At 52.4% G+C, this 57,671-nt stretch carries 41 protein-coding genes and 1 pseudogene (2 of these 42 cut by a window edge); 20 read left to right on the top strand and 22 right to left on the bottom strand.

What is annotated here, in order from left to right; all coding sequences use genetic code 11:
- The 6 genes from K9N75_RS22225 to hha all read left to right on the top strand — a co-directional run.
- Nucleotides 1–741, top strand: the 3' end of a protein-coding gene (locus K9N75_RS22225; RefSeq protein ID WP_046360312.1) for a putative type IV secretion/conjugal transfer ATPase. The gene continues 2,322 nt to the left of window position 1, outside the view; 741 of the gene's 3,063 nt are visible here — the last part of the coding sequence; its start codon lies beyond the left edge, outside the window; it ends in the stop codon at nt 739–741.
- Nucleotides 728–1,942 carry a conjugal transfer protein TraW gene (gene traW / locus K9N75_RS22220; protein ID WP_046360313.1) on the top strand — a complete coding sequence of 405 codons (1,215 nt, stop codon included), beginning with the start codon at nt 728–730 and terminating at the stop codon, nt 1,940–1,942. The genes K9N75_RS22225 and traW overlap by 14 nt, the downstream gene beginning before the upstream one ends.
- A complete protein-coding gene (locus K9N75_RS22215; protein ID WP_080939139.1) occupies nt 1,939–4,641 on the top strand; it encodes a DotA/TraY family protein in 2,703 nt (900 codons plus the stop codon). The genes traW and K9N75_RS22215 overlap by 4 nt, the downstream gene beginning before the upstream one ends.
- A gap of 1,143 nt (nt 4,642–5,784) precedes the next feature.
- A complete protein-coding gene (locus K9N75_RS22210) occupies nt 5,785–6,114 on the top strand; it encodes a DUF1496 domain-containing protein (RefSeq protein WP_046360314.1) in 330 nt (109 codons plus the stop codon).
- Nucleotides 6,115–6,174: 60 nt separating this feature from the next.
- Nucleotides 6,175–6,654 carry a hypothetical protein gene (locus tag K9N75_RS22205; RefSeq protein WP_046360315.1) on the top strand — a complete coding sequence of 160 codons (480 nt, stop codon included), beginning with the start codon at nt 6,175–6,177 and terminating at the stop codon, nt 6,652–6,654.
- 385 nt (nt 6,655–7,039) lie between these two features.
- Complete coding sequence (hha, locus tag K9N75_RS22200; RefSeq protein ID WP_096081282.1) at nt 7,040–7,246, top strand: hemolysin expression modulator Hha; 207 nt, start codon at nt 7,040–7,042, stop codon at nt 7,244–7,246.
- 474 nt (nt 7,247–7,720) lie between these two features.
- Here hha and K9N75_RS22195 read toward each other — a convergent pair whose 3' ends face one another.
- The 3 genes from K9N75_RS22195 to lspA all read right to left on the bottom strand — a co-directional run bounded on the left by K9N75_RS22195 (nt 7,721) and on the right by lspA (nt 12,426).
- Nucleotides 7,721–10,690: a Tn3 family transposase gene (locus K9N75_RS22195; protein WP_004213592.1), complete on the bottom strand. Its 2,970-nt coding sequence runs from the start codon at nt 10,688–10,690 to the stop codon at nt 7,721–7,723.
- Nucleotides 10,691–10,692: 2 nt separating this feature from the next.
- The gene (locus K9N75_RS22190; RefSeq protein WP_004213590.1) at nt 10,693–11,250 is read right to left on the bottom strand and encodes a recombinase family protein; all 558 of its coding nucleotides are present in this window, start codon (nt 11,248–11,250) and stop codon (nt 10,693–10,695) included.
- Between the two features lie 129 nt (nt 11,251–11,379).
- Nucleotides 11,380–12,426 (bottom strand): signal peptidase II, encoded by a 1,047-nt coding sequence (gene lspA / locus K9N75_RS22185; RefSeq protein ID WP_375374070.1) that lies wholly within the window; start codon nt 12,424–12,426, stop codon nt 11,380–11,382.
- A gap of 119 nt (nt 12,427–12,545) precedes the next feature.
- Here lspA and K9N75_RS22180 point away from each other — a divergent pair, with 119 nt between their 5' ends.
- The gene (locus tag K9N75_RS22180) at nt 12,546–12,713 is read left to right on the top strand and encodes a hypothetical protein (protein ID WP_001572379.1); all 168 of its coding nucleotides are present in this window, start codon (nt 12,546–12,548) and stop codon (nt 12,711–12,713) included.
- Between the two features lie 93 nt (nt 12,714–12,806).
- Here K9N75_RS22180 and rcnR read toward each other — a convergent pair whose 3' ends face one another.
- A complete protein-coding gene (rcnR, locus tag K9N75_RS22175; protein WP_000019951.1) occupies nt 12,807–13,079 on the bottom strand; it encodes a Ni(II)/Co(II)-binding transcriptional repressor RcnR in 273 nt (90 codons plus the stop codon).
- Between the two features lie 122 nt (nt 13,080–13,201).
- Between rcnR and K9N75_RS22170 the strand changes: the two genes are divergently transcribed.
- Nucleotides 13,202–14,317: a nickel/cobalt efflux protein RcnA gene (locus K9N75_RS22170; RefSeq protein WP_001572377.1), complete on the top strand. Its 1,116-nt coding sequence runs from the start codon at nt 13,202–13,204 to the stop codon at nt 14,315–14,317.
- 257 nt (nt 14,318–14,574) lie between these two features.
- Here the strand turns inward: K9N75_RS22170 and K9N75_RS22165 are convergent, their stop codons facing one another.
- Together K9N75_RS22165 and pcoS are read right to left on the bottom strand one after the other, a co-directional pair.
- Nucleotides 14,575–15,009, bottom strand: coding sequence for a PcoE/SilE family metal-binding protein (locus K9N75_RS22165; RefSeq protein WP_000723070.1), 435 nt, complete (start codon nt 15,007–15,009; stop codon nt 14,575–14,577).
- Between the two features lie 217 nt (nt 15,010–15,226).
- Nucleotides 15,227–16,573, bottom strand: a complete 1,347-nt coding sequence (pcoS, locus tag K9N75_RS22160) for a copper resistance membrane spanning protein PcoS (protein ID WP_001572376.1) — start codon at nt 16,571–16,573, stop codon at nt 15,227–15,229.
- 38 nt (nt 16,574–16,611) lie between these two features.
- Here pcoS and K9N75_RS22155 point away from each other — a divergent pair, with 38 nt between their 5' ends.
- The 3 genes from K9N75_RS22155 to K9N75_RS22145 all read left to right on the top strand — a co-directional run bounded on the left by K9N75_RS22155 (nt 16,612) and on the right by K9N75_RS22145 (nt 19,941).
- The gene (locus K9N75_RS22155) at nt 16,612–17,580 is read left to right on the top strand and encodes an IS5-like element IS903B family transposase (protein WP_072196614.1); all 969 of its coding nucleotides are present in this window, start codon (nt 16,612–16,614) and stop codon (nt 17,578–17,580) included.
- A gap of 188 nt (nt 17,581–17,768) precedes the next feature.
- Nucleotides 17,769–19,388, top strand: a complete 1,620-nt coding sequence (locus tag K9N75_RS22150) for a phosphoethanolamine--lipid A transferase MCR-9.1 (protein WP_001572373.1) — start codon at nt 17,769–17,771, stop codon at nt 19,386–19,388.
- Nucleotides 19,389–19,464: 76 nt separating this feature from the next.
- Complete coding sequence (locus K9N75_RS22145) at nt 19,465–19,941, top strand: WbuC family cupin fold metalloprotein (protein WP_001572372.1); 477 nt, start codon at nt 19,465–19,467, stop codon at nt 19,939–19,941.
- Nucleotides 19,942–20,153: 212 nt separating this feature from the next.
- On the opposite strand, the gene qseC-like is transcribed toward K9N75_RS22145, so the two are convergent.
- The 5 genes and pseudogenes from qseC-like to K9N75_RS22120 all read right to left on the bottom strand — a co-directional run bounded on the left by qseC-like (nt 20,154) and on the right by K9N75_RS22120 (nt 24,963).
- The gene (gene qseC-like, locus K9N75_RS22140) at nt 20,154–21,503 is read right to left on the bottom strand and encodes a QseC-like sensor histidine kinase (RefSeq protein WP_001572371.1); all 1,350 of its coding nucleotides are present in this window, start codon (nt 21,501–21,503) and stop codon (nt 20,154–20,156) included.
- Nucleotides 21,479–22,147, bottom strand: a complete 669-nt coding sequence (gene qseB-like, locus K9N75_RS22135; protein ID WP_001572368.1) for a QseB-like response regulator transcription factor — start codon at nt 22,145–22,147, stop codon at nt 21,479–21,481. Before qseB-like ends, qseC-like begins: the two co-directional genes overlap by 25 nt.
- A gap of 193 nt (nt 22,148–22,340) precedes the next feature.
- Complete coding sequence (locus K9N75_RS22130) at nt 22,341–23,366, bottom strand: ExeA family protein (RefSeq protein WP_077909719.1); 1,026 nt, start codon at nt 23,364–23,366, stop codon at nt 22,341–22,343.
- Nucleotides 23,299–24,207: pseudogene (locus tag K9N75_RS22125) on the bottom strand (IS481 family transposase); the annotation flags it as partial. The pseudogene K9N75_RS22125 and the gene K9N75_RS22130, both read right to left, overlap by 68 nt.
- A gap of 51 nt (nt 24,208–24,258) precedes the next feature.
- Entirely contained in the window at nt 24,259–24,963 is a 705-nt protein-coding gene (locus tag K9N75_RS22120) for an IS6-like element IS26 family transposase (RefSeq protein ID WP_001572363.1), read from the bottom strand.
- A 153-nt stretch (nt 24,964–25,116) separates the two neighbouring features.
- Here K9N75_RS22120 and K9N75_RS22115 point away from each other — a divergent pair, with 153 nt between their 5' ends.
- From K9N75_RS22115 to K9N75_RS22105, 4 genes are all read left to right on the top strand, one after another.
- On the top strand, nt 25,117–26,139 hold the full coding sequence (locus K9N75_RS22115) for an IS110 family RNA-guided transposase (RefSeq protein ID WP_001572362.1): 1,023 nt from the start codon (nt 25,117–25,119) through the stop codon (nt 26,137–26,139).
- Between the two features lie 636 nt (nt 26,140–26,775).
- Nucleotides 26,776–26,907, top strand: a complete 132-nt coding sequence (locus tag K9N75_RS22945) for a replication-associated protein RepA4 (protein WP_487249805.1) — start codon at nt 26,776–26,778, stop codon at nt 26,905–26,907.
- Nucleotides 26,908–27,184: 277 nt separating this feature from the next.
- A complete protein-coding gene (locus K9N75_RS22110) occupies nt 27,185–27,514 on the top strand; it encodes a type II toxin-antitoxin system RelE/ParE family toxin (protein WP_000493286.1) in 330 nt (109 codons plus the stop codon).
- Nucleotides 27,495–27,776, top strand: a complete 282-nt coding sequence (locus tag K9N75_RS22105; protein ID WP_000780222.1) for a helix-turn-helix domain-containing protein — start codon at nt 27,495–27,497, stop codon at nt 27,774–27,776. The genes K9N75_RS22110 and K9N75_RS22105 overlap by 20 nt, the downstream gene beginning before the upstream one ends.
- 83 nt (nt 27,777–27,859) lie before the next feature.
- Here the strand turns inward: K9N75_RS22105 and K9N75_RS22100 are convergent.
- The 8 genes from K9N75_RS22100 to silC all read right to left on the bottom strand — a co-directional run bounded on the left by K9N75_RS22100 (nt 27,860) and on the right by silC (nt 38,469).
- Nucleotides 27,860–28,557 (bottom strand): IS1-like element IS1B family transposase gene (locus K9N75_RS22100; RefSeq protein WP_095033700.1). Its coding sequence is split into 2 segments (ribosomal slippage): nt 27,860–28,308 and nt 28,308–28,557, totalling 699 coding nucleotides; the frame shifts between segments, so codons are not numbered across the junction.
- Nucleotides 28,558–28,802: 245 nt separating this feature from the next.
- Nucleotides 28,803–29,000: a DUF2933 domain-containing protein gene (locus K9N75_RS22095; RefSeq protein ID WP_000843494.1), complete on the bottom strand. Its 198-nt coding sequence runs from the start codon at nt 28,998–29,000 to the stop codon at nt 28,803–28,805.
- A gap of 40 nt (nt 29,001–29,040) precedes the next feature.
- Entirely contained in the window at nt 29,041–31,515 is a 2,475-nt protein-coding gene (silP, locus tag K9N75_RS22090; RefSeq protein WP_139152414.1) for an Ag(+)-translocating P-type ATPase SilP, read from the bottom strand.
- Between the two features lie 97 nt (nt 31,516–31,612).
- Complete coding sequence (locus K9N75_RS22085) at nt 31,613–32,053, bottom strand: DUF411 domain-containing protein (protein ID WP_001572357.1); 441 nt, start codon at nt 32,051–32,053, stop codon at nt 31,613–31,615.
- Between the two features lie 85 nt (nt 32,054–32,138).
- Entirely contained in the window at nt 32,139–35,285 is a 3,147-nt protein-coding gene (silA, locus tag K9N75_RS22080; RefSeq protein WP_001572356.1) for a Cu(+)/Ag(+) efflux RND transporter permease subunit SilA, read from the bottom strand.
- A gap of 10 nt (nt 35,286–35,295) precedes the next feature.
- Nucleotides 35,296–36,588, bottom strand: a complete 1,293-nt coding sequence (gene silB, locus K9N75_RS22075) for a Cu(+)/Ag(+) efflux RND transporter periplasmic adaptor subunit SilB (RefSeq protein WP_001572354.1) — start codon at nt 36,586–36,588, stop codon at nt 35,296–35,298.
- 113 nt (nt 36,589–36,701) lie between these two features.
- Nucleotides 36,702–37,055 carry a Cu(+)/Ag(+) efflux RND transporter periplasmic metallochaperone SilF gene (locus K9N75_RS22070; protein WP_001246152.1) on the bottom strand — a complete coding sequence of 118 codons (354 nt, stop codon included), beginning with the start codon at nt 37,053–37,055 and terminating at the stop codon, nt 36,702–36,704.
- Nucleotides 37,056–37,083: 28 nt separating this feature from the next.
- On the bottom strand, nt 37,084–38,469 hold the full coding sequence (gene silC, locus K9N75_RS22065) for a Cu(+)/Ag(+) efflux RND transporter outer membrane channel SilC (RefSeq protein ID WP_001572353.1): 1,386 nt from the start codon (nt 38,467–38,469) through the stop codon (nt 37,084–37,086).
- A gap of 189 nt (nt 38,470–38,658) precedes the next feature.
- Between silC and silR the strand changes: the two genes are divergently transcribed.
- From silR to copM, 4 genes are all read left to right on the top strand, one after another.
- Nucleotides 38,659–39,339 (top strand): copper/silver response regulator transcription factor SilR, encoded by a 681-nt coding sequence (gene silR / locus K9N75_RS22060; protein WP_001572351.1) that lies wholly within the window; start codon nt 38,659–38,661, stop codon nt 39,337–39,339.
- Complete coding sequence (silS, locus tag K9N75_RS22055; protein ID WP_001572350.1) at nt 39,332–40,813, top strand: copper/silver sensor histidine kinase SilS; 1,482 nt, start codon at nt 39,332–39,334, stop codon at nt 40,811–40,813. Before silR ends, silS begins: the two co-directional genes overlap by 8 nt.
- A 244-nt stretch (nt 40,814–41,057) precedes the next feature.
- Entirely contained in the window at nt 41,058–41,489 is a 432-nt protein-coding gene (silE, locus tag K9N75_RS22050; protein ID WP_000790485.1) for a silver-binding protein SilE, read from the top strand.
- 147 nt (nt 41,490–41,636) lie between these two features.
- Nucleotides 41,637–41,987 carry a CopM family metallochaperone gene (gene copM / locus K9N75_RS22045; RefSeq protein WP_001549799.1) on the top strand — a complete coding sequence of 117 codons (351 nt, stop codon included), beginning with the start codon at nt 41,637–41,639 and terminating at the stop codon, nt 41,985–41,987.
- 82 nt (nt 41,988–42,069) lie between these two features.
- Here copM and K9N75_RS22040 read toward each other — a convergent pair.
- The 3 genes from K9N75_RS22040 to K9N75_RS22030 all read right to left on the bottom strand — a co-directional run bounded on the left by K9N75_RS22040 (nt 42,070) and on the right by K9N75_RS22030 (nt 45,695).
- Nucleotides 42,070–42,767, bottom strand: a protein-coding gene (locus tag K9N75_RS22040; RefSeq protein ID WP_223283604.1) for an IS1-like element IS1B family transposase whose coding sequence is annotated in 2 segments (ribosomal slippage) — nt 42,070–42,518 and nt 42,518–42,767 — 699 coding nt in all. Because the reading frame shifts where the segments join, the coding sequence is not laid out codon by codon here.
- 165 nt (nt 42,768–42,932) lie between these two features.
- Nucleotides 42,933–44,591: an ATP-dependent nuclease gene (locus K9N75_RS22035; RefSeq protein ID WP_024193483.1), complete on the bottom strand. Its 1,659-nt coding sequence runs from the start codon at nt 44,589–44,591 to the stop codon at nt 42,933–42,935.
- Between the two features lie 123 nt (nt 44,592–44,714).
- Entirely contained in the window at nt 44,715–45,695 is a 981-nt protein-coding gene (locus K9N75_RS22030) for an IS5-like element ISKpn26 family transposase (protein WP_000019445.1), read from the bottom strand.
- A 547-nt stretch (nt 45,696–46,242) separates the two neighbouring features.
- On the opposite strand from K9N75_RS22030, the gene K9N75_RS22025 reads away from it, so the two are divergent.
- On the top strand, nt 46,243–57,671 hold the 5' portion of the coding sequence (locus tag K9N75_RS22025) for a cadherin-like domain-containing protein (protein ID WP_185922948.1). The gene runs 1,975 nt beyond the window's last position; the window shows 11,429 of its 13,404 coding nt (coding positions 1–11,429); it begins with the start codon at nt 46,243–46,245; the stop codon falls past the right edge of the window.

The raw sequence follows: 57,671 nt of genomic DNA, 5'->3' as shown, positions 1-57,671 counted from the left end.
GCTGGCATTTTCTATATGCTCGCAAGACATATGGGAACCCGTAGTTTCTTTCTTGATGAAGAAACATTTATGCCTTATTGCCCCGAGATCTATAAAGAACACCATCGGGAGCGAATATTGTCCAACCGCTCTGAAAAAAGAATCATTGCCGCTGACGAGGCTCACAACTTTAAAGATGACCCATACACATCTGAACAGTTTGTTAAAGACGCTCTTCAGGGACGTAAGTTAGGACTTGTTGTTGAACTCGCATCACAATTCCTTGAACACCATCATCCAATCGTTCGTGCTGCTGCAACGGATGTATTTGTATTACGAGGTGGCTCATCCAGTGACGAAAAAATCTTAAGAGAAGAATTTAACGTCACGGACGAAACACTCAAACGTTTACAACTTGAATGCCGCGGGCCTGGGCCGAAAGGTGCAAATTTCTTAGCATACTTCAAGACAAGCTTGGGTAACGTTTGCCACATCCTAAATAACACATCAAGTTCTACTGAGCTGTGGGCCTTTAACACATCACAAGCAGACATGATCATTAGAGATGAATTATATAAACGCTTTGGCACTGCTGTAGTGCGACAACACTTATCCGCACGTTTCCCTTCTGGTTCCACGCTCCGCTATCAAGAAAGCATCAGAAATAAAGGATTAAACGCTGAAGGACAGACAGTCTCCTCCTATTTAATTGAGCAAATTTCCTCAGAAATTAAGGAGAAACTAGATAATGAAGCTGCGTAAATCAACGATCGCAATACTACTGACGCTCGGAATTTCAGGGGGGGTTTGGGCTGCATATCCGGTCACGGATGCGACATTGATATCGGTTGTGAAAACCGGTTTTAACGCTGTAGCTATTCAACTATCCGCATTTCAAACAAACATGGCCACAATGCTTACGCAGATTGGATCTGCGATTAATCAAAACGGAAGTAAAGTTGCAACAACCGTTGAAGCGGCAGCGAAAGCAGACCGTGAATTTCAGACAGAGAAATCCCGACAAGAAAAAATTAGTGACGCTAAAAGTAAATATCAGGTTGCCAATAACATATGTAGCGAATCCGCATCAGGGGGGGCTAGTTCAGTTTCATCAGGTAGCTCTGCCGGAAAAGGGGCATTACGGCCTGGGGGAGGAAGTGCATCTAATGGCGCCATTGATTCGGCTATCAATAAACCGGCATTAACACCTACTGCTGACGCAGCACGCTCTACAAAAATACATGCCCAATACTGCGACAGCATAGATTACGCCTCTTTTGGAGGCTCTCAAGCTTGTCCATCTATCAGTAGTGACATGCCGGGTGCAGATAAGCGTATCGATACCATTCTAAGCGGCGCGGGTAAAGATGGAAAAGAGCCTGAGTTAACGTTCACACAAGAACAGACAGATGCCGGTCGTATGTACATCCAAAACTCAGTCCGCCGTAGCATTAGCAAAGATTTGACAAAAGCAGAGGCAAACAGTGCCGCCGGCATTCAATACTTGGGTTTAAAGAATCAGATGAATGCATCGATAAGCGCAGCGGCTGATCCCCAAGAACGGGTACTCGCGGAACGACAACCGCTTGATGAGTCCAAGGCATTGATCGCCGAAGCGATTCAATCGCCAAGCGCAAAATCATATTTTAATGAAACAGCATCAAAGGTGGCTAAATCAACGGGGAAAATGTCGAAGGCTGAATTTTTGCAGTTCGAAGTTGGACGTCGATATTCGAATACTGAGTACCAGAAAGATCTCCAAGAGATGGATTCTGAAAACCTAATGCGAGAACAGATCAGAGTGTCATCGCTAACTAACTGGCTGTTGCTGGAACTCCGCAATGAAATGCAGGCTGGAAATATCGTATCTGGCCAGCAACTCGCATCACAAATCCGAGGGGAATATGACCCTCTGCTCAATAATCAGTATCAGGCTATCGGCGCCCGCGCAGGAGGGGAATGACAATGGATTTAAAACGCATAGGAAAAGTTGTATCGGCACCTATATGGCTCCCATTGATGCCGTTGACGCGAACCTTTAAACGTTTATATCGAACTCATGACAATCAGAGAGTGCTCATAGGGCAACTTAAAGACGAAATATTGGTAAAACTCGATAACCGTAAGAAAGCACGACAAGTTAAAGAAGTACCATTCGAACAAGCGATAAGAATTGCGGAAAGTAATGCTGCCAAAAGGGGAGAAGAGTTCAGTCTAGATAAGCGTCGACATGAATTACTACTGAAAAAACGCTTAATCCTCTTATTTGCATATTCAATTTTGATTATTGGATTATTAGCTATTACTTATGGGCTGTTAGTAAATGGACTTATGATGTTAGCATCAGCATTATCCATAGCAATATACACTGTACCAACACAGTTTAGACTTTGGCAAATTGATAATCGTCGACTTACTCGAGAGGAGATGGGAAGTTTCGAATGTTTTAGAAAAGAGTCAAAATGGCTATTAGACTCATTGAATCCAGATTTCAAAATCAACAAAAGTAAGACGTTACTAACAGCCTTACTTGTTGTTTGTATCACCATGCCAGCATTGAGTTTTGCTGAAAATTTAAATGATCTAAACACTGCGGCAGATCGAGGAACTGATATTAGCCGTCAGGCAATGGTTACACTCTTCGGACAAATCGTAAATGACCCACTAAATGGGATCACTGAAGATGGCGGGGATACTCTAGTTTCGCAAATACTAAAGATTTTCAGTTCAACATTACTGATCGTTGGCACAGCAATGGGCGGTTTCTTAGTATTACAAAAGACCGCTCAAACTGCTCATGATGGGCAATTTCTGGATCGTGAACGTGGCTCATTTTGGATGCCAATAAGGGTATTAGCAGCATTCTCCATGCTTACACCGCTGCCGAATGGCTGGAGCTTAAGTGCGTTAATTATGCTTTATGCAGCGGCTAAGGTTGGTGTGGGAGGAGCAAATTTAGCAACAGATGTAACTGTCGATGCATTCATGGCTGGCCAGACATTCGTTCTACAGCCGGTAGCTCCATCAACGACTTCTTTAGCTAGGTCCTTATTTGAAGCTGATGTATGCATGTACGGTATAAATGCTAGCCTAGAGCAAGAAAAACAAAGTGGAGGGATAGTCTTTTCGAGTGACTATATAAACCAATCACCAATGAATAACGGATTTATTCTCAAGTCTCGTAGCTATACATGTGGTGGTGCGACAATAGCTATCGAAGAAAATGATTCACTTTTAGCAAAATTTGGCATTACAAATAAGATAGATGTTTCTGCAATAAAAAACGCGCATATCGAAGGGTTAAATGAAATGCAAAGAGCTTTGCGCGAAGGTGCCCAAAATTTTGTTAACGGAGTTTTATCAAGACAAGCAGATGAAAATGCCAGCTTAATAAACGCAGAGTCAATTATACAGCACGCAAGTCAGGTGTATGAAAACCGAGTAACGGCTGCAATACGCTCGTCTAATGTAAATAACCAACTCCAAAACTTAACAAACCAAGTAGCAGAAACTATCAAGTCTGAAGGATGGTTTTCACTTGGAAGTTGGTATCAGACTCTAGCCGTAGCCAACAATAGAGTAGCAAACTCTGCCGCAGCAAAAGGAAGTGCGTTTGGTAGCTCAACAGGTCAACAGCCAGTCAGTGTAGATGTATATAAGCTAGCGTTAATGGCTTATAAAGCACAAAAATCTATAACAGATAACTCAAATGCAGGTATTTTAACAGCTAAGTCTTCCTATGAATCGAATGAAATCAAAGATGCAGGGAGCTTTTTCGGTTATGTATTCGGCGTAATGGGCCAAGATATTACTGGCACACTAGTTTCCATGTCCGAGAATGATACAGGGCAAGTGAATCCAATTATATCGATGAAAAACCTCGGAGACAGATTAATTGCTGGGGCAGAGACCAGTTTCGTAGCTTATGGAGCCGCTAAAGCAATTGCAGCAGGTGCAAATGAAACATTTGTTGGATGGGTCGCTAACAAATTTGTTGGCGCAACAGCAGCCTTTAAGGCAATCGTGGATTTTGTTGGCCCTTATGTTGCTGTCTTGCTTATTATGTTGATAGGTTCAGGGATCACACTCTCAGTTTATATACCATTGATGCCATTCATAATTTGGTTAGCGGCATGTATAAACTACTTGGTAATAATAGGTGAAGGGATATTCGCTTCAGCACTGTGGGCATTTTCCCATTTGCTAGGCACTGGCGACGGAATGGGTAGCAAAACGACGCACGGCTACATATTTTTGCTAAACCTGATGTTCAGGCCGATATTGCAAGTAGGTGGTTTTCTGCTAGGTGGGGGGATCGTAGTTGTAGGAGGAACATTTCTTAATAAAATGCTACCAACCGCTATAGCAAATGCGCAATTTGACTCATTCACAGGAATAGCAAGTATCATAGGATTCTTATTAATATATTGTTCGTTATCAATTACTATTGTAGGAAGCAGTTTTAGTTTAACGAACATAGTCCCAGACCAGGTTATTAACTGGGTTGGTGGACATATGCCATCATCATTAGGTCGCGATACCACTGATAAAGTAAGTCACGCAACAAATATACTAGCCAATAAGACAGAGAATACCTTGAATACTAAAAACCCAAATGGCAAATCAAAACCAAATAAAGTTCCAGAAAATTCAATAAAATGAGGTGTATCTCCAAGCAATATATACTGACATATGTTATGATATATGAATAAATAGTGAGAGGCTTAATATGAATAATAAAATCATTCGTTCAATATTAATTTTGGTTCTATCTTTTCTACTTCCTTTAACATTTGGCATTATCGTAGGAGGTGTATTTGTAATTCAAAAGCATCCTACAGTTTTGCTCTTTGGTGTAATATTAGCCATTTTGTGTACTATCCTAACCAAAGTAACTAAGCGCTATAGCTTGCTAAAACAGTAAAGTTCATTTAGCCTCTCACATGCACTAATAAGTGCACCGGAATTAGCAGTCCGGATACCACGCAATACAGTCTTCCAACTTTGGCGGGCTGGGTATTGGGCAACCTTCGGGTTGGCCGGTCGTGGCCGGTACTGCTAACTCATGCTCAGCTCGCCACCATAGTGTCATCGGATTAGCAGCCGTTGTGTGGTGGTTCAACCCCTTAGAGACCACGATTCTATGGAAATTATAGTTAGTAACGGTAACGCTAGTGCATTCTTGATCCCAAACAAAACCACTCTGACAGTAGGCAATGAGACCTCTATACATGCGCTTGATAATTGCCAAATAAACACAGGCGGTAACGCATATGTCCAATGTCGTACACATTGTGTTATATCGGCAGGATCAGATTGCACTATAGATGCCGGAGATTTTTCACGAATTCAAACTGGTCCAGACTCAAAGGTTATTGTGGGTCCTGGTTCTGTTGTCTCTGCAGGTGATAATTCAGAGATCAGGTTTACATGGTGGTTTGGCAATAAGCTAGAAGTCACAGTGTGTCGAATCGGTAAAAATGGCATCTTACCCAACACTCCATATAAGATAATCGATGGAAGAATAAACGTCGTGAATTGATTTAGGCAGATTGATCAGATAATCAAGCAATAACCGTTCTGTTGAACTATACCGAGAACCCCTTACCGTGCCAAAACTTGATTTTGTATGGCAAGGGGTTGGACAAGCCATTAAGGCGCGTCAGTATATATGGAAGTATCATTAGATATAGGTCATCGCGATGCTGGAAGGGCCAATGGGGTGAAAACCTACGCTAACAGACTATGCCAGCTACTCCGGAGTCGAATCCCTCAAAGGGTGAATACTTCTATAGGAAATAAGAAATGAAAATGCCAATTATTTTTCTCTGCGTCGCTAGTGTTTTTATCTTCGTCGTATCCTTAATAAGCAGTGGAGTATTCGCTGACGACGGAAATGCACCAATTAAAAACAATGTACTGAATGAGTTATTAGTGCAACAAAAACAGACCAATCATCTCCTTCAGACTCTAATTGATAAAGACGGCTCATCAATCGTACCCCCCACCGACGCGCAGATAAAAACATCCTGCCTTTACAATAATAAATACTACAGCTCAGGCTCAACCATAGTCGCAGGTCCAGATACCGTTCGTTGTACAATGATGGGTGATGTTCCAATATGGAAAGGATAATTTTCACACAAAAACATATGAATCCCTAAATTTCAACAACAAAAAGGAAGGGTAAATAAAATGATTAAAAAATTCGCATATGGATTAGTCATGACAGCCGTGTTATTCACCCCAGTAATTTGCATTGCTGATACGTTGAAGGCCACATTTACGCTATTTGAAGCCGGAAGCATTATATCAAGCAAAATAAAGATTAAAGACCTGAAAGTCCATAACAAAATCATTAAAACAGAGAGCGTTAAATTCGACACGAATCAGAAAGTAAAATTTAATGTCGACAATGAATATGCTGTTGAAATACGAGTTTTGAAAATAAAATCTGATGGTTCTAAACTCGTTAACGTCGAGCTGGTACGGACAGCCGCTGTAGATATAAAGTCTAAAGAGGATGATTCTGTTGAACTTCATCTTCCAAATGGAAGATTTGTAAACAGTGACCGCTTAGTCATAGAGAATAATCAGGCTATTTCCATTACTTTAAATAAGTGCCCCGCACTAATAGAGATAACAAAGCTTGTTGATGTAATTGAAACTAAATAAGAGGACACGCTTTACCTATAGCATTGTTAAAGTCGGCACGGTGCTGTAATTCCTTTATTCAGTCATACCTATAGTCCCTAGTCACTGGCGTTCTGATGAAGACCGCAGTGTGCCAGAAGCGGAAGTTAGCGCGTCATAGCGATTTCAGGATTACCCCTATAATGGCTTTGTAGTTCAAACTAACGTGATTGCATGGTCTCGTACCATTAGGTAGCCCATCACTTCGCTGAAACGCCCAATGGCAGAAAAACACTAACAAAAAAACAGGTTGAGACTATAATAAACAAAGGTAAAATCGGTGAAAGAAAAGAATTTGCCAGTAAAGCAGGTAAACCTTCATACGTCTCGTAAGGGACAATAATAAATAAGAGAAGTTATCAACATGATTAAAACCAAACAAGAATGGCTTTTTCAGCTTCGCCGCTGTGCGTCAAAAGAGACATTAGAAAAAGTAATTGAATCCAACCGATACAAATTAAACGATGGTGAACTATCAATTTTCTATTCAGCCGCCGATCACCGTTTAGCTGAGCTCACCATGAATAGACTATATGATAAGGTGCCTTCTTCTGTATGGTCATTTGTTAGATAACCTCTTTCACAAAGAGGTTCTACGTTAGATGAGTTGATTTCAATTAAGCCTAAGAAACACAAAAGCCACCGAAAGCACAAATATTTCTACACAGAAAGCCAAAAAGTAAAAATTTGGTCAGGCAAAGAATGAATATGAGAGTTATTCGGGAAAATTAAACGCTTGTGAAACTTAGACTCATTTAAAATTTTAACAGAAAAATCAAACACTCCATTTAAGATATTTGACTAAAGAATAAACGTAGCGAATTGATTCAGAGAAAAAAGTAATAATAATTCTATTGAACTACACAGAGACCCCCTTACCTTGCTAAAACTTGATTTTTGTTATGGCTAGGGAAGGTGCGAACAAGTTCCTGATATGAGATCATCATATTCATCCGGAGCGCATCCCAGAGGGACATCATGAGCCATCAACTCACCTTCGCCGATAGTGAATTCAGGGATCGTCTCAGAAAACGGAAAATAAAGCACGTTAAGCCGGTGGCAGTGGTCGCAACGGTCTGAACTTGCCTGCGCCGACCTTGGTGCTGCTGCGCCAGAGGTAATCGCCGGTCAGATTGATGTGTTCCCACCCCAGCGGTGACAGGTATTGAAACAGCGTCTCGTCTACCGGTTTGCCGTGCCCGTTCAAAGCATTGGTTGCCCGTTCCAGATAGGCCGTGTTCCAAAGCACGATGGCCGCCGTTACCAGATTGAGGCCGCTGGCCCGGTAGCGTTGTTGCTCAAAACTGCGGTCGCGGATTTCGCCCAGTCGGTTGAAGAACACCGCCCTGGCCAGCGCGTTGCGCGCCTCGCCTTTGTTGAGTCCGGCCTGCACGCGGCGGCGCAGCTCCACGCTTTGCAGCCAATCCAGTATGAACAGCGTGCGCTCAATGCGCCCCAGCTCGCGCAGTGCAACGGCCAGTCCGTTCTGACGCGGATAGCTGCCGAGCTTGCGCAACATCAGCGAGGCCGTCACCGTACCCTGCTTGATCGAAGTGGCGAACCGCAAGATTTCATCCCAATGGGCGCGTATCTGCTTGATGTTCAGCCGGTCGCTGCTAATCATCGGCTTGAGCGCGTCATAGGCGGCATCGCCCTTTGGGATGAATAGCTTGGTGTCGCCCAGGTCTCGGATACGTGGCGCGAATCGGAAGCCCAGTAGGTGCATCAGGCCGAAGACATGATCGGTAAAGCCCGCTGTGTCGGTGTAGTGCTCCTCGATCCGCAAGTCCGACTCGTGGTACAGCAGGCCATCGAGCACATAGGTTGAATCACGCACGCCGACGTTGACTACCTTGGTGCTGAAGGGCGCGTACTGGTCGGAGATATGGGTATAAAACGTCCGGCCTGGACTGCTTCCATACTTCGGGTTGATATGCCCGGTGCTCTCCGCTTTGCTGCCGGTTCTGAAATTTTGGCCATCCGACGATGACGTGGTGCCATCGCCCCAGTTTCCGGCAAAGGATTGCCGGAACTGCGCGTTGACCAGTTCGGCCAGCGCCGTTGAGTACGTTTCATCCCGGATGTGCCAGGCTTGCAGCCACGACAGCTTGGCGTAAGTCGTGCCTGGGCAGGACTCGGCCATCTTGGTTAGCCCGAGATTGATGCCATCAGCCAGGATCGTCGTCAGCAGCAAGGTTTTGTCCTTGGCCGTGTCGCCGGTCTTCAGATGCGTGAAATGCCGGGTGAAGCCTGTCCACTCATCAACTTCCATCAGCAGTTCGGTAATCTTGACGTGTGGCAGCAGCATCGCCGACTGGTCGATTAGGGCTTGTGCGGTCTCCGGCACCGCCGCGTCCAGCGGCGTGATCTTCAGGCCGGACTCGGTAATGATGGCATCCGGCAGATCATTGGCCGCCGCCATGCGGTTGACGGTGGCAAGCTGCTGTTCCAGCAATGCCAGTCGGTCGTGCAAATACTGATCGCAATCGGTGGCCACTGCCAGCGACAATTCGTTGGCCAGCTTCAGAGTAGCGAACTTCTCGGCCGGCACCAGGTACTCATCAAAGTCCTTGAACTGGCGCGAACCCTGCACCCAGACATCGCCTGATCGCAGCGCGTTCTTTAGCTCTGACAGGGCGCACAGCTCGTAGTAGCGCCGGTCAATGCCATCGTCCGTGAGCACCAGTTTCGCCCAGCGTGGCTTGATGAATGCGGTCGGCGCGTCGGCGGGCACCTTGCGGGCGTTGTCGCTGTTCATGCCGCGAAGCACCTCGATGGCATCGAGTACGCCCTTGGCGGCTGGTGCCGCCCGTAACTTAAGTACGTCCAGGAACTGCGGCGCGTAGCGGCGCAACGTGGCGTAGCTTTCACCGATGCGATGCAGAAAGTCGAAGCTCTCCGGCTGCGCGAGCTTTTGCGCCTCCGTGACGCTGGCGGCGAAGGTATCCCACGGCATTACGGCCTCGATGGCGGCGAACGGATCGCCGCCGCTCTGTTTGGCTTCCAGCAAGGCTTGGCCGATGCGGCCATACATCCGCACCTTGTCATTGATCGCCTTGCCGGAAGCCTGAAACTGCTGCTGATGCTTGTTCTTGGCGGCGTTGAATAGTTTGCCAATGATGCGGTCGTGCAGGTCGATGATTTCGTCGGTGACGGTGGCCATGCCTTCAATGGCCAGCGAAACCAGAGTGGCATAGCGTCGTTGCATCTCGAACTTTGCCAGATCGGCAGGCGTCATCTGCCCACCCTCACGGGCGATCTTGAGCAGGCGGTTCTGGTGAACTTGTCGCTCGATGCCTGCGGGAAGGTCAAGCGCCTGCCAAGCCTTGAGGCGCTCGATGTGTTCAAGCATATGCCGAGAGTTCGGCTTGACGGGCGACTGGCGCAGCCATGCCAGCCACGTCAATTTGCTGCCGTCCTTGCGCTTGAGAAGTTCGTCCAGGCGCTGACGGTGGAGCGATAACAAAGAATCGGTCAACGCCGCGTAAATACGCCGGTTGGCACGGGTGATGGCCTCGGCGCTCGCGCGCTCGATGGCATTCATGGCGGGCAGGATGATGCTCTGCCGCCGCAGGTTTTCGACAAGGGTGCTGGCCAGCACAATCCCTTTATCGGTCTGCAAGGCCAGCTCGGTCAATGTATGCACGGCTTGCCGGTAGTGACTCATGGTGAAGGGCTTGAACCCGAACACCGTTTGCAGCTCGACCAAGTGCTCCCGCCGCGTCTGCTCGCGCTGGCCGTAATCGTTCCAACTTTCCACCGGCACCTTGAGTTGTGCGGCCACCATGCGCAACAGGGGCGGAAACGGAGGCTCATCGATGCCCAAGAAGATGCCAGGGAATCGCAAGTAGCAAAGCTGCACGGCGAAGCCCAATCGATTCGCAGCGCCGCGACGCTGGCGGATCACCGATAGGTCGGTTTCGTTGAACGTGTAGTGCCGTATCAGTTCGTCTTTGGCATCTGGTAGTGCCAGCAGGCTTTCGCGCTCGGTGGCGGACAGGATTGAGCGGCGCGGCATGATCAGTCTTCCCGCAGGTACTGGTACAAGGTTTCGCGACTGATGCCGAAGTCACGGGCCACCAAGGTTTTTTGATCGCCTGCCGCGACTCGCTGTTTCAACTTGGCAATTTGTTCGCTGTTCAGCGATTTCTTTCGTCCCCGGTAGGCACCGCGCTGCTTGGCCAGCACGATTCCCTCGCGCTGGCGTTCGCGGATCAGTGCGCGCTCGAACTCCGCAAAAGCCCCCATGACCGACAGCATCAAATTGGCCATCGGTGAGTCATCGCCGGTGAACGCCAGCCCTTCTTTGACAAACTCCATCCGCACGCCCCGTTGTGTCAGCCCCTGAACGATGCGGCGCAGGTCATCGAGATTGCGTGCCAACCTGTCCATGCTGTGCACCACCACGGTGTCGCCCTCGCGCACAAAGGCCAGCAGCCTTTCAAGTTCGGGACGTTGCGTGTCCTTGCCGGAAGCCTTATCGGTGAATACCTTACCGACTTCGATTTGCTCCAGTTGCCGATCAGGGTTCTGGTCGAAGCTGCTGACGCGGATATAGCCAATGCGTTGACCTTGCAAGGTGCCTCCAAAGGTAAAAGTGTCAGGATGAAATCCATTACCCTTGGCGGCTTGTGTCAATAAATACAAACTACAACTCTATTCTGACGTGCTTTGCGCCAAGCATCTGACATCAGGTTAGGGTATAGCTTAACCGGACACCTCGGCCTCTGTGCCTTTACTGCTTTTCGGTACAACCGTCAAGAACAGGCAGAGCGCTCCGATAGTTATCGCCACATCAGCGAGGTTGAAGGCGGGCCAGTGCGCAAGTCGCCAATGGAAGTCAAGGAAATCAACAACCTGTCCACGCAGCACACGATCCGCGACATTGCCCAGCGCACCGCCGAGGATCAGGCTGTAGCCCATCGCTTCGAGACGTGGCCGTTGCTGGCACAGCATGCGCCCCAGCCAAGCAGAAACAGCCAGACCCAGCGTGATGAAAAAGTAACGTTGCCAGCCACCAGCGTTCGCCAAAAAGCTGAATGCCGCACCCGGATTCAGGACATGAACGAGGTTGAAAAACGGGGTGATTTCGACTTGCTCACCGTAGGCAAACGTGCGGATGATGGCGAACTTCGTGAGCTGATCGGTCATGACAGCACTGGCGGCCACGGTGAACCAGACCCAAGCCGATGTGCGGCGGGCCGATTGCCACACAGGGGCGGCCAACGGCAGCAACCACCCGGCGAGTGCCGTGCAGCTCCATCCCAGCGTCCACCCCGCCAACACATCGGCCGGAAAGTGCATTCCGGCCGCGATGCGCGACCAGCCGACCAATGTGGCGTACAGCATTAAACTGAGACGACCACGGCGGCCCATCAAAGGCCAGAGCGCGCCGACCACCATCGCGGCATAGGTGGCATGCCCGCTGGGCAGGCTGTAGTGAAGCTCTTTGTCCCCGATGACGCGCGCCAGGTCGCCAAGGACGGCAGGCGGGCGTGGAAAGTCGAACCATAGCTTCAAGGCGGTGGCGACCAATAACGCCAGCAAGAAGGCCGCGCTAAAACCAATAAGGCGATGCCGAACGGCCGTACCACGCGCCGGGTTTGTAGCCGATTTCGACCACCACCACAGACCCAACAGCATCAGCGGCGCTGTCCAGTAACTTCCCACGAGGCCAAAGAACCATGCCAGTGGTTTCAGCGTGGCGGGCGTGCCTGTGTTGTACACAGACATTAAAGTTGTCTCCTTTAACATGAAAAAGACTTTAAAGTTGTCTACTTCTTCAGATAGACCTACTTAACAGGATACTAAGTAGGTCATCTCCTTTCTCGCGTAGCATCTCTCGACGTTCACAGCAGAGGACACGTTTCAAAATGTCATCCAAAATTTTTTTCCATTATCTGACGTTGGGTGATTTTGATGGTCAGCGAGTAGAGGCTTTAACAATGTGGGTTGCCCTGAGCAAAGTAAGGGAAGTAGATGTACCAGAAATGTACGCGTTGCCTTGCATGAAGGGGGGCATCTTAAAGCTCATTGATTAAACAAACTCACTATGCCGCTACAAACAGCCCAAAACCGTCACTTGATAACGTGTTATTTAGATAAATTAATGCTCAGGGCTTTTAGCCAAACTGTCACTTGATGTAAGAATCCAGAACCTTCAGCACAACGTCCAGGTCTTCTTCTCGTTTCTGTTCTTCACTTTCATGAACAATATGTTCAGTCAAATGTCCTTTAATCACTTCACGCAATAAACCATTCACGGCACCACGTATGGCGGCTATTTGTTGCAGTACAGCGGCACATTCGTGAGGTTCATCAAGCATTTTTTTCAGCGCAGCAACCTGCCCCTGGATCTTGCTTGTACGTGCTTTCAGTTTTTGTTTATCGCGGATGGTATGTGACATGTGGGCTCTCACTCTCCTGGATATTTTATGTAACTATACCAGCGTTATTCTACTGGGGGGTAGTATATTTTACTGGGGGGGAGTAGAATCCGGCCTACACTTAATAACCAAGAATGATTCTCATGAACGAATTTACGACACTTCTTCAGCAAGGCAACGCATGGTTTTTCATCCCCAGCGCCATTCTGCTTGGCGCGCTTCATGGACTGGAGCCCGGGCACTCCAAAACAATGATGGCAGCATTCATCATTGCTATAAAAGGCACCGTACGTCAGGCCGTGATGCTGGGTGTCGCGGCAACATTGTCGCACACTGCAGTCGTATGGCTGATTGCTTTTGGAGGGATGTATATCAGTAATAAATTTACCGCAGAATCAGCCGAACCCTGGCTACAGATGGTCTCTTCAGTGATCATCCTTGGTACGGCTTTTTGGATGTTCTGGCGAACCTGGAGCGGTGAGAAAAACTGGCTGGAGGGAATGCAGGAGAATGAACATCATCACCATGACGAAACAAGGTTGATCGATACTGGCCATGGAAAAGTTGAACTGTCCATTTTTGAAGAAGGACAACTTCCCCACTGGCGGCTACGCACTCTTAGTGGCCAAAGATGGGCTTCTGAAGATATCTCATTAACCACACTTCGGGAAAACAGTACGATCTCTCAGACTTTTGAATTTGTTGATCATGGTGATTATCTGGAGTCAACATCTCCCATCCCTGAGCCTCACAGTTTCAACGTACGTCTGTCTCTGGGACATCGTGGTCATGTCCATGACTATGATGTGGCGTTCGCTGAACACGACCATGACCATGACCACTCTGAGCTTGATGGGCTGGATGTGAATTCGAAAGAGTATCAGGACGCTCACGAACTGGCTCATGCCAATGACATAAAACGCCGCTTCGACGGGAAAGAAGTAACCAACGGGCAAATCCTGATATTTGGACTGACAGGAGGGCTTATCCCTTGCCCGGCAGCTATAACTGTATTGTTGATCTGCCTTCAGCTTAAAGCGCTTACGCTGGGTGCCACACTGGTTGTTTGTTTCAGTATCGGCCTGGCATTGACCCTCGTAACGGTTGGAGTGGGTGCGGCGATCAGCGTTCGTCAGGTCGCCAAACGCTGGAGTGGCTTCAATACCATCGCCAGAAGAGCCCCCTATATTTCAAGCGCCCTGATTGCTGCTGTTGGGATTTACATGGGTATACATGGCTGGAATGGGCTGGTGCATTAACACCGGTACTGATGACACACACTCTGGGTACTTACAAAGTACATCCTAAGCGCCACCGTTGAGGTTATGAGCAGAAAAACCCGGAATATAAAGCTGCTCTTTCCGGGACTTGTTGCTGAGGCAGGGATTAAGTAACTGATTAAATCCATTCCCATAAGACTCAATGATAAATGAAAGAATAAAAAAAACGCTCCCGGACGGGAGCGTAAGCCAGTGACTTCGGCGTCAAATGAGGGTCTAACAAGTGGAGCTGCGGGTTAATTCTGGGTGATCTGGCTGCGATGCTTTTCAGCCTGCTGCTGATGAATAACGGAAGACTGACCATTATTCGCCTTCTCGTGCACAACAGCGGCTTTTTCATGCTCGTTCATTTCTGAAAATGACGTTGCTGATTCGTTGGTGGCCCCTGGTTTGCCTTTCATCATTTTTTTATGCATCTCCGCCATGTCCTGGTGGGCAGAAGCGTTGCCGTTTTGCATCATTTCATGGGACATTGCAGCCTGATCGTGTCCGCTCATATCCATCATTGTCATACTGTCTCCCTGAACAGCGCTTTTTTCAGAGGTTGACTGCATCTGATGGGCGGGTGCCTGGGCATTATTTACCTGGTCATGCATGTTCATTGTCTCTGCAGCCATGGCGGATGAAGCGACAGCCATAATGGCAACAAATGATACAAGGATCTTTTTCATGGTTGGGTCTCCGGTGTTTTCATACCCAAACAATCAACGGCTTATAACAGAGAAAGCATTTGATCTCAGGGCGGGTTATTCATCACTCCAGGAACCAGGCGATTGCGTTATCACTCTGCTCCTGATTTATGTATGATTATAAAAAACCGCCTCTGTTTATCGCGTGACTGAATGATGACAATTTTGTCACCTTCCAGGTTTCTCCTGAAGAACGGGATTAATCCATTAACAGGCGCACACTGAACACAATTTCCCGCCCCTGCTGTTCTGCTGACAGCTCGCCGCCATGAGCATGAATGATCGACCTTGTAATTGATAATCCCAGCCCCGCGCCTTCCGTGTTGTGGACCCTTGATGAATCAGCTCGATAGAACCGATCAAACAAACGTTCCAGATTAGCGGGAACCTGGCCGGACATCGTATTCGTAATCATCACGTTCACACAGTCACTGTCACGCTCAAGGTGTATCGCTGTACAGGTGTTATCGGGAGAATACTTGATTGCATTGGAAAGCAGGTTACTGAAAGCACGTCGCAGCATATCGCTGTCTCCGGCAACAACGCCCTCTCCTTCAACGGTGATTGTCTTTCCTGTTTCGTCTGCCAGAGGCTCGAACAGCTCACGTAATTCATTCAGTTCGGCGGCCAGATCCACATCATGTTTATCCAGCTGCAGCAGACCATGCTCTGAACGTGCCAGAAAAAGCATATCACTGGTCATTCGTGACAACCTTTTCAGTTCTTCCAGGTAAGCGAATAAGATTTCGCGGTAATGCGAAACATCCCTTTCCTTAGCCAGTGCAAACTGCGTCTGCATCATCAGATTACTGACCGGTGTGCGCAGCTCATGCGCGATGTCAGACGAGAAATCTGACAGTTTCCGGAATGACCCCTCCAGGCGATCGAACATGTTATTGAACTCCTGCATGGTCTCAGAAATTTCCGGCGGAGCCAAATCGGGATTAAGACGCTGATCCAGGCTGTGTACGGTCATGGAGGAAGCCAGACTGGTCATTTCCCGTAGCGGTTTCAGACCAATACGTGTGGTCAGCCAGCCCAGAAAAACAGAAATAAAGACCAGACCGATATTGAACCAGAACAGCCAGGTACTGAGCTTATCCATAAACAGGGTGTGATACCCAGTATCCGTGGCAACCGTAATGATGACATGTTTGCTTTTACCCTGTTCCGGCGTCACGGCAACCCGCCGCGAGATACTGCGGTACACGGTGTTATTTTCTTCCGTCTGGATCATATAGTCGAGAATATCACCCGACTTATTAAGCAGGACCGCTGGAACAACAGAATTTTTGGCATAGAGTTCAACAATTTTTTCATTTTCCATGTTTTTTATAGAAATGAATAAACCATTGTGCCCTACCATCGCATCGTTTATTTTTTCTGATAATGACTTAATATCCGTTTTGTTCCGGAACGTCTCTGTTTTAAGAAACTCTTCGGTGAGCTGAAGTTTACCTGTCAGAAAATCGCGGTCCTGATTATCGAAATAGCCATTAAGGGTGCTAATCAGGATAAAACTTGATAACCACCATACCGTAAGCATCACCGCGGCTTTGTTGAATAAATCGAACTTTTGCTGAGTTGAAGGATCAGATCACGCATCTTCCCGACAACGCAGACCGTTCCGTGGCAAAGCAAAAGTTCAAAATCACCAACTGGCCCACCTACAATAAAGCCCTCATCAACCGTGGCTCCATAACTTTCTGGCTGGATGATGAAGCTATTCAGGCCTGGTATGAGTCGGCAGCGCCTTCTTCACGAGGCAGACCTCAGCGCTATTCTGACCTTGCCATCACGACTGTGCTGGTCATTAAACGCGTATTCAGGCTGACCCTGCGCGCTGCGCAGGGCTTTATTGATTCCATTTTTTCTCTGATGAACGTTCCGCTACGCTGCCCGGATTACAGCTGTGTCAGCAGGCGGGCAAAGTCGGTTAATGTCAGTTTCAAAACGCCCACCCGGGGTGAAATCGCACACCTGGTAATTGATTCCACCGGGCTGAAGGTCTTCGGTGAAGGCGAGTGGAAAGTCAAAAAGCATGGCCAGGAACGCCGCCGTATCTGGCGTAAGCTGCATCTCGCCGTTGACAGTAAAACACATGAAATCATCTGCGCTGACCTGTCGCTGAACAACGTTACGGACTCAGAGGCCTTCCCCGGGTTAATCCGGCAAACCCACCGGAAAATCAGGTCAGCCGCCGCCGATGGCGCTTACGATACCCGGCTATGTCACGATGAACTGCGGCATAAGAAAATCAGCGCGCTTATCCCTCCCCGAAAAGGTGCGGGTTACTGGCCCGGTGAATATGCAGACCGTAACCGTGCAGTGGCTAATCAGCGAATGACCGGGAGTAATGCGCGGTGGAAATGGACAACAGATTACAACCGTCGCTCGATAGCGGAAACGGCGATGTACCGGGTAAAACAGCTGTTCGGGGGTTCACTGACGCTGCGTGACTACGATGGTCAGGTTGCGGAGGCTATGGCCCTGGTACGAGCGCTGAACAAAATGACGAAAGCAGGTATGCCTGAAAGCGTGCGTATTGCCTGAAAACACAACCCGCTACGGGGGAGACTTACCCGAAATCTGATTTATTCAACAAAGCCTCGTTAAGGTTAACCTAAGATTTCAGAATGATAATCTCTGCTTTGCAGCGAATAAGGCAATCATAATATTAGATTGAATTGTTGTAATTATCATCAATGTTTTTACTGGTTTACTATTTTCCGGAGGTGTTAATGCCTGTACTTTTCAGGGTGAAAGTTATTCCGCTGGTTTTACTTCTGGCAATGATCTTTGCGTTTTTACTTAACTGGCCAATATTGCTGCATTTTTACGAGATTTTGTCGCATTTAGAGCATGTCAAAATTGGTTTTGTCATTTCTATTCCCTTTGTTCTGGTTGCGGCGCTTAACGTTGTTTTTATGCCTTTCTCAGTTCGTTTTCTGCTGAAACCTTTCTTTGCTTTACTGTTTATCACTGGCTCACTGGTCAGTTATTCGACACTAAAATATAAAGTAATGTTTGATCAAACGATGATTCAAAACATTATTGAAACTAACCCCCAGGAAGCGCATTCCTATCTTAATGGCTCAATTATTATATGGTTCGTCTTTACCGGTATCCTTCCTGCCATCCTCCTTTTTTCAATAAAAATTCAATATCCTGAAAAATGGTATAAAGGCATTGCTTACCGTTTGCTCTCCGTGCTGGCATCGTTGAGTTTGATTGCAGGTGTTGCCGCACTTTATTATCAGGATTATGCCTCTGTCGGCCGCAATAACTCGACATTGAATAAAGAGATCATCCCGGCGAACTACGCTTACAGCACTTTCCAGTATGTTAAGGATACGTACTTTACGACTAAAGTGCCTTTCCAGACGCTGGGGAATGATGCTAAACGCGTCGTCGCTCACGAAAAACCCACGCTGATGTTCCTGGTGATTGGCGAAACGGCACGCAGCCAGAATTTCTCGATGAACGGTTATTCGCGTGATACCAATGCCTTTACCAGCAAATCCGGCGGCGTTATTTCGTTTAAAAATATGCATTCCTGCGGTACCGCTACCGCAATATCCGTTCCGTGCATGTTCTCGAATATGAATCGCACCGAGTACGACAGTAAAAAAGCATCTAACAGTGAAAATTTCCTCGACATCGTGCAGAAAACCGGTGTCTCGCTGTTATGGAAAGAGAACGATGGCGGTTGTAAAGGCGTATGTAGCCGCATCCCGACTGTCGAAATTAAGCCTAGTGATAACCCGAAACTGTGCGATGGCAAAACGTGCCATGACGAGGTGATGCTGGAAAACCTTGATGATGAAATCGCCAAAATGCCAGGTGATAAGCTTGTCGCCTTCCATATCATTGGCAGCCATGGACCGACTTATTACCTGCGTTATCCGGCTGAGCATCGCCACTTCATGCCCGAATGTGCACGTAGCGATATCGAAAACTGTACTCAGGAACAATTGGTCAACACCTACGACAACACCCTTCGTTATACAGACTATGTATTAGCTGAGATGATTGAAAAGCTAAAAAATTACAGCGATCAGTACAACACCGTGCTGCTTTATGTGTCCGATCATGGTGAATCATTGGGCGAAAGCGGGCTATATCTGCACGGCACGCCGTACAAACTGGCACCGGATCAGCAGACGCATATTCCGATGCAGGTCTGGATGTCACCGGGCTTTATCGCCGGGAAACACATCAACATGTCTTGCCTTGAAAATAATGCGGCGAAAAAATCATATTCCCACGACAACCTGTTCTCATCGATTTTGGGGCTGTGGGACGTAAGCACCAGCGTCTATAATCCTGACCGCGATTTGTTCCGCGAATGCCGTGGCTAATCGATTGTTAGTATAACAAAAAGCCTTACGGCAACCTGGTTGCCGTAAGCTGCAAGAATGCAATAAGGCTTATAATATGAAACAACTTACTTTCAACGACCTACGCAAGCAAAGCGCACAAGCCGCAAATTCCCCCCGCTTACGTGCCCATCATAATTTCCACCCTGAATTGAGCGACCCGGTGCAGCGTCTGGCTATTGCTATGGAACCGGGAACTTATGTTCGCCCTCATCGCCACCCGCATACTTTTGAACTGCTGACATCCCTTACCGGTCGCTTTTTGGTATTGAACTTTGATGACCTGGGTAACCTGACCCAGCGCGTCGTGTTAGGTGAGGACTGTAAAGTGCTGGAGATGGATGCAGGCACCTGGCATACCGTATTGTCACTGGATGAAGGCGGCGTTATTTTTGAGGTAAAACACGGTAGGTACCAGCCTGTTGCTGATCAAGATGCCGCCCCATGGGCCCCCGCCGAAAACGAGCCGGGAACTGCAGAGCTGATGAAATGGTACACACAGGCGCAAGTAGGTGATGGCGGATATCCGCGGTAATTAATGCGTTGCACGGAGTGCCATTCTCTCCTTCGCGCCAACTTCAAAGGCTAAGACGCTTCCTCCCAAATCACCTACTCGTAAACCTGTGGCAAGAGTAGAAAATCATCTTATGCAAATAACAGGCAATATCCTTACCGAGGTCGGGATGCAGGCAAAACACCAGCAGAACGCAAAGTATCTCCAGTAAGAGTACAATTTTCATCTACATTTTATCGCGCAGATTGCAGTGGCAGGACAATGCTGACCAGTACGCCTGAGGTAAACTGGCTGGCAGGGGCTAAAGTAACTTTCCCACCCAGCCGCGTGACGCATGCTTTGACTATCGCTAAGCCCAACCCAGAGCCGGGTTGGGTCACGCCTTCAGGGCGATAAAATGCATCGAACACGCGCATCCTTTCTTCTGCGGCAATACCGGGACCGTTATCTTCAACTTTAATGATCGCTTCGTGCTGCGATACCATCACGCTGAGATCAATTTGTCCGTGTTCCGGTATATAGCGGATTGCGTTTTCTACCAGATTTTTCACGATAATAGTGAGTGTGTATTTATCGGTGTAAACCAGCTGACTCGCACTGGCAGTTTCCAGTACGCCAATATCAATACTTTTTTCCAGAGCAAGTGGATGCAGGGATTCAATCACCTCCCTGAATAACTGTGTAATGAGCAGAGGCTGATTATTTCCTTGCCGCGTATTTTGCTGTTCGCGGGCAAGCAGAAGCAGCTGTTCTAACAAGTTTTTGGTTCGGCTTAACCCTTGTTGCAGGCTGTTCAGCCGGAATTGCGCTTCGGGCGACATTTCGCTCGCCGACAGCCGCTCCGCCTGTAGCGACAATGCCGTTAGCGGGGTACGTAACTCATGGGCCGCATCGGCGATAAAACGTGACTGTGTCTGCATGGCATCGTTAACTTTGTGCAACAATTTATTGATACCACCCACAAATGGACGAATTTCATCAGGAATGGCATCTTCAGGGAACGGCGTCAAATTGCGTTCATCTCGCTGATGCACCTCATCGGCAAGGAGTGAAACGGGGCGAAAGGCTTTCCGGATCAGATCAGTCGCAACCAGCAACAGTATCGGCAACAGCAGACTGAGCGGGATCAACGTGCGCAGTGCGCTTTCAAATGAGATTTCGTCGCGTACGTCAAGCTGCTGACCAATGGCGACCAATTGGGTGGGTGAAAGTCGATGCACCAATACACGATACGATTCTCCGCCGGAAATTACGTTCTGAAAACCTTCATGCATGGGCGTTTCCAGCTGAAAAGTGGGGTCGCGGGCCTGCAGGGAATTACCGTTTTCCGATATGAATTCCACCACCACTCGGGAATCATTATCACCATCCAGTTGCTTAACAAGAGTCTGCGAGTCAGGGTTGTCATATATCACACTGGCGATTTGGGTCAGGGTGCCATCCTGTAGTTCATGGGCTTCGTCGAGTGCAAAATAGAAGGTAAGACCACAGGAAATAACTGCGGTAAATAAAATGGCGACGCTCAGGGCTACCGAGAGCTGTAGCTTCAGAGAGTTTTTCACTCGCTTTTGGAAACCAGCCATCCGACCCCCCTGACATTTTTGATGGCATTCCGGCCGAGCTTTTTACGTAGAGCGTGGATGAAATACTCAACAGCGTTACTTTCAATCTCATCCCCCCAGCCATAAATACGGTCTTCAAGATCGCTGCGAGAGAGAATACCGCCGGGGCGCTGCATGAGTGCTTCCAGAAGAGCATACTCGCGCTTCGAAAGTAAAAAGTTCTCTCCGCTGGCCAACAAACACACTTCGTGACTGACCGGGTTCAGGCTGAGCACACCGTTACTCAGCAATCGATCACTGTTGCCGTTATGTCGTCGCAAAACAGCGCGTATCCGCGCGAGCAGTTCGCTGAACTCGAACGGTTTAATTAGGTAATCGTCTGCTCCACTGTCGAGGCCGTGAAGTCTGTCCGTAAGGGCATCCCGCGCGGTGACAATCACCACCGGTACGGATGATCCCTGACGGCGAAGTGCGTTCATGACGCTAAAGCCGTCCTGTCCCGGCAGCCCAAGATCCAGGAGCACAATGTCATAATGCTGCGCGAAGCAACTGGCCAGCGCATCATTGCCATTTTTCATCCAGTCCACCGCATACGACGCATCGCGTAACGAATTCGCCACCACGTCGCCGATCATCAGATCATCTTCAACCAGTAAAATTCTCATCGCGTTGATAATCCCTATGTGTAGTGGCTCGCAATCGAAATCCCTCCGACTCGCAATCAGCGCATATTTCGGCTCACATTAACTGCAAATGAAAAACGCCCCCGACTCACATTAAGTGACAATGGGCTCGCAATCAGCCAGACGGACTCGCAATCCAGTCCGCCGGGCTCACAATAACTGCAAATAGACATCGTCATATCGGTAGGCCGACCGCCAACATTCTGTCGCGTAGCTCGGCTGTGCGGGCAGGGTCTAACTGATTGTTAAATAATGCCCTGATTTCAGCAGGTTTTGCATCAAACTGCTCCACCATATCTTTCAGCCGGTAACCATGCCGCGTGAGTGTCGGTTCCAGGTCATCCAGTTGACGTGACAGTACGGATTCAACCAGCGTGGCGGTAATCGGCTTTTCACCTGTCTGGTATCCTGCTTCCATCGCCAGCGTCAGGTGCAACTGGACCTGCAGCGGTGTACGAAGTTTCATCGCCAACAGGTCAACTGCTTCGGTCGTCAGAATATCTTCCGGCTTACCCTTGCCGGTGCTGGTTTTCAGCAACCACTGGATATATTCGCGCTGGCTGCCGGTGATCCCGTCCAGCGTAAAAATATCGGTACGATAACCGATTTCCTCCATCGTCGGACGACGCAGGTCATTACGCAGTTTAGGGTGACCTGCCAGAACGACAGATAGCCGTCCTCCGCCGTCTTCAACCACTTCCATCAACCGTTTGAGCCCCGTCAGTGTATTACCGTTCAGGTCATGCGCCTCATCAACAAACAGCGCCACCGGGCGTTTACCTTTTTTGACCAGCTCCTGCAGTTCCCGCTCGCGACGTTCACCCTGCTTGGGGATCTGCACCTGCTTATCCTGCGCCAGGTCGTAAAACAGGGCGTTAATCAGCGTGGCGAGCCGGACACTCTGTTTGTCGACCGACAGGGAACGGGCGACAATGATTTTGTTTTCATCCATCAGTTGCTGCTGCAGGCGTCGCAGAGTGACTGTTTTGCCACTTCCGACCACACCACAGACGGCTATCAGACGCCCTTCGCGTATCGCCCCTTTAATGTCTTTCATCAACTGCTTATGGTGAGCAGTTTCATAATACCTGGCCTGTTCAATAGACTGCGTCAGCCCATAATGCTCCATCACTTCAACCCGCATGGTCTTCTCCTGGTTGTCTGTTACGAAAATAGTCTCTGATGCGGGCGAGTACTTCATTACGGTTTAGCGTCTCAGCCAGAATACTGTCGATAAACGCCCGGTCTTCATCCGGCATTCTGGCCAGCGGAATGGCCAGATCGTCGGCAATAGCCAGTTTTGCCGCAATAACGGTGGGAAAGTGGTATTCAAATTTTCGGGCATCAAAGGGCTGATGTGGCAATTCATCAATGCGCTGCTGGGTGTCATCACTGACCACGCGGAGATCGCTTCCGGACAACGCGCTGATGGGGATGTTCAGCTGTCTGGCCAGAGCATGAATACGATCGGCCCGTTCAGCCGCTTTGCCACGCCTGAACGTCCGATAACGGTGTAGTGGCACAGGCCCCGATACCGGATAATAAGGCCCCCATGTTTCACCGGTAAACTCCACATACATCTCTTCGTCAAACAACCCCCACAGCAGAATGACGATTTCCCCCGCCATATCCGGTTCAACTTCCCATGCGGTGCCGTCTATCGTTACCCGCGCATCAACACCCACCTTGCGGGATTCCGGCTCCCGGGCGAACCGACCGTATTGTTCCCAGCTGCACATATCTCTCACGCCGTCCCGGGGGATATTTGCCAGCCAGTCCTCCAGGCGCGAGTGTTTCTCGCTGCGGTGTTGCTGCGCATTGTAACGACTCAGATAGTTCCAGAGCCATTCGTTGGCCTGCAGCTCCGTCTCCGGTTTATGGAAATGGTACAGGGTTTCATGTGCCTCTTTAACGGTCCTGAAAGGACGCTCTACTTTACCTTTGGACCGTGCCGTTGTCCGGGTGCCATCCTTACCTGCCGGTGTATGCGTCAGCCAGTCAACTTTCAGGGACTGCATCACATTCTGGAATACATGGCTTTGGCACTGTTGCAAAGTTAGCGATGAGGCAGCCTTTTGTCTTATTCAAAGGCCTTACATTTCAAAAACTCTGCTTACCAGGCGCATTTCGCCCAGGGGATCACCATAATAAAATGCTGAGGCCTGGCCTTTGCGTAGTGCACGCATCACCTCAATACCTTTGATGGTGGCGTAAGCCGTCTTCATGGATTTAAATCCCAGCGTGGCGCCGATTATCCGTTTCAGTTTGCCATGATCGCATTCAATCACGTTGTTCCGGTACTTAATCTGTCGGTGTTCAACGTCAGACGGGCACCGGCCTTCGCGTTTGAGCAGAGCAAGCGCGCGACCATAGGCGGGCGCTTTATCCGTGTTGATGAATCGCGGGATCTGCCACTTCTTCACGTTGTTGAGGGTTTTACCCAGAAACCGGTATGCAGCTTTGCTGTTACGACGGGAGGAGAGATAAAAATCGACAGTGCGGCCCCGGCTGTCGACGGCCCGGTACAGATACGCCCAGCGGCCATTGACCTTCACGTAGGTTTCATCCATGTGCCACGGGCAAAGATCGGAAGGGTTACGCCAGTACCAGCGCAGCCGTTTTTCCATTTCAGGCGCATAACGCTGAACCCAGCGGTAAATCGTGGAGTGATCGACATTCACTCCGCGTTCAGCCAGCATCTCCTGCAGCTCACGGTAACTGATGCCGTATTTGCAGTACCAGCGTACGGCCCACAGAATGATGTCACGCTGAAAATGCCGGCCTTTGAATGGGTTCATGTGCAGCTCCATCAGCAAAAGGGGATGATAAGTTTATCACCACCGACTATTTGCAACAGTGCCCCTTAACGAATGGAAGGGACTTCCCCTGGATATGCGCCTGATTAACTCTTGTGCAATCATGGGGTAAACATAGCCCCGGAGGGATTCGTTATGACCATCACGACTGTCGGTATCGATCTTGCTAAAAATGTGTTCGCTGTTCACTGCGTTGACCAACACGGTAAAACTGTTCTGGTTAAACCCAAAGTATCGCGTGCTGCCCTTCCTGAGCTGATTGCCAGTTTACCTCCCTGTGTTATCGGGATGGAGGCATGCTCCGGGGCTCACTACTGGGCAAGGTTGTTTCGGCAATATGGTCATGAACCACGGCTGATGGCTGCTAAATTTGTATCTCCTTACCGCATGGCCGGTAAATCAGGCAAAAATGATGCAGCTGATGCTCAGGCTATCTGTGAAGCAGTTCGTCGCCCGCATATGCGGTTTGTACCAGTGAAGGATGAGAGCCAGCAGGCGATGCAATGCCTACACCGTATCAGACAGGGTTTTATCGAAGAGAAAACAGCAACATATAACCGATTGAGAGGTTTGATATCGGAATTCGGTGTCATCGCCCCACAAAGTACAGATGCCCTGCGTCACATGGTTTCTGAGCAGAAGAGTTCTTTGCCACTTCAGGTTCAACAATGTGTTAATGACCTGCTGGAACACATTGATCGTATTGAAGATAATATTACTGAATATGACCGGATTTTGTCCCGCATGGCAAAAACAGATCACCGCAGCCAGCGATTGATGGAACTGAAAGGGATTGGTCCCACAACGGCCTGTGCGCTGGTCGCCAGTATCGGTAATGCACACGATTTTAAAAATGGGCGACAACTGGCAGCCTGGCTGGGACTAACGCCATCGCAGTACAGCAGTGGTGGGAAATCAAAGCTTGGCAGGATAACTAAAGCTGGCGATTCGTATCTGCGAACGCTACTGGTTCAGGGGGCTCGTTCGGTTCTGATTGGTGCCGAGAAAAGGACTGATTTATTCAGTCGTTGGGTCTGTTCACTGGTCGATCGCAGAGGATACTGGCGTGCCGTTGTAGCCATCGCCGCCAAAAACGCAAGGCTGTGCTGGGCATCATTGCATTACGGTGATGATTTCAGGCTGTACTCAGCCAGCTAAAGCACGAAACAAAATAACCATCTGACCTGCAATTCGTTGATGATAAAGGGTTATACCCCGTGAGGCCTATCTGGCTATTGTACAGGATATACGTATCCGCTTAACGAACAAGAACCTCACGCGCGTCTTTCATCAGGGTCCGAATCGATGACGATTCATCATGGCCGTTTATAGTACCGCAGTCTCTCCCCTTTATTTTTACTGAAGAGCAGACAGAAACCATAAACACCGGCGTTGACACGCCGGGGAAGCCCTTATAGTACAATAATTTTCGAAATCCAACCCATCCCGCCTACAGGAATGACGGATTTTTCGGCGGTTCCGGCGTAGACCCACCACAACTGCTGTATAGCTTGTGGGTAAGTGATAATGAAGTGCAAACGAGATGGCGCAAATACTCTTTTGGTTTATCTTTTAATTACTTACGTATTAAAAGATAAACCAAAAAATAAAAGACATTACTGTTATCCCCTTTAAAAAGTGGATAACCGAACAGCATCGGCGCGAGCGCCTCAAAAGTAGCTCCCCACGCTAAAGCGCGGGGCATTCAGAACGGAATCCCTCGATGGCTAACAGCTCGCCTGTTAGCCATCGAGGGATTGGACAAATCCGGCCACGCCGGATACGTCAGCAAATATCGCTGAAGAATTAGCTTACACGCTCGTAAGCGGCTCTTACGACCCGCTAACGCGGAGATACGCCCCAACTGCGGCTTCGCCTTGTTGTGACCACTCCGACCGCGCACAAAAGCCTCTGAGCCGCTTTTAGCGGAATATGGCTTTGCAGGGTGAAGGGATGGATAGGCGATCCCTTTCGATCCCTCACTGGTATCGGCGGCTAACCCTCGGTGCTACCTGTCATTTCATCCTGCCGCCTTACATGCGCTAACGCGCATAAATCCCCGTTCCTCAGTGGAACGAAAACTCACGCTAACAGGGTAGTGACCGGGTAGCCACGATAACTGCCAACAAAATTAGCTTATAGGTTAATTCTACCTTGTCTGAAATTAGCCTATAGGTTAATATTAATAGAAATGGGAGGTCACATGTTTAGCGTTGTTTATCACCCGGAAGCCAGGGAAGAAGCCACAGCATTACCCGTAAAAATCAGGGTGAAGTTTGACCGTCTCATCGGCAAACTGGAGTATGACGCCCGATTACTGCGGGAGCCGGACACGAAGCCCCTGGGCGATGGACTTTTTGAGATCCGCACGATGGGGACGGACATAGCCAGGGGAATCTGGGTATACCACAAAGGCAATACCATCATCATGCTCCGTGTTTTCATCAAGAAGTCACAGAAAACGCCAGCGAAAGAAATCGATCTCGCCAAAAAGCGGTTAGCGGAGGTACTTAATGAAACTGGTAAGCCATAAAGAACTGCATAACGAGTGGATGCAGGACGATGAATATCGCGCTGCATGGCAGGAAGAAGAACGTAAGGAAAAGCTCAGGGAGCTGCTTGCTGAATGGCGCAAGCATGACAACCTGACAAAAGCGCAGGTTGCTGAACGCATGGGGGTTACACCTCCGGTTATTTCTCGCCTGGAAAACAACATCACCAAAGCCAGCATCGACACACTGACCCGCTACGCTCACGCCTGCGGCATCAAGAAACCTGTCATTGCCCTGTACTGAATAGCCAGCCCTCCGGGGCTGGCCTTTTTGTTTCGGTCAGTCCCAAAATTTTGTTAAAGCAAGTTTAAGGTAATGACTCCAACTTATTGATAGTGTTTTATGTTCAGATAATGCCCGATGACTTTGTCATGCAGCTCCACCGATTTTGAGAACGACAGCGACTTCCGTCCCAGCCGTGCCAGGTGCTGCCTCAGATTCAGGTTATGCCGCTCAATTCGCTGCGTATATCGCTTGCTGATTACGTGCAGCTTTCCCTTCAGGCGGGATTCATACAGCGGCCAGCCATCCGTCATCCATATCACCACGTCAAAGGGTGACAGCAGGCTCATAAGACGCCCCAGCGTCGCCATCGTGCGTTCACCGAATACGTGCGCAACAACCGTCTTCCGGAGCCTGTCATACGCGTAAAACAGCCAGCGCTGGCGCGATTTAGCCCCGACGTATCCCCACTGTTCGTCCATTTCCGCGCAGACGATGACGTCACTGCCCGGCTGTATGCGCGAGGTTACCGACTGCGGCCTGAGTTTTTTAAATGGCGGAAAATCGTGTTGAGGCCAACGCCCATAATGCGGGCGGTTGCCCGGCATCCAACGCCATTCATGGCCATATCAATGATTTTCTGGTGCGTACCGGGTTGAGAAGCGGTGTAAGTGAACTGCAGTTGCCATGTTTTACGGCAGTGAGAGCAGAGATAGCGCTGATGTCCGGCAGTGCTTTTGCCGTTACGCACCACCCCGTCAGTAGCTGAACAGGAGGGACAGCTGATAGAAACAGAAGCCACTGGAGCACCTCAAAAACACCATCATACACTAAATCAGTAAGTTGGCAGCATCACCCAGCGGACGTTCATCCGGTCCTCATTTACATTACGAGCTGGTCATCAATAACAATCCTGTTAATTCACTGTCGTTCCGGGCATCGGCACCCGCTGATAACAAACTCGAACAGCATGCCTTTGCGCATGCCAGAGACTACGAACGATACCTGGACTGATAACGGGACCGCGACGCGGCCCCGTTTGCCGGATTAATTTTTTTTATCGTTTTCACTTCCGTGATGTTGGTGATCCCCATGCCCTCCGTGGCCGTGGAAAAGATGCATTAGCGGGCAGACCAGCAATAACAGATATGGCCAGTAACCTGCCACATGTGACCAGTGTTCTCGCAGGAGGGCAAATGCCGCGATCGCGGCGACAGCAATAAGCGCATAGGTGGTACTTTTCATACTGGACTCCTTCTGTTCATAACAGACCCTTCACTCAGTGTTATTTCCCGAGCCTGACACTTTTCAGACGCAACGCATTCACAATGACGCTGACGGAAGAAAGAGCCATGGCCGCCGCCGCAATAACTGGCGACAGCAGTATTCCATACACAGGATAAAGCAGGCCTGCAGCCACCGGCACACCAAGTGCGTTGTAGATAAATGCAAAAAACAGATTCTGTCGGATATTTTTCATGGTGATCTCTGACAGATGACGGGCCCTGTTCAGTATCATCAGGTCGCCTTTGAGAAGGGTGACTCCGGCACTTTCAATTGCCACATCTGTACCCGTTCCCATGGCTATACCCACGTCAGCCGCTGCCAGCGCCGGGGCATCATTCACACCGTCTCCGGCCATCGCAACCACATGGCCAGACTCTTTCAGTCGGGTTATCACTGCTTTTTTGCCATCCGGCAGAATCCCGGCTTCAACCTCATCTATTCCCAGTTTCCGTGCGACTGCTTCAGCAGTAAGCTGGTTATCCCCGGTGAGCATAACAATGCGGATCCCCGCCTGACGCAAAGCTTTAAGCGCATCCGGCGTGGTTGCTTTCACGGGATCCGAGATAGCTATCAGGCCTGCAAGGTTCCCGTCTGTGGCCACATAGATAACGGTAGCGCCTTCCATCCGCAACGTATCCGCAACGGCCTTTTGATTATCAATAACGATACTGTTTTCCTGCATAGCCAGTTCATTACCAATAACAACCCGTTGACCTTCGACATCGCCTGAGACACCTTTCCCCGACGGGGCATTGAAATTACTGACGGCAGGTATCACGATCCCCTTTTCCTGCGCGGCTCTGACAACAGCCATACCCAACGGATGCTGCGAACCTTTTTCCACTGCAGCTGTTACACGTAAAAGAGATATTTCCCCACCCGGACTGAGACTGATAATCCCTGTCACCGTAGGCGAACCTTCCGTGAGCGTGCCTGTTTTGTCGACAACCAGCGTGTCCACTTTTTCAAGACGCTCAAGGGCTTCGGCATTCTTGATTAACACCCCGGCCTGGGCGCCTTTGCCCACCCCCACCATTATCGACATCGGCGTGGCCAGTCCCAGCGCGCAGGGACAGGCAATAATCAGGACCGACACAGCCGCAATGAGACCGTGCGCCATCCTGGGCTCGGGCCCCCAGACAGACCAGATCAAGAAAGCAACAACCGCGATAAGTATCACCAGAGGAACAAACCAGCCTGAAACGCTGTCAGCCATTCTCTGGATGGGGGCTCGCGAACGCTGTGCATCAGCGACCATCTGAACAATTCGTGAGAGCATCGTTTCATCACCGACTTTCTCTGCTCGGATGATAAGACTCCCTGTCTGATTAATCGTCCCCCCAATGACAGGTTCACCTTCTTTTTTGGTAACCGGCATAGACTCCCCGGTCACCATCGATTCATCAACAGTTGTTTTGCCTTCGACCACGATACCGTCGACCGGAATACTCTCTCCAGGTCTGATGCGGAGCTTATCGCCAGGCAGGACATCTTCTGCATTAATATCCGTTTCATGACCGTCATGATCCAGCCGCCTGGCTGTTTTGGGGGCAAGGTTCAGAAGCGCAGTAATGGCACCTGAGGTTTGTTCCCGTGCCCGCAGTTCAAGAACCTGTCCCAGCAGAACAAGCACCGTAATTACTGCTGCGGCTTCAAAATAAACGGCCACCAGGCCATCCATGTTTCTGAACGATGCAGGAAACCAGGAGGGGAAGACGGTTGCAATGACGCTGTAAACCCAGGCTACGCCGGTCCCCATTGCAACAAGGGTAAACATATTCAGGGAGCGGTTACGCAACGACATTCCGGCCCGGGCGAAGAATGGCCAGCCGCAGTACAACACGACTGGAGAGGCCAGAAGCAGCTGCAGCCATGTGTTGTATTGTGGCGGTACTGTATTCCTCAAGGCGGGAAACAGATGAGATCCCATTTCGAGTATCAGAACCGGAAACGCCAGCAACAACCCCAGCCAGAAGCGTCTTGTCATGTCGCGAAGTTCATCACTCGGCCCCGTCGATGCCGTGGCTACGAGCGGTTCCAGTGCCATTCCACAGACAGGACAGCTTCCGGGACCACTGCGGCGTATCTCCGGGTGCATCGGACATGTCCACACACCTTCAGAAATATCTTTCTCCGCCTGATGGTGAGGCTGTTTTATCTGGTCTGGGCTGACTTCGTGGTGATCGTGGTGGTGGTGGGAATGTTCACTGGCATCTTCGGTAAGATAACGGTCGGGATGGGCTGTAAATTTACTCTCACAGCTGGCAGAGCAGAAATAAAGCTGATGGTCCTGGTATCGAATGCTGCTGTGCGCCCTGTCGGGCAGGAATGCCATCCCGCACACGGGATCTCTCACCTTATGCAATACGTGGCTCTCGTCCGGGGATAATGTCTGTTCAGAAGCAGTCTGGTTGTTGTGTTGCACTACATTGTCATTTTTCACAGTAACTCTCCTTATGCATACCTGAAGCATTTTCTGTCTTCAGGGTATGTCATGGATGCGATTACCACGAATGTCGCCGGCATAAGAGGGCCTGCTACCGGCGTCCCGTTATCAGCCGTTCCGCTGACTATTCGATTCGCTGGAAGACTCTTTTACTTCCATCCGGTGAGAATGCGATAACATCGTAAGCCTCTTTTCGGGCTCCCATCTCCATTCCCGGACTTCCTGCCGGCATACCGGGGGTGGCGAGACCGTATATACCTGAACCAGACTGCATTGCTTTATAAATCGTTGTCGCAGGCACATGGCCTTCAATGATCAAATTACCGGCAACCGCGGTATGACAACTTCGTAGTCCTGCAGGAACAGCATGCTTTTCTTTCAGGGCTGACAGCGCCTGATCATTCATGACGTGAGTTCGCACTTCAAACCCGGCTTTTTCCATCGCCTTGCCCCACAGGGAACAACAGCCACAGTTTTCAGATTTGTACATATCAATGACTTTTTCACTCGCCATCACGGGCAGTGAAATGCCGAGAGCCAGGATCATTAGAATCATTTTTTTCATACTCACCTCTGTATGTTATCGATATAAACCCTGATGCCAGGGTGAATTTATGCAAAAGGACACCCGCAGGGGTGCCCTTTCAGGGTTATGACACGCTCTTTTTATGTCTGCGCAGCCAGATGAGTTTGTAGGCGGCAGGAATAATGAACAGGGACAGCAGCGGAGCCGTGATCATCCCGCCAATCATGGGGGCCGCAATACGGCTCATGACCTCTGAACCTGCGCCGGTTCCCCAGAGTATGGGCAGCAGGCCCGCAATGATCACCGCCACGGTCATGGCTTTCGGCCGGACACGCAGTACGGCACCATGATAGAGGGCTTCATCAAGACCTTCCGGTGTGAACGTCTCTTTACGGGACAATTCCGGGTGCGCTTCAATGGCATGACGCAGATACATCAGCATGACCACGCCAAACTCTGCTGCCACCCCGGCCAGGGCGATAAACCCGGTTCCGGTCGCCACTGACATATGGAAGCCCTGCCAGTACAGGAACCATATTCCGCCAACCAGGGCGAACGGCAGGCTCATCAGGATCAGCAGGGCTTCGTCAACCCGGCGGAATGCCAGATACAACAGGATGAAAATGATCATCACCGTCATCGGCACCATCAGCTTCAGTTTCTTGTTGGCATGCTCAAGCAGTTCAAACTGTCCGGAGAATGCCACACTGGTTCCCGGTCTCAGTTTCACTTTCTCGCTGATGGCCGTCTTAATGTCGTTAACCACCGACACCATGTCCCTGCCGCGGGCATCAACATAAATCCAGCTGGCTGGCCGGGCATTTTCGGTTTTCAGCATGGTTGGTCCGGAAACGACGTTAATATCCGCGACATCGCCCAGCGTGATCTGCTGCTTCATCGGGGTCAGGATCGGCATCTGTTTCAGCGCCTGCGGACTGTTCCGGTAATCCTGCGGGTAGCGAATGTTAATAGGGTACCGGGCCACCCCTTCAACCGTCTCACCCACCATAGCACCTCCGATTGCTGAAGAGACGAACAGCTGGACATCACCTACCGTCATCCCGTAGCGGGAGGCTTTCTCCCGGTTGATATCGATATCGATGTAGCGCCCGCCCTCAAGTCGCTCAGCCAGGACAGACACCACGCCAGGCACGGTTTTGGCTACCGCCTCGATACTCTGCGCCGTCGCGTCGATATCGGACAGAACAGTCCCGGACACTTTGATACCTATCGGGCTTTTGATCCCGGTTGAGAGCATATCAATACGGTTACGGATAGGCGGCACCCAGAGGTTTGCCAGACCCGGTAAACGGACTGTCCTGTCGAGTTCATCAATAATCTTGTCAATTGTCATGCCGGGACGCCACTGATCCTCAGGTTTGAGCTGGATCGTGGTTTCCACCATTTCGAGCGGCGCGGAATCCGTTGCGGTCTGTGCTTTACCGGTCTTGCCAAATACAGAAGCCACTTCAGGAACGCTTTTGATTAACTTGTCTGTTGTCTGCAGGAGCGCTGCAGCTTCTGCCGGAGAGACACCCGGCAGGGTCGACGGCATATACAGCAGATCGCCCTCGTTAATCTTCGGCAGAAATTCACCGCCCACCTGACTCAGTGGCCAGATAACCGTGAAAATGGACAAGGCCGCAACCAGCAGGGTTGTTTTTGGCCAGTGGAGGACCCGCAGCAGCAAAGGATGATACGCTTTGATCAGCACCCGGTTCAGGGGGTTACTTGTCTCGGCAGGAATTTTCCCCCGGATCCAGAATCCCATCAGAATAGGAATGACGATGATGGCCAGCGCGGCCGCGCCCGCCATGGAGTACGTTTTCGTGAATGCCAGCGGGCCAAACAGACGACCTTCCTGCCCTTCCAGGGTAAAGATAGGAATAAAGGACAGGGTGATGATCAGCAGGCTGATAAACAGTGCGGGTCCCACTTCAACGGAGGCATCGGTAATCACCTTCCAGCGGGTGGCGTTGTCAATCTGCTCACCCGGATGCTGATGATCCCACTCCTCAAGCCGCTTATGCGCATTCTCAATCATCACAATGGCGGCATCCACCATCGCACCGACGGCAATCGCTATCCCTCCCAGCGACATGATATTGGCGTTCAGTCCCTGGAAGTGCATGACGATAAAGGCGATACACAGACCAAGCGGCAGAGAGATAATCGCCACCAGGGCAGAACGTACGTGCCACAGGAACAGGGCACAGACGATGGCCACCACGATAAACTCTTCCAGAAGTTTGGAACTGAGGTTATCAATCGCCCGGTCGATGAGCTGGCTGCGATCGTAGGTGGTCACGATTTCAACGCCTTCCGGCAGGCTGGCCTTCAGCGTCTCAAGTTTATCCCTCACTGCCGTGATAACGTCGCGTGCATTTTTACCCGACCGCAGGATCACCACGCCGCCAGCGACTTCGCCCTGGCCGTTCAGCTCGGCAATACCACGCCGCATTTCAGGCCCGGTCTGCACGCGGGCAACATCCCGCAGATAAACCGGCACGCCGTTCTCGCCTGTTTTCAGGACGATGTTATTAAAATCATCAATGCTCTGAAGATAACCGCTGGCACGGACCATATACTCAGCTTCGGCCATTTCAACGGATGAGCCACCGGCCTCCTGGTTAGACGATTCAAGGGCCTGTTTCACTTCGGGCAGGCTGATACCATACTGAGACAGTTTTACCGGATTGACCTGAATCTGGTACTGTTTCACCACGCCGCCAACCGAAGCGACCTCAGCCACGTTCGGGATGGTCTTCAGTTCAAATTTCAGGAACCAGTCCTGCAGAGAACGCAGTTCTGAAAGGTCGTGTTTTCCGCTGCGATCGACAAGGGCATATTCAAATATCCAGCCCACCCCCGTGGCGTCCGGACCGATTTCAGAGCTCACACCCGCAGGCAGTTTGCCCTGAACCTGATTCAGGTATTCCAGCACGCGCGAACGGGCCCAGTACAGATCGGTCCCGTCTTCAAAAATGACATACACATACGAATCACCGAACTGTGAAAAGCCACGCACGGTTTTTGCGCCAGGTACGGACAGCATGGTGGTGGTAAGCGGATAGGTGACCTGGTTTTCTACAATCTGCGGAGCCTGTCCGGGATAGCTGGTTTTAATAATGACCTGCACATCTGACAGGTCAGGCAGCGCATCGACCGGCGTGTTAATTATCGTCCATGTGCCCCAGATGCTGAGAAACAGTGCGCCCATCATGACCAGGAAACGGTTGGCGACAGAGCGCCGGATAATCCATTCAATCATCGTCGTCTCCTCAGTGCCCTGAATGCATATTTACAGGCTGCTCAGACATTGCTGGCATACTGTTTTCTGTTTTTTCAGGGTGGCGCATACGTTCCAGCGCGCCCGTAATATTGGCTTCGGAGTCAATGAGGAACAGGCCACTGACCACCACGGTATCGCCTTCATTAAGACCGGAGCCAATGCCGGACTGTTGCTGTGATTCATGCAGAACGTGGATCTGTTTCGGCACAAACTTGCCTTCATCATCAACAGTAATCACGCGCTGTTCTTTGCCGGTATCGATAACGGCCTGGCTTGGTATCAGCAGCATCTCCTGACTTTGGGTATTCAGTTTGAGATAGGCATTCATGCCCGGCTTGAGAAACTCATCCTTGTTAGTAACCTGGAGGCGGACCTGAAGCGTGCGGGTTGTCTGATCCACGCTGGGAAGAATGTTCCATTTTTCGACATGGAATGTTTTATCCGGATAAGCCGGTACCGAAATTTCAAACTGCGACGTATCTTTCAGCAGATATGCGATAGATTCTGGCACTGCAGCGCTGATCCAGACCGGGTCCATCCCCTGAATCTGAGCCACCACCTTATCTTTGGAAATATTCATGCCGGTGCGCAGGTCAAATGCAGTAATGACACCATCAATAGGTGCTTTAATGGTAAAACGGGTCTGGATTGTGCGGGTTGAACGCAGCCTTTGAATATCCTCTTCCGGCATACCAGCCAGACGAAGTCGCTCCAGAACCCCTTTTATCTGGGTTGGCGTACCGCCTGTACCGGATAACAGCAGAAACTCACTTTGTGCCTCAACCCATTCAGGAATGGTGATATCGATAAGCGGAGTGCCTTTCTTCACATGATCGCCAATCGTCAGGGGATACACTTTTTCGACGAAACCGTCAGAACGCGCCTGCACAATGACAAACTGATATTCGTTGTAACTGACATTAGCCGGGATTGTCTGAGAATAATTCAGCATTCCTCGCGTGACTTTTTGCGTTTTTAATCCCAGATTCTGAACCTGAGTTGGATCGATACGGATCCCGCCACTGCTTTTATCGCCACTTTCATCAGCATATTTCGGCACAAGGTCCATATCCATAAAAGGCGATTTTCCGGGTTTATCAAATTTGGTATCCGGTTTCATCGGGTCATACCAGAAAAGTACCTTTTTCTCCGGTGCCTTTTGTTCTGCTGGTACTGTTTTTTGTGATGAGTTTACATACTGCCAGGCAGTAACCGATATCAGCCCCCCTGCTATGAGGCTGCTGATAATTATTGCAGCATATTTTATCTTTAAAGAAGCCATACAATTTCTCGCTGAAAAATCAAAACACCTGGCATATGCGCACGATTATTCATTCACAGTAATCCCATAATGAATGTTCAGGCGCACTGGATGTATTCGCTCCGGACTGTTAATCAGGATTGCGTAACGTTAATGCTTTTGAGTAAGGAGATATTGCCCTGCTGAATAAACGAGAAATCGACATGGTTGCCGGTTTTCAGGGCATTGATAGCGTCGTCTGCATTAACAAAAGTGAAGCGCATGGTCATTGCAGGCCAGCCCACCGCCGGGATTGCTTCGTGCGAAATGGTAATCTTTTTACTATTCATATCAATGTCTTTAACGATACCGGTGCCCTTGATAACCTGCTGTACCGAAGCATCACTGGCAGCATTCATATCGCCATGCTGATGTGTTTCAGCATGAAGACCGGCAGAAAACATGACAGAGAAGGCACCAAATAAAACGGCTTTAAGTGAATTACGCATTTTTAATTTCCTGATTAATTGAATAAATTTACTCTACCCAACCGCCACCCAGCGCGGTAAACAGATTAATTTCGTTAACCTGTCGGGAATAGGTAAGATCGAGAATGGTTTGCTGCGTCGCGAAGAGGGAACGTTCTGCATCCAGCACTTCGATGTAACTGACAGCACCACTTGCATACAATCCTCTGGCACGCTGTAGAGTTATCTGAAGTGAATCAAGATAACGCTGCTGTGACTCAAGTTGCTGGCTAAGGCTGTCGCGCAGCGCAAGCGTGTCGGAAACATCCTTAAAGGCTGACTGAATTTTTTGTTCGTAATTAACCACGGACTGTTGCTGGCGAATTTCAGCCAGCTTCAGATTGGCTTTGTTCCTGCCAGCATTAAATATAGGAATTTCAATTTTAGGAATAAAATTCCACATTCCGCTTCCTGGCGTGAAGAGACTGGACAGCTCCGTACTGCTTGCGGAAAGGCCACTGGTCAGGGTAATGGACGGGAAAAAGGCCGCCCGCGCTGCGCCAATATTGGCATCAGCCGCTTTCAGCTGATATTCCGCTTCCATAATATCCGGTCGCTGCAGCAAAATTTGTGAAGATAGATTTGGTGGCAATTTTACTGGTGCGATCTCCCCGCCTTTCATCCCTTTTTCTGACGGAAGTGCGCGGTACGTTCCCAGCACCAGTTGCAGGGCATTGTTTGCCTGAGCCAGATCGCCTTCTCGTTTGGCTATTTCGGCGCGGGTACTTTCGATTTGTCCTCTCGCCTGTTCAAGTGCCAGAACGTTCGTACTCCCGGTCACCAGTTGTTGCTCAACGAAAGCATAGGACTGTTCATAATTTTTCAGCGTTTCCCGCGCAATACGGAGTTGTTCGTACGCCAGTTGCTGGCTGAAATAGCTCTGTGAAACGTTGGAGACCAGCAGGATGTGTACGGCACGACGGGCTTCTTCGCTGGCAAAGTAGTTCTGGCGATCAGCCTCACTCATGTTCTTAAGTTTGCCAAAAAAATCGAGCTCATAGCTGAGCTCCAGACCCGCGTCGTACTCCTGTGTGGTCGGCTTGTCACCTTTCAGACCACCGTTGTATGTGATCCCGGATGAGGCATTCAGTTGGGGATAACGATCTGCATCCGTGACGTTGAACTGGGCCCGGGCCTCTTCAACCTTCAGGGCAGCCATTCTCAAATCACGGTTATTATTCAGGGCTTCACCGATCAGCCTGCTGACCTGGGGATCGACAAAAAAGTTTCGCCAGCCCGTATCCTGATAGCTGTTTACCGCAGGCGTCAGACTGTTTTTAGACAATGAAAACTGCTGGGGAACCGGAGCTGGCGGACGCTGATATTCAGGTGCCAGAGAAACACAACCAGCCAGGATGAATATGGTACTGATGCTGAGTAATTTTAATTTGAACATAACGCTTCTCGTACAGGCAGACCTGGTAAATGGTTCAAACGAAGTCCAGAGTATTGATAGGGATACTTTACCGAACGCTCTCTGTTTGCCGGGTGACAGGATAATGACAATGTTGTCATTTTTGCTGTAATCCGTTGATAACGATCGTGGGCGCAATAAAATGACATTAGCAGCCAGCCGGGGAGCATGATGAAAATATTAATCGTTGAAGACGAAATTAAAACAGGTGAATATCTCAGCAAGGGGCTGACAGAGGCGGGGTTCGTCGTGGATCACGCTGATAATGGTCTGACCGGATATCATCTTGCCATGACAGCCGAGTATGATTTAGTCATCCTGGATATCATGCTGCCTGATGTAAACGGCTGGGATATCATCCGTATGCTGCGCAGTGCCGGAAAGGGGATGCCGGTATTACTGCTGACGGCCCTTGGCACGATTGAACACAGGGTCAAAGGACTTGAGCTGGGTGCGGACGATTATCTGGTGAAGCCCTTTGCGTTTGCTGAACTGCTCGCCCGGGTAAGAACCCTCCTCAGGCGGGGAAACACGATGATCACGGAAAGCCAGCTTAAAGTGGCTGACCTCTCGGTTGATCTCGTATCCAGAAAAGTCAGCCGCGCCGGGAACCGCATTGTGCTCACCAGTAAAGAGTTCAGCTTGCTGGAATTCTTCATTCGCCATCAGGGAGAAGTTCTTCCCCGCTCCCTGATTGCCTCTCAGGTCTGGGACATGAATTTTGACAGCGACACTAACGCGATTGATGTCGCAGTAAAGCGACTCCGCGCTAAAATAGACAACGATTACGGGACAAAACTGATCCAGACAGTGCGGGGCGTGGGCTACATGCTGGAGATCCCGGATGCATAGCAAACCGTCCAGACGACCTTTCTCACTCGCTCTGCGGCTGACCTTTTTTATCAGCCTGTCCACAATACTGGCGTTTATCGCCTTCACCTGGTTTATGCTGCATTCTGTTGAAAAGCATTTTGCCGAGCAGGATGTCAGCGATCTGCAACAAATCAGCACCACACTGAGCCGTATACTCCAGTCCCCGGCAGATCCGGATGAAAAAAAAGTAAGCAAAATAAAGGAATCAATTGCCAGCTACCGCAACGTTGCCCTTTTGCTCCTCAATCCCAGGGGTGAAGTGCTCTTGAGCTCAGCTCAGGGGGCGGCACTACGCCCGGCCGTGAATTCAGCAGATTTTAGCGAGCACAGCCGCGCACGGGATGTCTTTCTCTGGACGGTGGAGGATCCTGCGGGACCGATGGATACCGGGTCCGGAATGAAGATGGAAACATACCGGATTATCGCCTCCTCTGGCCAGGCGATATTTCAGGGCAAACAGCAGAACTATGTCATGCTGACTGGCCTCTCCATTAATTTCCATCTCCATTACCTCGATGCGCTGAAAAAAAATCTGATTGCGATTGCCGTCGTGATAAGCCTGCTGATTGTTCTGATCATTCGCATTGCTGTCCGTCAGGGGCACCTGCCCCTTCGTAATGTCAGCAATGCCATTAAAAACATCACCTCCGAGAATCTTGATGCGCGGCTGGAACCGACACGCGTTCCCATTGAGCTGGAGCAGCTGGTTATCTCGTTCAATCATATGATTGGAAAGATTGAGGATGTTTTTACCCGCCAGGCCAATTTCTCTGCCGATATCGCGCACGAGATCAGAACACCCATCACCAATCTGGTGACGCAGACTGAAATCGCTCTGAGTCAGGATCGAACGCAGAAGGAACTTGAGGATGTCCTCTATTCCAGCCTTGAAGAGTATAACCGGATGACCAAAATGGTCAGCGACATGCTGTTCCTGGCACAGGCGGACAATAATCAGCTGATACCTGACAGGGTTCGGTTTGACCTCAGAGCAGAAGTCATGAAAGTCTTCGAGTTTTTCGAAGCCTGGGCCGAAGAACGCAATATTATGCTCAAATTTAACGGGATGCCCTGCCTGGTTGAGGGAGATCCACAAATGTTCAGAAGAGCGATCAATAATCTGTTATCCAACGCCCTGCGTTATACCCCAGAGGGACAGGCAATCACCGTCTCAATAAGAGAGCAGGAGAGCTTTTTTGACCTTGTGATTGAAAATCCGGGGAAACCAATCCCTGAAGAGCATTTATCAAGGTTGTTTGACCGTTTTTATCGGGTGGATCCGTCCAGACAACGAAAAGGAGAAGGCAGCGGCATCGGCCTTGCGATTGTGAAGTCAATCGTGGAAGCACATCACGGAAGAGTGCAGGTGGAATCGGACGTACACTCAACGCGTTTTATCTTATCCGTGCCCAGACTGGAGAAAATGATTCCGGACACCCAGTGCTGGGAATAAAGATTTAAATGACAAAGATGTCATTAGCCTGTCATGCAGCAAACAGAAGCCATTCGATATAATTAGTGCAACTTATCAGGAAGGCTGGATTGCTTTATCAATATCCGGCGTCAGTGGACGCCAGGAAATGAATATCCAGTCCCCTCCCGGAGAAATAAACACTTCCGAACCTGTTTCAGTTATGGAACTGAAAACACCGGTTGTACTCCCCCGGACATCACTAATTAAGAAATGGAGAGTTATCATGAAAAATATCGTATTAGCATCCTTGCTGGGCTTTGGCTTAATTTCTTCGGCCTGGGCCACTGAAACCGTGAATATCCATGAGCGGGTCAACAATGCACAGGCACCTGCTCACCAGATGCAGTCTGCTGCGGCTCCTGTCGGGATCCAGGGGACTGCACCTCGTATGGCCGGTATGGACCAGCATGAACAGGCCATTATTGCTCATGAAACCATGACGAACGGGTCGGCGGATGCGCACCAGAAAATGGTGGAAAGTCATCAGAGGATGATGGGAAGTCAGACCGTTTCCCCTACCGGGCCGTCGAAGTCATTAGCGGCAATGAATGAGCATGAAAGAGCTGCAGTTGCCCATGAATTTATGAATAACGGTCAGTCTGGCCCACATCAGGCCATGGCCGAAGCGCATCGTCGCATGCTCAGTGCAGGCTGACGGCGAGGGAAGTATCTGTGCTGTCCTTATTTCCTTGATAGATTTTTCCGTAACCGGATATATGGCAACATCTTTGCCCCCTACAGGCGGCATTTTTATCAGATTCTGCTACAGTTAACGGGCATCAACGCTAAAAGGATATTTTTTATGAAAGCCAGAAACACTTTATTTGCAGTATTAATGTTATCCCTGCCAGCGATTTCAGCAGAACATTCAGAAATGAAAATGACTGATATGTCTACCTCGGCTTCGTCACAGGAATATATGGCTGGCATGAAAGACATGCATGACAAAATGATGGCTGCCGTAAATGAGCCCGATCCCGACAAGGCTTTTGCGAAAGGCATGGTAGCGCACCATGAAGGGGCAATAGCAATGGCTGAGACCGAGCTCAAATACGGAAAAGATCCGAAAATGAGAAAGCTCGCGCAGGACATCATTAAAGCTCAAAAAGGTGAAATTGAGCAGATGAATAAATGGCTTGATAGTCAAAAGTAAACATTGTAGAAATGTCACGACAAGCGTGATTTTACATCGTTCCTGGGCGCGGGAGTCGGTTAATCTTGGTAATGACTCCAACTTATTGATAGTGTTTTATGTTCAGATAATGCCCGATGACTTTGTCATGCAGCTCCACCGATTTTGAGAACGACAGCGACTTCCGTCCCAGCCGTGCCAGGTGCTGCCTCAGATTCAGGTTATGCCGCTCAATTCGCTGCGTATATCGCTTGCTGATTACGTGCAGCTTTCCCTTCAGGCGGGATTCATACAGCGGCCAGCCATCCGTCATCCATATCACCACGTCAAAGGGTGACAGCAGGCTCATAAGACGCCCCAGCGTCGCCATAGTGCGTTCACCGAATACGTGCGCAACAACCGTCTTCCGGAGCCTGTCATACGCGTAAAACAGCCAGCGCTGGCGCGATTTAGCCCCGACATAGCCCCACTGTTCGTCCATTTCCGCGCAGACGATGACGTCACTGCCCGGCTGTATGCGCGAGGTTACCGACTGCGGCCTGAGTTTTTTAAATGGCGGAAAATCGTGTTGAGGCCAACGCCCATAATGCGGGCGGTTGCCCGGCATCCAACGCCATTCATGGCCATATCAATGATTTTCTGGTGCGTACCGGGTTGAGAAGCGGTGTAAGTGAACTGCAGTTGCCATGTTTTACGGCAGTGAGAGCAGAGATAGCGCTGATGTCCGGCAGTGCTTTTGCCGTTACGCACCCCCCCGTCAGTAGCTGAACAGGAGGGACAGCTGATAGAAACAGAAGCCACTGGAGCACCTCAAAAACACCATCATACACTAAATCAGTAAGTTGGCAGCATCACCGTTAATCTTTATATAATTCAAACCCGATTAATTGCGGGTTTTTACTACTCTGTACTCCGGTCCTTTGTTGAGGACCGGAATATATGCACCTGAGATGCTTATTTAATACATTATCTCGTCATGGATACAATGTCGCTCAGGATCTCAACCAGCTCGCTTCTCTCCTGCGTTCCGTCATGATAGGTTGATCTTGAGATGATTCTTTCTGATGTCATCTGAGGCCAGAATTTATCTAGTACATTATCGGGTTTCATTCCCACAGCCCGGCCGATTATTTTTTTAGCGTCACAGGTGTCCGTAAACGTGACGGCTACACCAGTAATTTCCTCGATAAGATCCGGGCACAGATAGTTTTCTATCTCACGTTTGCGCGTAGCGAAAAATACCTTACCGGCCTCCTCTACTTCTTTTTTACGCTTCTGGATGGACAGAACCTGTGCAGGGTCTCCCCCAATATCGGAGTCCAGAAATACGCACCAGGGAAGCCCCAGATCTTTGGCCAGATTCAATGTAACCCAGTGTTTGACGCTACCACACCCTCCTATGAGGACTGGCACTATTTTCACGTCCTCCAGAGAGGCTGGCAGCGCACCTGACTGTTTTAATGAACTGGCCGCATGCCTCAGGAAAGTAACATCCGACTTTCCCTCTACCAGAACAATCCCCTGCGCCCTTTCCATACCGGTCTCTGGCAGCACCCCCAGGCTTTCAGTGGCTTCCTTCAGCACTGCGTCATCCGGCATTTTTACTACGGGTTCACCCGCCTCATTTCGGGTAACATAACGTACGCCTTCGACAGGGATTAATCCGGCCAGCGCCGGGACATGGGTGGTGACGATAATCTGACGGTGCGGCTGGCCTGCCAGTGCCAGTAACGCTTTCATCAGCATCATCTGATAGTTCGGATGCTGTGACGTTTCAGGCTCCTCTATGGCATAAATCACATTTCTGGGCGTCCCCGCGACATTCTTTTCAGCCTCAGCCCGAAAAAAATTCAACAGGATAAGCCTCCTTATCCCGCTGCCGCGCTTATTGATGGGGATGCCATTTTCCCCGTCCAGGGTGAAATTGAAGGTCCACTTGGGTTTCTCCTTAAATCGTGGAGTCAGTTCACTGGCGAGTTCGGGGGCCATTTCACGTAATTTATCCAGCGTTCTCTGTGCGACATCCAGGGCGCTGTCCTGAATCTCATTTTCCAGCGCTGTAATTTTGTCCTGCAGCGCAGCCTGAGCGTCTTTTACGGCCTGCTGTAAGGGGTTTTTAGCTTCGGAATCCCCGTCGCTGCTTTCCCTGTCGGCTTTGAAAATCGCATACGTGGGCAGCAAATCGAGGATCTTACCCCATAATGATTTTGTGTCGGTTCCGAACTCTTTATCGACATCCAGCATAATTTCCGAACAGGTATAGGGGGCTGCGGCTTCCCTGATGGCCTGACGCCATAACGATGCAGTGCGTTTATCCGCCACATTTTTTTCAACTTCTTTTCCCACCGCCTTGAGCTCAGAAATTTTCATGCCCAGTAAATTTCTCAGGGGCTCCTCATCCGGGTGGATGCAGCGGATGCAGGTCTGCTCCGGTTTTCCTGAGGTCGTTGCTTTAAACGTTTTGACGATTTCAAAATTGCCGTCCTCATTCAGCAGATGTTCTGAGGCGAGCGTGGTCTGCACCCTGTCGTCGATCATGATAAAATCGGGCAGGTCATCAAATTCACAGGCTATTTCAAAACGGCCGTCCCCTTCTCTTAGGGAAGGTGCGAATAAGCAGGTCATTTCTTCCCAAGCTGACTCGCTGATTAAAATTTCGCGGATCTGGGCCGATTTTTTTCCCGCAAACACATCGAATCAGCCTATTTAGGCTATTTTTTCCACCATTTCTGGCGTTATTTCCGGTTTTTACTGAGATCTCTCCCACTGACGTATCATTTGGTCCACCCGAAACAGGTTGGCCAGGGTGAATAACATCGCCAGTTGGTTATCGTTTTTCAGCAGCCCCTTGTATCTGGCTTTCACGAAGCCGAACTGCCGCTTGATGATGCGAAACGGGTGCTCCACCCTGGCACGGATGCTGGCTTTCATGTATTCGATGTTGATGGCCGTTTTGTTCTTGCGCGGATGCTGCTTCAAGGTTTTTACCTTGCCGGGACGCTCGGCGATCAGCCAGTCCACATCCACCTCGGCCAGCTCCTCGCGCTGTGGCGCTCCTTGGTAGCCGGCATCGGCTGAGACAAATTGCTCCTCTCCATGAAGCAGATTACCCAGCTGATTGAGGTCATGCTCGTTGGCCGCGGTGGTGACTAGGCTGTGGGTCAGGCCACTCTTGGCATCGACACCAATGTGGGCCTTCATGCCAAAGTGCCACTGATTGCCTTTCTTGGTCTGATGCATCTCCGGATCGCGTTGCTGCTCTTTGTTCTTGGTAGAGCTGGGTGCCTCAATGATGGTGGCATCCACCAAAGTGCCTTGGGTCATCATGACGCCTGCTTCGGCCAGCCAGCGATTGATGGTCTTGAACAATTGACGGGCCAGTTGATGCTGCTCGAGCAGGTGGCGGAAATTCATGATGGTGGTGCGATCCGGCAGGGCGCTATCCAGGGATAATCGGGCAAACAGGCGCATGGAGGCGATTTCGTACAGGGCATCTTCCATGGCACCGTCGCTCAGGTTGTACCAATGCTGCATGCAGTGAATACGCAGCATGGTCTCCAGCGGATAGGGCCGTCGGCCATTGCCCGCCTTGGGATAAAACGGCTCGATGACAGCGGTCATATTCTGCCATGGCAGAATCTGCTCCATGCGGGAGAGGAAAATCTCTTTTCGGGTCTGACGGCGCTTAGTGCTGAATTCACTATCGGCGAAGGTGAGTTGATGGCTCATGATGTCCCTCTGGGATGCGCTCCGGATGAATATGATGATCTCATATCAGGAACTTGTTCGCACCTTCCCTAATATTGAGAGGCCAAGCAGATTTTGCTCTTTTTTTTGCGCAATTTATAAAAAATCATAATTCACTAATGCGGTAACGGGAATTAATAAAATAATAACCTGAATTTTTCATGAAGTTAGTATTTAATTCTAATGCGCCGAACTTTTGCTTTACCTTTTCGGTTTTCAGCGTTGCTTAATTGTTACTAAAAGCGAGTTGTTTTAAAAGTATTCAAATGCTAAGCTAATGAAATTAATTATAAAATTTTGCTTACGGTTAAGCCTTTCGTCGTATTGGTTTTTTCAGGGCTGGCAGGGCGCTGTCTTGTTTGTCCTTTAAGATTTATTTATTCTTCGAGCGCTAAGCGTCCATTCGATAATTTCGATGAATATATCCCCTGTTTGCCCTCCTCTGGCCTGGCGACATGGTGTACGCTCCTGGCAACGCTGAACTCAGAATATTTATCCAGTCACTCTATTTTTTAAGAGCAGTAAACCTATGACTACAATAAAGAACCGTCGTTTACGTCCGCGTGCGCATCGTTTTGCTCTTGAGTCTCGCCAGCTTTTTGATGGAGCCGCTCTGGCTGAAACCGCCATCCATGAGGCATCGGCAAGCGATCTGGTGCACCATGAAAGCGCCACCGAACCCGCGAAGGCGCTGGATATTCCCCACGCCGCCACAGCCGACGCCGCAAGCGAAAAACCGGGCAGCGCCGCCAGCGAAGTCTATGTAATAGACCAGCATATCTCCGGCTGGCAGTCGCTGGTGGACCAGGTGCCGCAGGGCAGCCAGGTGGTGATTATCGATGAAAACAGCTCGGGTCTGAGCCAGCTTGCCGACGCGCTGAAAGGCAAAACCAATATTTCCGCCATTCATATTCTGAGCCACGGCGCGTCCGACGCCATTACGCTTGGCACCGATGTGCTGACGGCGGACAACCTCTCGGCGTGGTCTTCACAGCTCAGCGCTATCGGCGCGAGCCTTAGCGACAGCGGCGACATCCTGCTTTACGGCTGCGACGTCTCCGCCCAGGATAACGCCTTTATCACCCGCTTCGCCGAACTGACTCAGGCGGACGTGGCGGCCTCCAGCGACATGACCGGCAGCGCGGCGCTTTCCGGCGACTGGGTGCTGGAAAACCATACCGGCAGCATTGAAGCGAAAACCTTCGCCTTTGATTACGACGGCCTGCTGGCCGGGCCGGAAGTCACCGCGCCGGAAAAAGGCATCACCGTCGCCGAGCCGAGCAGCCTTAACGCCGCAGGCGCCGATACCGCCACGCTCAGCGGCTGGCAGGTCAGCACCACGGACGCCAGCGAAACCGTCATAGTCACGGTGAGCCTGAGCAACAGCGCCATCGGCAAACTCAGCGACAGCCAGACCAGCAACGCTTCGCTGACCATGACCGGCACTGCCAGCGAAGCGCAGGCCTGGCTTAACAGCATCACCTTTACCTCCGCTGACGTCGAGCTTGGCAACACCGGCGCCAGCGGCAAGCTGGACGTCACGGTGCGCGACAGCGCGGGCGTCAGCACCAGCAAATCCATCGATGTGACCGTGACCCCGTCGAACGACCCGGTAAGCGTGGCCGACGCCACCCAGAACGTGCCGGAGATCGAATCGGGCGGCAGCGTCATCACCACCGTGACCCTTAACGCCATCGATGCGGAAGTAACGGCGGGCACCCAGCAGCCCGTGCAGATTGTCTATGGTCTGACCGACCTGCCGCAGTATGGCTATCTGACGCTGAACGGCGACCGGATGGGCGTCGGCTCTATCTTTACCCAGCAGGATTTGATCGACGGCAAGGTGAAGTATGTCCACACCGCCACGGGCGCAGACCAGAACGCCGCCGACGGCTTTACGGCGGTCATCAACGACGGCGCGACGCCGAAGGCGCAGTCCGATACCGTCCACGTCACGCTGAACATTACCCCGCAGAACCAGGCGCCGACCCTTAGCGGCAGCGGCGTGGTCTTTGAAGGCCAGCCCAACAATGCGGTCAACACCGGCAACGTCGGCCAGTATATAGAGGCGGACGGCGGCGGCGATCCGGGCGACACAACGCTGACTCTCACCATTACCGCCCTGCCGACCCACGGCACGCTCTGGTTTAACGGCGTCGCCGTCACCGTCGGCCAGACCTTTGACTATGCCGATCGCAATCTGCTGACCTATGCTAACGACGGCAGTGAAAACCAGGGCACCGACAGCTTTGGCGTACGCGTCACCGACCAGGGCGGCGGCACCGGCGTGCCGGCCAGCACCGACGGCACCATTACCCTGACCGTGCGCCCGGTGGATGACGACCCGACTCTGGACAACGTAACGCTGCACGCGCAGGTGGACGATCTGGCGAACGCCGTCACCCTTACGTCTGCGATGATCGGCGCAAGCGACGTGGATTCCACCGATAACCACCTCAGCTTTATCGTTGACGACAGCAAGCTCACCCACGGTTACCTGACGCTGGACGGCTACCGCCTGCAAAACGGCGGCACCTTCACCATGCAGGATATCGTCGACGGCAAAGTGCAGTACGTGCAGTACGCCAGCGCCAGCGCATCGGGTGACACCGACAGCTTCAACTTTGTGGTGGTGGACAACACCGCTGCGCTGCGCTGGAACGCCGACGGCACGACCTACAGCCGCATCGGCGGCGTGTACACGCCGGGCACCGAAACGCTGACCAGCTTTACCTTTACCATCGGCCTTGCGGTGGTCACGGGCGGCGGTCCCGGCACGATTCCGGATCGCGTCACCACCATTACCAACCGCGATTCCACCTGGGCGGGCGTGGACTTCACCTCTGGCTACGCCCGCGGCGAAGTGGAAGAAGGCGGCATCCTCGTACTGAACGGCACCAGCGGCGACTTCTCCAGCGTGCCGGGCCTGAGCTACACCGCCACGGGCGTGGACGCCTCGCAGGTGGTCTATACCTTCCTTGGTTTCTCGAACGGCGCAACGGGCGGCGAGCTGCAAAAAAATGTCGGCGGCAGCTGGGTGACGCTCGGCGAATACGCCACCTTTACGCAGGCCGACCTCGACAGCGGCAATATTCGCTTCCAGCACGACGGCGGAGAGACCTTTGTCTACGCCGCGGCGTTCTCTGTCTCGGCGGGGCTGACCAAGCTCGATGCTAACGGCAACCCGGTGACCGATATCTGGACGCCGACGCTGAACATCTACGTCACGCCAGTGAACGATCTGCCGGTGGTAACCGGCCCCTCCTCCACCGTAACCGCCGAAGGCGAAACCGCTTACCTGACCACCGGCCAGATAGCGATAAGCGACCCGGACGACGCCAACAGCAGCAACGGGCTGGAAGAGAGCGCGACGATCAAAGACGGCAGCGCCAGCGCCAACAACTATGCCTATAACAACGACGCGACCGACGCCAACGCCCTGAAGTTCACCATCAAAACGCTGCCGGACGGCGGCACGCTGCAATACTACAACGGCTCGCAGTGGGTTGACGTTACCGTCGGCCAGACGCTCAACGCCTCGCTGCTTACCGCCAGCGCCTCGACCACCGGGCTGCGCTTCGTCAGCGACGGCTCGGAAGTGCGCTCCACCACCTTTACCGTATCGGCCACCGACCGCTGGGGCGCCACCTCCGCCAGCGACGCGACGGTGAAAATCCAGATAACTAACGTCAACGACGCGCCGCAGATCGCCAAAGACCCGACCCAGGCCGACCCGACGGTGACCGCAGGCTCGCCGAACCTGATTGGCGGCACGCCAGTCAACAACCCGCTGTACGTCACCGAAGGAAGCTATGGCCAGATAACCAGCGCCATGCTGCAAGCCTACGATTCCGACAGCAGCTCAATGCAGGTGCAGTACACCATCACCGGCGCGCCGACCCACGGCACCCTGGCCTATTCCAAAGATGGTGTGAACTTCAGCCCCATCGGCAAAGGCTCCTCCTTCACCCAGCAGGATGTGGCGAACGGGTACATTTACTACCTGAACGACGGCACCGAAGGCAGCGGCAACAGCGAACCCGCCACCCCGGACGATAAGTTCACCTTCACGATTTCTGACGGCGACAAAGAGCAGACCGGCAACGCGTTCTGGATCTACACCCGCCCGACCGACGACGCGCCGGAAGTGACCGCGCCGTCGGGCATCAAGAACATCGCCAGCGCCACGGCGACGAGCAACGCCCTGCCGGGCTTCTCGGTCAAAGATGGGGATCTGACAGACGGCGTGACCGATGGCGAGAGCGATTATTTGCAGGTGACCGTGCGTCTGCTGCATGCGGACGGCAGCGCCTTCGTGGCCAGCGAATACAGCGACGTGACCCTGGGTTACGCGACCGGCAGCGGCGCGACGATCTCTACCGCCCACGGCGGCCAGCACGACTATCTGGTCTTGAGCGGCACCCGCGCCCAGGTGAACGCGGCGCTGGCGGGCCTGACGGTGACCTTCAGAACCGACCGCAACGCCACCTATCAGGTGCAGACTATCGCCGATGACCGCCTGCGCGACGCAAGCGGCACGCTGACGGCAGGCGCTAACGGCGGCACGCTGAACCAGCCCGCGACGCCTGGCAGAGGCGCGGCGGCCACCGCCGTCGACGCCACCGAGTACAACTGGTACAGCGCCTCCGTACCGGAAAAAAGCGGCAACCTGAGCGCGGCGTCCGTCACCATTCGCGCCTCGGAAATCAACGATCCGGGCACGCTGACCGTGACCAACCTGGACCGTACCGTTTATGAAGATCAGGCAAGCTTTATCGGCGGCAATATCGTGGTGCAGGACACCGAATCCGCCGCCTTCGGCACGCCGGTGACCGTCACCATCACCGCGCCGTCCGGCACCCTCGGCATCGGCGGCGCGGACGTGAACACCAGCGCCACCGCCAGCGCCGCCGGCAGCCAGCCGGTTACGATTTCCGGCGACAACTCCGGCACGCTGACGCTGACCGGTCGCGCCAGCGACATTGAAGCGCTGCTGAACGACGCGGCGCTCGGCCTCACCTGGCAGAGCGGCGCCAACGTCAACCACGACCTGAACGGCGCAGCGGCGGGCGATGTCACCATCACCCTGCATCTGGACGACGGCGACTCGCATATCGGCGACACCGTGCAGGCCGACCCGGCCGACCAGACGCTGAACCTCACCATTGTGCCGGTGAACGACGCGCCGGTTGTCTCTGCAACGGGCGGTACGGTTTACCTCAACAGCGATCCGGCGGTAGTCGACGGCACCAAAGTCGGCGGCTTTGTGATTTCCGACCCGGATTACACCGACGGCGGCAATATCGCCGACGGCGAAACCGATTTTATGCAGGTGACGGTGCGCATCACCGACGCCAGCGGCGTGCCGATGACCGCCGCGCAGTACAGTAACGCCGGCGTATCCGACATCACCATTAGCTCCGGCAACACAACGTCCGGCGTGACGATTGACAGCGTCTATAACGGCAGCGAGTCCGCACTGGTGATCCGCGGCACGCTGAGCCAGGTGAACGCGTACCTGGCGGCGCTGACCGTCGCCATGACCGGCTCCGCCCTGTCGAACGCCGATAACGCCTGGCGTGTGGAAGTGATTGCCGACGATCGCCTGCGCGACGCCTCTGGCAACCTGACAAGCGCCAACAGCGCCAACGGCGGCCAGAACGATGCCGTCACCGGCGTCGCGGCGGTGCCGACCACGGCTATCGACCCTTACGGCGCGCTGCCTTCCGGCCTGAGCCAGAACGTCAGTACCGCATGGCGCAGCGTCTTCACAAGCGACGTCAACGATCCGGCGACCATCACGGTGACGGACAAGTCAGTCAACGAAGGCTCAACGACCGTCGCCCTGCCCGCCATTACCGTGGCGGACCCGGACGCCGACAGCGCCAGCCTGACGGTGACGGTCACTCTGCCGGGCGGCTTTACCTTTAAAACGATTGGCGGGACGGGCGGCACCGTTGATGCGGGCGGCGTCAACACCACCAGCTTCACACTTACCGGCACGCTTTCGCAGATCAACAGCCGCCTCGCTAACCTGACGGTGAACCTGCCGACCAACGCGGGCGTCACCGCCGCCGACTGGAACGGCACCTTTAACGTCACCGTAGTGGTGAACGATAACGCCAACCACGGCAGCCGCCCGACCACGCTTACCGGCGACAGCAATAACCCGAACGCGAACCCGGGCGACATCAGCTACGCCGATGACACCTCCGCCGCGCTGGTCACCACCCGTACCTTTAGCGTGACCGTGAAACCGTCGAACGATGCCCCGGTCGTGCTGGTCGGCGCTACCCAGACGCTGGCCCCGGTGAGCGAAGACACCAGCGCCGCAGCGATTACCGGCGACACCATTGCCAACCTGTTTGCCGGTAACTTCTCGGACCCGAACGATCAGGTCAACAATGCGTCCATTACGGCAACCGGCGGCACCAGCGCTGACAGTTTCTGGGGCGTGGCTATCACTAACCTGTCAGTCAACAGCGCGCAGGGCGAATGGCAATACTCCACCGATGGCGGCACGACCTGGGCTGCCATTGGCAGCCGCACCGACGCCAACGCCCTGCTGCTGGATGCAACGGCCAAAGTCCGCTTTGTACCTGCCGCTGACTTCTTCGGGACGCCTGCTGCCTTGAAAGTACGTCTGGTGGAAACCAACAACAACGGCGACACCACCGCAACGACAGGGTCGCTGACCAGCGGCCAGACTGTATCAACGGCAACCAACGGCAGTAGTTCACGCTATAGCGCAGCGATGGTCACCCTCTCAACCAGCGTCACTAACGTCAACGACCGTCCGACGATTAGCGCGACGCCGCTGACCATGCAGGAAGATACGCCAGTTGGCAAAACGCTGACCTCTATTCTTGGCAGCTACAGCGACGCCGCCGACAACCAGACGGGAATTGCTGACGGCGGCAACGCCAGCGGCGCTATCGGCGGCAACGCCAGCGGCGCTATCGGCTATGTGGCGATCGTCGGCAACACCACCGACGCAAGCCTCGGCCACTGGGAGTACTCTACCAACGGCACGACCTGGACTGCGCTTGGCACAAGCTACAGCGAAACCAACGCGCTGGTGCTGCTCGACTCGACCCAGCTGCGCTTTGTGCCGCTGGCCGACTACAACGGCGCGGTGCCGGGCGGCCTGACGGTGCGCGTCTCCGACAGCACCAGTTCCGCCGATACCGGCGTCAGCGCCGCGGGCAGCACGCAGGATCTGCAAAGCGCCTTCAACAGCGGCCAGACCAGCCACTGGAGCACGGCGCAGAGCATCAGCATGAGCATTACAGCGGTGGCGGACGCGGTGAGCGACACCGCCGCCACCCATTCGGGCGAGGCGAAAACCATCGACGTGCTGGGCAACGACAGCTTCAGCAACAGCGATAAAGCGATCACGGCGGTCACCCAGGGCGTTTATGGTTCCGTGGTTATCGACAACGGCAAGGTGATTTATACCCCTAACACCACGAGCTACGTCGGCAGCGATACGTTCACCTATACCGTCACCAGCGGCGGCGTGACCGAAACCGCGACGGTCACGATTCAGATGAATAACGCCGCCCCGGTCACCCAGGGTGAAAACGTCAGCACGCCGGAAGATACGACGCTGACCAGCTCCGCCGCGCAAAACCTGCTGCTGAACGATTCCGACCCTGATGGCGATACGCTGAGCATTCTTAACTACTCCGTCAGCGGCGTCGGCACGGTGTTTACCGCAGGCCAGACCGCCGACCTCACCGGGTATGGCAAACTGACCATCAACGCCGACGGCAGCTATACTTTTGTCCCGGTCGCCGACTGGAACGGTACGGTGCCGACGGTGACCTACCGGGTGGTTGATGGCCGCACCAACGGCGCGACCACGGCGCAGTTGAAGATAACCGTCACGCCGGTAAAAGACGCCTTTGACGACAGCCTGACGACCCACGCGGGTACGCCGGTGACCATCGACGTTTTCGCCAACGATAAATTCAGCAACGGCGATAAAGCGATTACCGGCAAGACCAACGGCGCTTACGGTACGGTTAGCATCAGCAACGGCCAGGTGATTTACACGCCGACCAGCGGCTATGTCGGCACCGATACCTTCACCTATACCGTCACCAGCGGCGGCAAAACCGAAACCGCGACGGTCACCCTCACTCTGGTCAACGACGCGCCGCAGGTCGGCCTGGCTAAAACCGGCAGCACGGCGGAAGACACAACGCTTACCAACGGCGAAAATCTGCTGACGGGCGCCAGCGACCTGAACGGCGACGCGCTGACGGTGAAATCGTTTACGGTGGGCAATACCACCTGGGCCGCCGGCCAGACCGCCACGCTTGCGGGCTACGGCGCGCTGACCCTCAACGCCGACGGCAGCTATACCTTTGTTCCGGTCGCCGACTGGAACGGCAACGTGCCGCAGGTGACCTACACCATCACCGACGGTCGCACCAACGGCGACGTCACCTCGACGCTCGATATCTCCGTTACGCCGGTGCAGGATGCGTTTAACGACAGCCAGACCGGCCACGGGCGCGACCCGCTGGTGATTGATGTCTTTAATAACGACAGCTTCGCCAACAGCGACAAAGCCATTACCGCCACCACCAACGGCGCGCACGGTACGGTAACCGTCAGCAACGGCAAGGTGGTTTACACCCTGAACGACGGCTATGTCGGCACCGATAGTTTCACTTATACCGTTACCAGCGGCGGCAAAACCGAAACCGCGAACGTCACCGTAACGTTAACGAACGGTGCGCCGACCGGGGTTGTCGGCAAAACCGCCAGCACAGCGGAAGACCAGACGCTGACCAGCACGGCTTTGCAGAATCTGCTGAACGGCGCCAGCGACCCGGACGGCGATACGCTGAAAGTCAGCGCATTTACGGTGGGCGCAACGACGTGGGCCGCAGGCCAGACCGCGACGCTTGCGGGCTATGGCGCGCTGACCATCAACGCCGACGGCAGCTATACCTTTGTTCCGGTCGCCGACTGGAACGGCAGCGTGCCGCAGGTCACTTATGAGGTCACCGACGGGCGCGACAACGGCGTGCAAACCGCCGCCCTCGATATTACCGTCACGCCGGTGCAGGACGCCCATGACGACAGCCGGACAGCCCATGCGGGCGCCCCGGTCACGGTCGATGTCCTGACCAACGACGGCTTCACCAACGGCGACAAAGCGATTACCGGCGTCACCGACGGCGCGCACGGTACGGTTAGCATCAGCAACGGCCAGGTGGTTTACACCCCGACCAGCGGCTACGTCGGCAACGACAGCTTCACCTATACCGTCACCAGCGGCGGTATCGAGGAGACCGCCACGGTTTATCTGACGTTGACCAACAGCGCGCCGACGCTGCCCCACTGGACAGCGATTAACGGTGAAGACTCGCCGATCGGTATCCCTGGCCTTTTATTAGATACCAGCAGCGACGCCGACGGCGACACCCTGACGGTGACCGATTTTACCGTCAACGGTACCACCTGGCAGGCAGGCGAGACGGCCAATCTGGCGGGGTACGGAAGCCTGACTATTACTTCTGACGGCAGCGTGACGTTTATTCCGGTGGCTGACTGGAACGGCAACGTACCGGTGGTGACCTACACGGCAACGGACGGCCGGGATAACGGCAGCGTCACATCGACGCTCACCATTCAGTACAATGCGATCCCTGACGCCGTTGACGACAACGCCACCACCCACGCGGGCGTGGCGAAAGTCATCGACGTGCTGGCGAACGACAGATTCAGCAACAGCGACAAAGCCGTTACCGCCGTCACCCAGGGCAATAACGGCTCGGTGGCGATTGAAAACGGCAAGGTGCGCTATACCCCGAACGCGGGCTTTAACGGCACTGACAGCTTTACCTATACCGTCACCAGCGGCGGCGTAACGGAAACCGCGACCGTTAATGTCACCATCGCCAACATTGCGCCGGTGGCGCACGATGATTTTACGTGGACTGCGGAAGACACTACCCTGACGCGCAGCGCCGCCACCGGGTTGCTGGCTAACGACAGCGATGATGACAATGATGCTCTTGCCATCACGCAGTTCAGTACCGGTACGCAGATTTACGCGGCGGGCCAGACCGCGACGCTTGCAGGCATGGGCGACCTGACCATTAACGCCGACGGCAGCTATACCTTTGTGCCAGTCGCCGACTGGAACGGCGCCGTGCAGCCGATCCTTTACCAGGTAAGCGACGGCAACGGCGGATTTAGCGTGGCGACGCTCTTACTTACCGTCAACCCGATCGCGGATGCGGTCAACGACAGCGTCAGCACCCATGCCGATGTGCCGGTGGTGATCGACGCGCTCGACAACGACAGCTTCAGCAACAGCGACCAGACGATTACCGGCGTCACCGCTGCCGCCCACGGCACGGTGACGATTGAGAACAACACGCTCGTCTACCGCCCGAACGCGGGCTATGTCGGCAGCGACACCTTCGACTACACCGTCACCAGCGGCGGCAAAACCGAAACCGCGACCGTTACCGTGGACGTCACCAACGTGGCGCCGCGTCTGACCAGCGTACCGACGATTTCCACGCCGGAAGACACCACGCTTAACAGCACTGCGGCGCAGAACCTGCTGACTAACGCCCACGATGACGATGGCGACGCCCTCGCCGTGACGGAGTTTACCGTCGGCGGCACCCGCTACCTCGCGGGCGACACCGCGACGCTGGCAGGCTATGGCGATTTGACGATCCGCGCCGACGGCAGCTTCACCTTTGTGCCAGTGGCCGACTGGAACGGCGTGCCGCCTGCCGCGACCTACACCATCAGCGACGGCAAAGACGGCGGCGTCTCCACCGCCACGCTCGCCTTTAGCGTAACGCCGGTGGCGGACGCGAAGGACGATACGGCCAGCACCCATGCGGGTGTTGCGGTCACTATCGATGCACTGCATAACGACAGTTTCAGCAATGCCGACAAAGCGATTATCGATGTGGATCAGGGCCAGCACGGCTCGGTGACCATTGAAAACGGCCAGCTGGTTTATCGTCCTGTGGCAGGCTATGTCGGCCAGGATACCTTCACCTACACCGTGGAGAGCGGCGGCGTTCGCGAAACCGCCAACGTCACCGTCACCCTGACCAACAGCGTGCCGGTCGCAACGGGCGAGACAGTGGCTTCGCCGGAAGATTACGAGGCGCGCGGCGACCTGCTGCTCAACGACCGTGACGCGGACGGCGATCCGCTGTTTATCGCGGGCTTCACCGTCGGCGGCCAGACTTATCAGCCGGGCGATACCGCGCGGCTCCCGGGCGTCGGCGAGCTGACCATTGAGCGCAACGGCGGCTACCGCTTTACGCCGGTGGCCGACTGGAACGGCACGGCGCCAGTAGTAACCTACACGGTCAGCGACGGCAACGACGGCGGCACCGCTACCGCGACGCTCGCCATCACCGTCACCCCGGTAGCGGACGTGAAAGATGACAGCGCCACCACCCACGCAGGCGTGCCGGTGACGATTGATGCGATCGGCAACGACCGCTTCGTTAACCCGGACCAGGCCATTACCGGCGTGACCCAGGGCGCGCACGGCTCCGTCGCTATTGAAAACGGGCAGCTGGTTTATACGCCAAACGCGGGCTACGTCGGCCAGGACACCTTCACCTATACCGTCACCAGCGGCGGCGTCACCGAAACCGCCGCCGTGAGCGTCGTGATGACCAATACCGTGCCGGTGGCCGACGGTGAAATCGTCACCACGCCGGAAGACACCGCTATTGGCGGCGAACTGCTGACCAACGACCGCGACCCGGACGGCGACCCGCTGCACATTGCGGGCTTTACCGTCGGCGGCCAGACTGCTCAGCCGGGCGACACCGTCCAGCTGGCGGGCGTCGGCGCGCTGACCGTTAACCGCGACGGCAGCTACCGCTTCACGCCAGTCGCCGACTGGAACGGCACGGCGCCGGTGGTGACCTATACGGTCAGCGACGGCAACGA

Origin of the sequence: Hafnia paralvei, from assembly GCF_020150375.1 — a bacterium.
In the GTDB taxonomy this organism is placed as follows: Bacteria; Pseudomonadota; Gammaproteobacteria; order Enterobacterales; family Enterobacteriaceae; genus Hafnia; species Hafnia paralvei.
This window is presented reverse-complemented; position numbering and strand designations above follow the sequence as displayed.

Excerpts from the sequence above, each read along its gene's own strand:
- traW (WP_046360313.1), top strand. The coding sequence starts at position 728 with ATGAAGCTGCGTAAATCAACGATCGCAATACTACTGACGCTCGGAATT.
- K9N75_RS22215 (WP_080939139.1), top strand. The coding sequence starts at position 1,939 with ATGACAATGGATTTAAAACGCATAGGAAAAGTTGTATCGGCACCTATA.
- K9N75_RS22210 (WP_046360314.1), top strand. The coding sequence starts at position 5,785 with ATGAAAATGCCAATTATTTTTCTCTGCGTCGCTAGTGTTTTTATCTTC.
- K9N75_RS22205 (WP_046360315.1), top strand. The coding sequence starts at position 6,175 with ATGATTAAAAAATTCGCATATGGATTAGTCATGACAGCCGTGTTATTC.
- K9N75_RS22195 (WP_004213592.1), bottom strand. The coding sequence starts at position 10,690 with ATGCCGCGCCGCTCAATCCTGTCCGCCACCGAGCGCGAAAGCCTGCTG.
- lspA (WP_375374070.1), bottom strand. The coding sequence starts at position 12,426 with ATGTTAAAGGAGACAACTTTAATGTCTGTGTACAACACAGGCACGCCC.
- K9N75_RS22180 (WP_001572379.1), top strand. The coding sequence starts at position 12,546 with ATGTCATCCAAAATTTTTTTCCATTATCTGACGTTGGGTGATTTTGAT.
- rcnR (WP_000019951.1), bottom strand. The coding sequence starts at position 13,079 with ATGTCACATACCATCCGCGATAAACAAAAACTGAAAGCACGTACAAGC.
- K9N75_RS22170 (WP_001572377.1), top strand. The coding sequence starts at position 13,202 with ATGAACGAATTTACGACACTTCTTCAGCAAGGCAACGCATGGTTTTTC.
- K9N75_RS22165 (WP_000723070.1), bottom strand. The coding sequence starts at position 15,009 with ATGAAAAAGATCCTTGTATCATTTGTTGCCATTATGGCTGTCGCTTCA.
- pcoS (WP_001572376.1), bottom strand. The coding sequence starts at position 16,573 with ATGCTTACGGTATGGTGGTTATCAAGTTTTATCCTGATTAGCACCCTT.
- K9N75_RS22150 (WP_001572373.1), top strand. The coding sequence starts at position 17,769 with ATGCCTGTACTTTTCAGGGTGAAAGTTATTCCGCTGGTTTTACTTCTG.
- K9N75_RS22145 (WP_001572372.1), top strand. The coding sequence starts at position 19,465 with ATGAAACAACTTACTTTCAACGACCTACGCAAGCAAAGCGCACAAGCC.
- qseC-like (WP_001572371.1), bottom strand. The coding sequence starts at position 21,503 with ATGGCTGGTTTCCAAAAGCGAGTGAAAAACTCTCTGAAGCTACAGCTC.
- qseB-like (WP_001572368.1), bottom strand. The coding sequence starts at position 22,147 with ATGAGAATTTTACTGGTTGAAGATGATCTGATGATCGGCGACGTGGTG.
- K9N75_RS22130 (WP_077909719.1), bottom strand. The coding sequence starts at position 23,366 with ATGAAGTACTCGCCCGCATCAGAGACTATTTTCGTAACAGACAACCAG.
- K9N75_RS22120 (WP_001572363.1), bottom strand. The coding sequence starts at position 24,963 with ATGAACCCATTCAAAGGCCGGCATTTTCAGCGTGACATCATTCTGTGG.
- K9N75_RS22115 (WP_001572362.1), top strand. The coding sequence starts at position 25,117 with ATGACCATCACGACTGTCGGTATCGATCTTGCTAAAAATGTGTTCGCT.
- K9N75_RS22110 (WP_000493286.1), top strand. The coding sequence starts at position 27,185 with ATGTTTAGCGTTGTTTATCACCCGGAAGCCAGGGAAGAAGCCACAGCA.
- K9N75_RS22105 (WP_000780222.1), top strand. The coding sequence starts at position 27,495 with ATGAAACTGGTAAGCCATAAAGAACTGCATAACGAGTGGATGCAGGAC.
- K9N75_RS22095 (WP_000843494.1), bottom strand. The coding sequence starts at position 29,000 with ATGAAAAGTACCACCTATGCGCTTATTGCTGTCGCCGCGATCGCGGCA.
- silP (WP_139152414.1), bottom strand. The coding sequence starts at position 31,515 with ATGCTTCAGGTATGCATAAGGAGAGTTACTGTGAAAAATGACAATGTA.
- K9N75_RS22085 (WP_001572357.1), bottom strand. The coding sequence starts at position 32,053 with ATGAAAAAAATGATTCTAATGATCCTGGCTCTCGGCATTTCACTGCCC.
- silA (WP_001572356.1), bottom strand. The coding sequence starts at position 35,285 with ATGATTGAATGGATTATCCGGCGCTCTGTCGCCAACCGTTTCCTGGTC.
- silB (WP_001572354.1), bottom strand. The coding sequence starts at position 36,588 with ATGGCTTCTTTAAAGATAAAATATGCTGCAATAATTATCAGCAGCCTC.
- K9N75_RS22070 (WP_001246152.1), bottom strand. The coding sequence starts at position 37,055 with ATGCGTAATTCACTTAAAGCCGTTTTATTTGGTGCCTTCTCTGTCATG.
- silC (WP_001572353.1), bottom strand. The coding sequence starts at position 38,469 with ATGTTCAAATTAAAATTACTCAGCATCAGTACCATATTCATCCTGGCT.
- silR (WP_001572351.1), top strand. The coding sequence starts at position 38,659 with ATGAAAATATTAATCGTTGAAGACGAAATTAAAACAGGTGAATATCTC.
- silS (WP_001572350.1), top strand. The coding sequence starts at position 39,332 with ATGCATAGCAAACCGTCCAGACGACCTTTCTCACTCGCTCTGCGGCTG.
- silE (WP_000790485.1), top strand. The coding sequence starts at position 41,058 with ATGAAAAATATCGTATTAGCATCCTTGCTGGGCTTTGGCTTAATTTCT.
- copM (WP_001549799.1), top strand. The coding sequence starts at position 41,637 with ATGAAAGCCAGAAACACTTTATTTGCAGTATTAATGTTATCCCTGCCA.
- K9N75_RS22035 (WP_024193483.1), bottom strand. The coding sequence starts at position 44,591 with ATGACCTGCTTATTCGCACCTTCCCTAAGAGAAGGGGACGGCCGTTTT.
- K9N75_RS22030 (WP_000019445.1), bottom strand. The coding sequence starts at position 45,695 with ATGAGCCATCAACTCACCTTCGCCGATAGTGAATTCAGCACTAAGCGC.